Source organism: Mycolicibacter nonchromogenicus (genome assembly GCF_002101775.1).
GTDB lineage: Bacteria > Actinomycetota > Actinomycetes > Mycobacteriales > Mycobacteriaceae > Mycobacterium > Mycobacterium nonchromogenicum.
In genome coordinates this window covers 1-57,671 of the sequence record NZ_LQPI01000048.1, presented here as the reverse complement: position 1 = coordinate 57,671, position 57,671 = coordinate 1, and the positions used below count along the sequence as shown (strand labels likewise).

Here is a 57,671-nt window from a genome sequence, read left to right as displayed (position 1 = left end):
CTCGGCCACCCGGCCTGATCCGCCGATCAACAGCGGTCCGGCCAGTGCGGGCTCGCCGACCCGGTAACGGCGCAGGGGCTCGGGCTGCGGAACGCCGAGCTGCTTGGACAGGAACGATCCGGGAGTGGAGTTGAGAATCTGGGACAACAGGTCCGAGGAGAGCTTGGGAGCCTTGGGGGCCATCGTGCTGCCTTCCTTGTGAGGACGTGCCTGGTGCGGGCTACGGTGTCGACAACGAACTTACTCCAGAGTAAGAATACTGGGTAGCATCAGCCCGACGGTCCCCGGCAATACCGGGGACCCACCATCAGAGACGAGAGATCGTGGCACCTGCATCTGCTGCTCAACCCGCCGAGGCAACCGCCGGCTCGCGACGCCGTGTCGCCGTCCTCGGAGGCAACCGCATTCCCTTCGCGCGCTCCGACGGCGCCTACGCCAACGCGTCCAACCAGGACATGTTCACCGCGGCGCTGGGCGGCCTCGTCGATCGCTTCGGCCTGTCCGGCGAGAAGCTGGACGCGGTGATCGGCGGGGCGGTGCTCAAGCACAGCCGCGACTTCAACCTGATCCGCGAATCGGTGCTCGGCTCGGCGCTGTCGCCCTACACGCAGGCCTTCGACCTGCAGCAGGCCTGTGGCACTGGGCTGCAGGCGGCGATCTGCGCCGCCGACGGGATCGCCGCCGGTCGCTACGAGGTGGCCGCCGCCGGTGGCGTGGACACCACCTCGGATGCACCGCTGGCCGTCGGCAACGAGCTGCGCCGCACGCTGCTCGCGCTGCGCCGGTCGAAGTCCAACGTGCAGCGCCTCAAGCTGGTCGGCAAGTTGCCCGCCGCGCTGGGCGTGGAGATCCCGGCCAACAAGGAATCGCGGACCGGTCTGTCCATGGGTGAACACCAGGCCATCACCACCAAGCAGATGGGCATCAAGCGGGTCGACCAGGACGAGTTGGCCGCCGCCAGCCACCGCAATATGGCCGCCGCCTATGACCGCGGCTTCTTCGACGACCTCGTGACGCCGTTCCAGGGGCTCTACCGTGACGACAACCTGCGGCCCCAGTCCAGCCCGGAGAAGCTGGCCACGCTCAAACCGGTGTTCGGCACCAAGGCCGGTGATGCCACCATGACCGCGGGCAACTCCACCCCGCTCACCGACGGGGCGTCGGTGGCGCTGCTGGCCAGCGAGGAGTGGGCGGCCGCGCACAACCTGACTCCGCTGGCGTACTTCGTCGACGCCGAGACGGCCGCGGTGGACTATGTCAACGGCGCCGACGGGCTGTTGATGGCCCCCACCTACGCGGTGCCGCGGCTGCTGGCGCGCAACGGGCTGACCCTGCAGGACTTCGACTTCTACGAGATCCACGAGGCGTTCGCCTCCACGGTGTTGTGCCACCTGGCGGCGTGGGAGTCCGAGGAGTACTGCACACAGCGGCTGGGACTGGATTCGGCGCTGGGCGCCATCGACCGGACCAAGCTCAACGTCAACGGCTCGTCGCTGGCGGCGGGGCACCCGTTCGCGGCCACCGGGGGACGGATCGTGGCGCAGGCGGCCAAGCAGATCGCCGAGGCCAAGCAGGGCCGTAAGGGTGCCGCCAAGAACAAGCCGGTGCGTGCGCTGATCTCGATCTGCGCCGCCGGAGGCCAGGGCGTGGCCGCCATCCTCGAGGGATAAAGGCGACGATCCGACGTTTGGCACCCGCCGACTCGGGGTAATTCAGACACCGGTTCGCTTCGCGACCCGCGCGCCCCGGTGGCAGCGCGCGAAGCAGGCTGCCCGGTCCGCCGCTGAACTGAGGGGATTCAGCGGCGGACCGTTTGGCTTCGCCGGTTGCGCACCGCGCCGATCGCCTGGTCCCACAGCAACAGCGCGCTGGCCTTCAATTGGGCAGGCTTCGCCAGCTCCTTGGCCATCAGCGCGGTGGCCGCTGCCTTGGTCTGCACCGATGCCTTCGAGGTGTGGCCGGAGTCGAATGGTGGCTGGGGGTCGTATTCCATCGACAACTGGATCGCCTTGGCCCGGCCCTCGCCGCCGATCTGGCCGGCCAGCCACAATCCGAGGTCGATACCGGCTGAGACTCCCGCGCAGGTGACGATGTCCCCCTCGTGCACGATGCGCTCGTCACCGACGGCGGTGGCGCCGAACGTCTTCAGCGCCGGCAGTGCCATCCAGTGCGAGGTGGCGCGCCTTCCGGTGAGCAGCCCGGCGGCGCCGAGGATGACCGACCCCGAGCACACCGACGCCGTCCACGTCGCTGTGCGGTGAGCGGCTCGGACCCAGTCCAGCAGCTTCTCGTCGCGGGCGTGTTCGATGGTCGTCATCCCGCCGGGGATCAGAATCACGTCGGGCGTGGGCGTCTCGTCAAACGAATGGGTTGCCCCGACCACCAGTACGCCGGAGTCGGCGGTGATCGGTCCCGGCTCGTGCCACACGAAGCGCACCTGGGCATCAGGAAGCCAGCGCAACACCTCGTAGGGGCCGATGAAGTCCAGGGAGGTGAATCCGGGGTAGAGCACGATTGCGATCTGCATGGCGTTTTCCTTTCAGGCGAAGGTCTTGCGGTAGTGATCGGGTGAAATGCCGAGACGGCGGATAAAGGTGCGCCGCAGTGTTTCCGCGGTTCCGAAGCCACAGCGGCCGGCGATCGCGACCACGGTGTCGTCGGTCTCCTCGAGTTGCCGGCGGGCGGCCTCGGTGCGCACGCGCTCGACGTACGCGCCCGGAGCCATCCCCACTTCGTCGGTGAAGACCCGGGTGAAATGGCGCGGACTCATCGAGGCGCGCGCCGCCAGTTCGTGGATGCGGTGCGTGCGCCCGGGCTCGGATTCGATCAGCTCCTGGACGGCGCGGATGGGCGCGCGCCGCGAGCGCGGCAGCCACCCGGGCTCCGCAAACTGGGACTGGCCGCCGGGGCGCCGCAGATACAGCACCAGCCAGCGGGCGGTGGTCTGCGCCACCTCGGTTCCGTAGTCTTCCTCCACCAACGCCAGGGCCAGATCGATGCCGGCGGTGACCCCGGCCGCGGTCCACACCGTCTCCGAACTGCGCACGAAGATGGGTTCCGGGTCGACCGTGACCGCGGGGAACTCACGGGCCAGCGCATCGGCGAACGCCCAGTGCGTGGTGGCGCGGCAGCCGTCGAGCAGACCCGCCCGTGCGGCCAGGAACGCCCCGGTACAGACGCTGACCACGCGCCGGCAGTGGGCCGAGGCGCTGCGGACCCACTCGACGGCTTCGGCGTGGGCCGTGTCTGCGCCGGCGCCGCCGGGCAGCACCAGGGTGTCGACGGACTCGGTCGGTTGGGGAAGGGGGCTCGGCAGCAGCGCCAGCCCGCTGCTGGTGGCGATCGGCGCGCCGTCGACGCTCGCCACCGTGACCCGATAGCCGCCCGCACCACGTCCCTGACCGTGCAGCACGAGTGTCGCGGTCGCGAAGACCTCGGCGGGCCCGAAGACATCCAGTGACTGGATGCCGGGGTAACCGAGGATGACGACGTGGCGAGGCACGTCCTCAGTGTCCGACGCCCACCCGGATGGCGTCTACGCCATGCATCCCACAAATCAGGACAAACCTGACCTGGCCCCGTCAATGCAACAGGCCCCCAAGGGGTCTCCCCGGGGGCCTGCGCAGTCTGTGCTCAGCGTTTAGAACGCCGCTTCGTCGAGCTCCATGATGTCGTTGTCGATGTTCTCGAGCACCGAGCGAGTGCTGGTCAGCAACGGCAGGAAGTTCTTGGTGAAGAACGATGCCACCGCGATCTTGCCCTCGTAGAAGGAGCGGTCGGCACCCTGCGCGCCGGCGTCGAGCTTCTCCACAGCCACCGCTGCCTGGCGGGTCAGCAGCCAGCCGATCAGCAGGTCGCCGACGCTCATCAAGAAGCGCACCGAACCCAGGCCCACCTTGTAGATGCTGGAGATGTCCTCCTGCGCGGCCATCAGGTAACCGGTCAGCGTCGCCGCCATGCCCTGAACGTCCGCCAGCGCGGTGGCCAGCAGTTCCCGCTCGGCCTTCAGCCGCCCGTTGCCGGTCTCGTTCTTGATGAAGGTCTCGATCTCGCCCGCGACGTGGCCCAGCGCAGCGCCCTTGTCGCGGATGATCTTGCGGAAGAAGAAGTCCTGCGCCTGAATCGCCGTCGTGCCCTCGTAGAGCGAGTCGATCTTGGCGTCACGGATGTACTGCTCGATCGGGTAGTCCTGCAGGAAGCCCGAGCCGCCCAGAGTCTGCAGACTCTCGGTGAGCTTGGCGTAGGCCTGCTCGGAGCCGACGCCCTTGACGATCGGCAGCATCAGGTCGTTGATCCGGACCGCCAGGTCGGCGTCCACGCCGTGCAGCTTCTCGGCGACCACCGCGTCCTGGAAGCTGGCGGTGTACATGTACAGCGCCCGCAGACCCTCGGCGTAGGCCTTCTGGGTCATCAACGACCGGCGGACGTCCGGGTGGTGGGTGATGGTCACCCGCGGCGCGGTCTTGTCGGTCATCTGGGTCAGGTCGGCGCCCTGCACCCGCTCCTTGGCGTACTCGAGTGCGTTGAGGTAGCCGGTGGACAGCGTGGCGATGGCCTTGGTACCGACCATCATCCGGGCCTGCTCGATCACGTCGAACATCTGCGCGATGCCGTCGTGCACGTCGCCCACGAGCCAGCCCTTGGCCGGTACCCCGTGCTGGCCGAAGGTCAGCTCACACGTGGCCGAGACCTTCAGGCCCATCTTGTGCTCGACGTTGGTGACGAACACACCGTTGCGCTCGCCGAGTTCGCCGGTTTCGAAGTCGAACAGGAACTTGGGCACGAAGAACAACGACAGGCCCTTGGTGCCGGGCTTTGCGCCCTCGGGGCGAGCCAGCACGAGGTGGAAGATGTTCTCGAACAGGTCGTCGGAGTCAGCCGAAGTGATGAACCGCTTGACGCCGTCGATGTGCCACGAGCCGTCCTCCTGCTGGATGGCCTTGGTCCGCCCGGCGCCCACGTCCGAGCCGGCGTCCGGCTCGGTCAGCACCATGGTCGAGCCCCAGCCGCGCTCAGCGGCGAGGATGGCCCACTTCTTCTGCTCTTCGGTGGCGATGTTGTAGAAGATGTTGGCGAAGCCGGCGCCGCCGCCGTACATCCACACCGCGGGGTTGGCCCCCAGGATGTGCTCCTGCAGCGCCCACATCAGGACCTTGGGCATGGGGATTCCGCCGAGCTCCTCGATGACCCCGACGCGGTCCCAGCCGCCTTCCAGGTGGGCGCGCACGGACTTCTTGAAGGACTCGGGCAGTGTCACCGAGTGAGTGGCCGGGTCGAACACCGGCGGGTTGCGGTCACCGTCGACGAAGGACTCCGCGATCGGACCCTCGGCCAGCCGCACCATCTCGCCGAGCATTTCCTGAGCGGTGTCGACATCCAGGTCGGCGTAGTCGCCCTCGCCGAAGACCTGGTCCAAGCCCAGCACTTCGAACAGGTTGAACACCTGGTCACGGACATTGCTCTTGTAGTGGCTCACTACTTCCTCCTCATGGAATGCCACCTGTGGTTGGGTACTCAGGCTTAAGTTACCCACCAGTAACGTAACCTGAAATATACTCGCCAGTAGCCATAGCGCAAGCTGATGTGACCTACGTCCTGTATTCGGTAACCAACCGGTTGGTCTCGGGCCGCGAATTCGGTCGCTACCGGCCGATATGCCGACGTTGGGACGCGGCTAGTAGGGTCTTGGGCGACCAGACCAGACCAGACGAGGCGAATGAGTCCCCGGTGAATCCCCACGTGAGTTCCGCGAGCAACCTGACCCCGTTGACCCCGTCAGCGCTGAGGGAAGCCTTTGGGCATTTCCCCTCCGGTGTGGTGGCGGTGGCGGCCGAAATCGACGGCGTTCGGGTCGGCCTGGCCGCCAGCACCTTCGTGCCGGTCTCGTTGGAGCCGCCGTTGGTGTCCTTCTGTGTGCAGAACACCTCCACGACGTGGCCCAAACTCAAGGACTCACCCCGGCTGGGCATCAGCGTGCTCGGAGAGGCGCACGACGCTGCGGCGCGCACCCTGGCCGCCAAGACCGGCGACCGCTTCGCCGGATTGGAGACGGTGACCAGCGACGGAGCGGTCTTCATCAAGGGCACCGGCGTGTGGCTGGGCAGCTCGATCGAGCAGTTGGTGCCGGCGGGAGACCACACCATCGTGGTCTTGCGAGTGTGCGAATTGACCGTCGACCCGGAGATCGCACCGATCGTGTTCCACCGCAGCGGTTTTCGTCGACTCGAGGGCTGACGTCGGCGTTGCGGCAGTTGTCGCGGGATGCGACGAGTGCCGCGGATGTGTTGCTATGGGGCTATGGCGCCCAGTGGTAGCGACCCCGTGCAGTTGAGGACCACCGCCGAGGCACTGGTGGCTGAGGCCGCCGCCTTCGTGCGGCGTCGACGCGCCGAGGTGTTCGGCGCGGAAGGGATCGAGTCGTCCTCGGGCCTGGTCCAGACCAAGAGCAGTCCCACCGATCCGGTGACCGTGGTCGACACCGACACCGAGAGATTCATCCGGGAACGGCTGGCACGGCTTCGGCCCGGTGATGCCGTACTGGGCGAGGAAGGCGGAGGCTCCGGCGATGTCTCCGGCCAGGATCCGGGTGCCGTCACCTGGGTGGTCGATCCGATCGACGGCACCGTGAACTTCATGTACGACGTCCCGGCCTACGCGGTGTCGGTGGCGGCCCAGATCGGCGGGGTCTCGGTGGCCGGCGCGGTCGCCGACGTGGTTGGTGACCGGATCTATTCTGCCGCAGCAGGATCAGGCGCCCGAGTGACCGATGCGCAGGGGATTGTCAGCCTGCGTTGCACCGATGTGACCGAATTGTCGCTGGCGCTGCTGGGCACCGGATTCGGCTACTCGCCGGGGCGCCGGGCTGCCCAGGCCGCCTTGCTTGCGCGGCTACTGCCGCAGGTGCGCGACGTACGCCGGATCGGGTCGGCTGCGCTGGACTTGTGCATGGTCGCCGCCGGGCGGCTGGATGCCTACTACGAGCATGGGATCAAGCCGTGGGACTACGCCGCCGGAGCGCTGATCGCGGTGGAGGCCGGGGCGCGGGTGGTGTTGCCCGGGCCGGACATCGACAGCGGCGACCTGTGCGTCGCCGCAGCACCTGGCGTCGCCGACGCCTTGGTCGCGATGCTGCGGCGTGAAGGCGGCTGGGACGCTATTGCGCAGTAGCCCAAGCGGAAACCGCGGCCGTCAGTCGGCCTTGCGCCGGAAGATCTTTCGGCCGAGCCAGACCACGGGGTCATAGCGGTTGCCGGCCACCCGTTCCTTCATCGGGATGATGGCGTTGTCGGTGATCGTGATGTGCTCGGGGCAGACCTCGGTGCAGCACTTGGTGATGTTGCACAGGCCGAGACCGGCTTCGTCCTGGCCGAAGTCGCGCCGGTCGGCGGCGTCGAGGGGATGCATGTCCAACTCCGCGAGCCGGATGAACATGCGCGGCCCAGAGAACCGGGGCTTGTTCTCCTCGTGGTCCCGGATGACGTGGCAGACGTTCTGGCACAGGAAGCATTCGATGCACTTGCGGAACTCCTGGGAGCGCTCCACATCGACCTGCTGCATCCGGTACTCGCCGGGCTTGAGATCCGCCGGGGGCTTGAACGCCGGCATCTCGCGGGCCTTCTGGTAGTTGAACGAGACGTCGGTGACCAGGTCGCGGACCACCGGGAAGGTGCGCACCGGGGTCACCGTGATCGTTTCGGCCGGGTCGAACATCGACATCCGCGTCATACACATCAGCCGGGGAAAGCCGTTGATCTCCGCCGAACACGATCCGCACTTGCCGGCCTTGCAGTTCCAGCGCACCGCCAGGTCCGGGGTCTGGGTGGCCTGCAGGCGGTGGATGACGTCGAGCACCACCTCACCCTCGTTGACCTCGACCTCGAAATCCTGCAGTCCACCGCCGTCAACGTCACCTCGCCAGACTCGCAGGTGGGCGTTGTGTGTCATTACGCTCTCCGTCCCGGATGTTGCGCCAGCTCTTGGTCGGTGTAGTACTTCTCCAACTCGGAGATCTCGAACAGCTCCAGCAAGTCCTCACGCATCCCGGGCTGAGGCTCCGGCGTGACGGTGATGTCGGGAACGGCGCTGTGGTCCGCCACGCGGCAGACCAGCAGGGTCTTGCGCCAATTGGGGTCCATCCCCGGGTGGTCATCGCGGGTGTGTCCGCCGCGACTCTCGGTGCGTTGCAGCGCGGCCTTGGCCACGCATTCACTGACCAGCAGCATGTTGCGCAGGTCGACGGCCAGATGCCAGCCCGGGTTGTAGTGGCGTCCGCCGTCGACGGTGACGGCCGCAAACCGGGCCTTGAACTCCTCGATGCGGACCAGGGCCTGCTCGAGCTCGTCGGCATTGCGGATGATGCCCACCAGGTCGTTCATCGACTGTTGCAGATCGGAGTGCAGGGTGTACGGGTTCTCCGGTGTGCCGCCACCAGCCGGCCCGTTGAACGGCGCCAGTGCCAACTCGGCGGCGGCCTCCAAGGCAGCCGGCGTCACCGCCGGCCGAGCGCCCAGACCCTGCACATACTGCGCCGCGCCCAAACCGGCGCGGCGGCCGAACACCAGCAGGTCCGACAGCGAGTTGCCGCCCAGCCGGTTGGATCCGTGCATCCCGCCGGAGCATTCGCCGGCGGCGAACAGGCCGGGCACCGCCGCCGCACCGGTGTCCGGGTCGACCTCGATGCCGCCCATCACGTAGTGGCAGGTGGGGCCGACTTCCATTGCGTCCTTGGTGATGTCGACCTCGGCCAGCTGCATGAACTGGTGGTACATCGAGGGCAGCCGGCGCTTGATCTCCTCCGGCGTCAGCCGTGACGCGATGTCGAGGAACACCCCGCCGTGCGGCGAACCGCGTCCGGCCTTGACCTCGGAGTTGATGGCGCGGGCCACCTCGTCACGTGGCAGCAGGTCCGGCGTACGGCGGGCCGAGTCGTTGTCCTTGAGCCACTGATCGGCTTCTTGTTCGGTCTCGGCGTACTGGCCCTTGAACACCGGCGGGATGTAGTCGAACATGAACCGGGTTCCGTCGGAGTTCTTGAGCACCCCGCCGTCGCCGCGAACGCCTTCGGTGACCAGGATCCCCTTGACGCTGGGGGGCCACACCATGCCGGTCGGGTGGAACTGCACGAATTCCATGTTGATCAGCGACGCACCGGCTCGCAGTGCCAGCGCGTGGCCGTCGCCGGTGTACTCCCAGGAGTTCGACGTCACCTTGAACGACTTGCCGATGCCGCCGGTGGCCAACACGATCGCCGGCGCTTCGAACAACACGAAGTCGCCGCTTTCCCGCCAGTAGCCAAACGCACCCGAAATAGCTCCGGTGGCTTCGTCTTTGATCAGTTCGGTGATGGTGCACTCGTGGAAGATCTTGATCCGCGCCTCGTAGTCACCGAACTCGGCGTAGTCGTCCTGCTGCAGCGAGACGACCTTCTGCTGCATGGTGCGGATCAACTCCAGGCCGGTGCGGTCACCGACGTGGGCCAGCCGCGGATAGGTGTGGCCGCCGAAGTTGCGCTGGCTGATCTTTCCGTCGGGGGTGCGGTCGAACAGCGCGCCGTAGGTCTCCAATTCCCAGACCCGTTCGGGTGCTTCGCGGGCGTGGAGTTCGGCCATCCGCCAGTTGTTGAGGAACTTCCCGCCGCGCATGGTGTCGCGGAAGTGCACCTGCCAGTTGTCCTTGGAGTTGACGTTGCCCATCGACGCCGCGCAGCCACCCTCGGCCATGACGGTGTGCGCCTTGCCGAACAGCGACTTGCACACCACCGCGACGCTCAGGCCCTGTTCACGGGCTTCGATGACCGCGCGCAGGCCAGCGCCGCCGGCACCGATCACGACTACGTCGTAGGAGTGCCGTTCGACTTCAACCATGAATCCTCACTCGTCTAAGAGTTGACACGAAAACGCTTGTCAGCCGATGAATCGCAGGTCGCTGATGGTGCCGCTGGCGACCAGCATGATGTAGAAGTCGGTCACCATCAGCGTGCCCAGGGTGATCCAGGCGAATTGCTTGTGATGCACGTTGATCTTGCTGATCTGCGACCACATCCAGTACCGCACTGGATTCTTGGAGAAGTGCTTGAGCCGCCCGCCGAACACGTGCCGGCACGAGTGACAGGACAGGGTGTAGGTCCACAGCATGATGACGTTGCCGACCAGAATGAGATTGCCCAGCCCGAACCCGAAACCGTGTGGGCCGGTGTCGGAGTGGAATGCCCCGATCGCATCGTTGGTGTTGATGATCGAGATGACCGCGGCGATGTAGAAGAAGTAGCGGTGGCTGTTCTGGATGATCAGCGGAAACCGCGTCTCCCCGGTGTAATGGGCGCGGGGCTCGGGGACGGCACACGCCGTCGGCGACTGCCACACCGTGCGGTAGTAGGCGCCGCGGTAGTAGTAGCAGGTCAGCCGGAAAAGCAACAGGAACGGCAACGACATCGCCGCGTACGGCAGCCACCACACATCGGGCAGGAATCGTGGCCAGAATTCGCTGGCCTCGGGGAGACAACCCTGGCTCACACACGGTGAGTAGAACGGTGTCAGGTAGTGGTACTTCTCGACGAAGTAGTGGTTCTGCTGGAACCCGCGCGCCGTCGCATAGATCAGGAAGGCGGCAAAACCCAGGTCGATTCGCAGCGGGGAGAGCCACCAGCGGTCGGTCCGCAATGTCCGATTGGCAATCCGTGCGCGAGTCGCCGAGAAGACGCCGGGACGGTTCACGGCGGGTGCACTCATCTGGATGGGGTTCCCTTCGGCTCAGTTCGTCGGAGGGCGCCCCTTGGCCGCAAGCAGCACCCAGTGTTGGGTTAGTACCTGCCTTGGCCGCCGACGCCTTCGTCGTCGACGTCGCGCCAGAATTCGCTGTCGTATTCGGTGTCGGGGATGGTGATCTTCTCGGGCGCTCGCTCGGCTGCCCAGCGCTCCAGATCCATCTCTCCGGCGTCAGATTCGAGGAGTTGAACGTCAGTGAGGATGCGCTCAGCGTCCAATTCGATGCGGCGCATGCCGGGAATGTCGCCGAAGCGGGTCTTCAGCCCCAGCACGCAACGCCGCAGGTCCCCAATCAGGGTGTGCAGTTCGGCGAGTTCGGTAGTGCTCGACACCAGACCTCCTCGGGTGGTACGGATCACAGTACGTACACCCGATGCTAATCACATACGGAATGGAACGTGAGACAGATCACGTTGTACGCCGTCTGTGTTGAACGCCGAAAACCCCCACACACGGACGTGTGCAGGGGTTTTCGGGTCTGGTGGGAGTGCGGCCGCTACTTGGTGATGGCGATGGTCTGCGGCTGGGAGCCCGCGTACACGCCGGCTACCCGGACCGTGAGCACGCCGGCGTCATAGGACGCTGTCACGGCTTCGCTGGTGATATGCGCCGGAACGCCGAACGAGCGTCGGAACGCGCCGTAGCGCACCTCCCGCAGCGTGCGGTGGTTGTCGCCGTCGGTCTCGGTGTGCTCGTCGCGGCGTTCGCCGCGCACCACCAGGCGACCGCCGACGAGTTCGACCGTCACGTCCTTGTCGACATCGATGCCCGGCAGCTCAAGCCGGATCACCGCGTCGTCGCCGTCTTTGATGATCTCAGCGGCCGGCGAGAATCTGCTCGCCGCAGGCGTCCGCCAGTCGCTTGCCGTGGCCGGGCCGAAGAAGTCGCGGACCCAGCGGTCGGTGTCGAACGGGCGGTGCCACAAGGTCAGGCTGCTCATGGTGTCTCCTCGAATGAATACTGCGTGCCGGTCGGTTGCCGGTCCGTCACTGGGTAAAACTTGAGTCACCTCCGCTAAAGTTCCGTGTTCGCCGACAGTGAACGCGGACTCACCAAAGGGGTGCGGTGAGCGGCATCACGACCTGATCAGACAACCGTTCACACGGTTGTAACGTATGGCGATACACCGGCAATATCGGCTTCCTAACGTCTATTCCATGACCACGATCGAAACGCCGCGCGCCGTCAAAGACCTTGTCGTGGTCGGACACGGGATGGTGGGGCACCGCTTCGTGGAGGCGCTGCGCAGCCGAGCCGGTGGCGCCGACTGGCGGGTCACGGTGCTCGCCGAGGAGTCTGAACCCGCGTACGACCGGGTCGGGCTGACCTCCTACACCGATGGGTGGGATCGATCCCGGTTGGCGTTGCCGGGAAATGACTACGCCGGCGACGAGCAGGTGCGGCTGATGCTGAGCACCCGGGTTGAGAAGGTGGACCTGGCCGACAAGTCGGTGCTGGCCGCGGATGGACAGCGTTACGGCTACGACACCCTGGTGCTGGCGACCGGGTCGCGCGCGTTCGTGCCCCCGGTGCCCGGCCACGATCTGCCCGGCTGCCATGTCTACCGGACCCTGGACGATCTGGACGGAATCCGGGCCGACATCGAGTGCATGCTGGAAGCTGGTAAAACCCGCGCCGGTGTGGTGATCGGCGGCGGTCTGCTGGGGCTGGAGGCCGCCAACGCGCTGCGCGCCTCCGGCATCACACCGCACATCGTCGAGATGGCGCCGCGCCTGATGCCGCAACAGCTCGACGCCGCCGGCGGGGTGCTGCTGAGCCGGATGATCACCGATCTCGGTATCGCGGTGCACGTCGGCGTGGGCACCCAGTCCATCGAGCAACTGACCCATCAATACGGTTCGCCCACCCTGCGGGTGCAGCTCTCCGACGGCACCGCGATCGAGGCAGGACTGGTGATCTTCGCCGCCGGGGTGCGCCCACGCGACGAACTGGCTCGTGAGGCGGGCCTGGCGATCGCCGAGCGCGGCGGAGTGCTGACCGATCTGCGCTGTCAGACCAGCGATCCCGACGTATACGCGATCGGCGAGGTCGCCGCCATCGAAGGCGTCTGCTACGGACTGGTCGGGCCCGGCTACACCAGCGCTGAGGTGGTCGCCGACCGACTGCTGGACGGTGAGGCCGAATTCGGCGAGGCCGACATGTCCACCAAGCTCAAGCTGCTCGGTGTCGACGTCGCCAGCTTCGGTGACGCGATGGGGGCCGCCGAGAACTCGCTGTCGGTCGTGATCAACGATCCGGTGAAGCGGACCTACGCCAAGCTGGTGCTCTCCGATGACGCCAAGACCCTGCTCGGCGGGATCCTGGTCGGCGACGCCTCGTCCTACGGCGTGCTGCGCCCGATGGTCGGCGCCGAGCTGCCGGGCGATCCCCTGGATCTGATCGCCCCGGCCGGCTCCGGCGAAAGCAAGAGCGCCTTGGGAATCGGGGCGTTGCCGGGGGCGGCGCAGATCTGCTCCTGCAACAACGTCAGCAAGGATCAACTGTGCGACGCGATCGCCGGCGGGTGCCACGACGTGCAGAGCCTGAAGAGCTGCACCAAAGCGGGAACCTCATGCGGATCCTGCATTCCGCTGCTCAAAGAGTTGCTGGTCGCTCAGGGCGTCGAGCAGTCCAAGGCGCTGTGTGAACACTTCGCCCAGTCGCGCGCGGAGCTGTTCGAGATCGTCCAGGTCACCGGAATCCGCACCTTCTCCGGACTGCTGGAGCGGTTCGGCACCGGCTACGGCTGTGACATCTGCAAGCCCACCGTCGCCTCCATCCTGGCGTCCACCGGATCCGGGCACATCCTCGAGGGCGAGCAGGCGGCTCTGCAGGACACCAATGACCACTTCCTGGCCAATATTCAGCGCAACGGCAGCTACTCGGTGGTTCCGCGGGTGCCCGGCGGTGAGATCAAGCCCGAGCACCTGATCCTGATCGGCCAGATCGCCCAGGAATTCGGCCTTTACACCAAGATCACCGGCGGACAGCGCATCGACATGTTCGGTGCACGGGTGGATCAGCTGCCCGCGATCTGGCGCAAGCTGGTCGACGCCGGCATGGAATCCGGTCAGGCGTACGGGAAGTCGTTGCGGACGGTGAAAAGCTGCGTGGGCAGCGACTGGTGCCGTTACGGGCAACAGGACTCCGTGAAGATGGCCATCGATCTGGAGCTGCGTTACCGGGGTCTGCGGGCCCCGCACAAGATCAAGATGGGCGTGTCGGGCTGCGCCCGCGAGTGCGCCGAGGCGCGTGGCAAAGACGTCGGCGTGATCGCCACCGAGATCGGCTGGAACCTCTACGTCGGCGGCAACGGCGGTATGTCGCCCAAGCACGCCCAGCTGCTCGCCAGCGACATCGACACCGAGACCGTGTTCCGCTACATCGACCGGTTCCTGATGTTCTACATCCGCACCGCGGACCGGCTGCAGCGCACCGCACCGTGGATCGAGGCGATGGAAGGCGGACTCGATCACGTCCGCGAGGTCGTCTGTGACGACTCTCTAGGGCTCGCCGCGGAATTCGAGGAGGCGATGGCCCGCCACGTCGACAATTACACCGACGAGTGGAAGGGCGTCCTCGACGACCCGGAGAAGCTGTCGCGCTTCGTCTCCTTCGTCAACGCCCCTGATGCCGAAGACCCCACCGTCGCGTTCACCGTGCGTGACGGTCGCAAGGTCCCGTTGCCCGTCCCAGTCCTGCGTGTAGCTGAGGAGAAATCATGAACACCGACAACATCGACACCTGGATCACCGCCTGCCGCTACGACAGCATGATTCCCGGCCTCGGGGTGGGGGTCCTGCTCGCCAACGGTAAGCAGGCGGCGCTGTTCCGCCTTGACGACGGCTCAGTCCGCGCGGTGTGCAACATCGACCCGTTCTTCCGGGCAGCGGTGCTGTCCCGCGGGCTCGTCGGTGACCGTGGCGGCCGGCTCTCTGTCATCTCACCGTTGAAGAAGCAGGCCTTCGCCCTGGACGACGGCAGCTGCCTCGACGACCCGAGCGTCTCGGTGCGGGTGTACCCCACTCGAATCACTGAGGACGGCTACGTGCAGGTCGGCCAGCCCGTCGCCCAGCAGGCTGTCGCTTAGGCGGCCTGCCGGCCCACCTGGTCCACGGCCAGGTGATGGCCGGGCTGTCGCTCAGCCGGCTTCCTGGCCCACCTGGTCCACGGCCAGGCGATACCCCCGTTTGACCACAGTCGCGACAATGTTCTTGTCGCCCAGGGTTGTCCGAAGCCTCAGGACGGCCGTTTCTACCGCATGGGTGTTGGCGCCGTTGCCGGGCAGCGCCTCGAGCAGCGTTTGCCGTGAGACGACGTGGCCGGGCCGATGAGCCAGCGCTCGCAGCGTCGCCATGTTCGAGGGCGACATCTGCTTGGTCTCCCCGTCGACTATCACGCAACTGTTGTGGACTTCGATCCGATGCCCGGCGGCATAAAGGATGTGGGGACGCAGCCGGGGCAGCTCATCGATGATATGACGAGCCAACGCTCCCAAGCGCATTCGTCGGGGCGACGAGGTCGGGACGTTCAGCAGGGCCAGCGGTCGCGCCGTCAGTGGGCCGACGCACATGGCGTGTACGTCGGATCGCAGGGCGTGAATCAGCGCGTCGGAGATACCGAGGTCGGCTGCCCGAGACAGTGTCGCCATCACGGCGGCCGCCGAGGTGAAGCTGACGGCGTCGAACTGGCTCTGGGCTATCTGCGTGGTGAGCTGGTCGAATTCCCCGCCCGGCTGGGCCGGCCGCCATCGGTAGACGGGGATGGGCAGTACTTCGGCTCCCGCCTTGCGGAATTGGCTCAGCAGCTCGGGGGCGGGATCCCAGTCGCCGGTGGTGCCGTGCAGCTGTACCGCTATACGGGCACCGGCGATATCGTCCTTCAGGTAATCGACCAGGGCCGCTGACGATTCAGACTCAGGTGACCACTCCTCGGGCAGGCCCGCGGTGCGCAGTGCGCCGACAGCCTTCGGTCCACGGGCCACGATGCGGGCGGTGCTCAGGGCCGCGGTCAGCTGGTCGGCGATCCCCCATCCTTCGGCTGCGGCGATCCAGCCGCGGAAGCCCATGGCTGTCGTCACCACCAGGACGTCGGGTGGTGTCTCGATCAACGACTCGGTGCGCCCGCGCAAAACGATGTCGTCGGTCAGGTCGATCATGGTGATGGCCGGTGCCGCGCAGACCGAGGCGCCATGGCGCTGCAGCAGGGTGGAGAGTTCGCCAGCGCGTCGGGCCGACGTCACTGCGATCCGGTAACCGCTCAGCGAAGTGGACACGTTACGCCGGTGCCAGTGCCGCCCGGGCCGGTTGCGGAGCGATGAGCGGCCGACGTACGTACCTCAGCCAGGTCAGCGCCGCAGCTCCGACATAACCGATCAGGAAGATCCAGAAGGCCGTCGTAGCAGATCCACTGGTGATATACGACTGGCGCAGAGCCAGATTGATTCCCACGCCACCCAACGCACCGACTGCGCCGGCGAATCCGATCAGCGCTCCGGACCTGGCTCGCGCCCAGGGCCGACGCTCGTTCTCCGGCATCCCCATCCGGTGACTGCGTGCTTCGAAGATCGACGGAATCATCTTGTACACCGAGCCATTGCCGATCCCGGAGACGATGAACAGCGCGACAAAGCCGATGACGTAGCCGACCATGATGGCGCCGGACGTGGGCCCGGCGTGACTGCTGTCCACGGTGCTCACGGCGACGAGCAGTCCGGATGCCACGAACATTCCGCCGAAGGAAGCCAGCGTGACACTGTTGCCGCCGAGCCGGTCCGCCAGCCGTCCGCCATAGATCCGCGACAGCGATCCCAAAAGCGGTCCCAGGAAGGCGATTTGAGCAGCGTGCAGCGAGGCCTGGGCGGGAGTCTGTCCGCCGCCCACGAAGCTGATCTGCAGCACCTGGCCGAAGGCGAACGAGAAGCCGATGAAGGAGCCGAAGGTGCCGATGTAGAGAAGTGCGATGATCCACGTGTCGACCTCGGGCAGGATCGAGCGCATGGCGGTCAGGTCGGCCTTCTGGCCGTCGAGATTGTCCATGAAAAGCGCTGCGCCGACAGCGGCTACCGCGAGGAACACCAGGTAGATCGCGCACACCCAATACGGCTGCCGGTTACCCGCGGTGGCCAGCACCGCCAACCCGACCAGCTGGATCAGCGGAACACCCAGGTTGCCGCCGCCGGCATTGACCGCCAGCGCCCAGCCTTTGAGCCGATGCGGGTAGAACGCATTCACATTGGTCATGGAGGCGGCAAAGTTACCCCCGCCCAGGCCGGTGAGCGCAGCGCACAACAGGTAGGGCCATAACGGCAGGCCTGGATGGGCCAGCAGGAACATCATTCCGACAGTGGGGATCAGCAGCACCAGCGCCGAGAAGATCGTCCAGTTGCGGCCACCGAAGGCCGCGGTGGCCAGCGAATACGGAATGCGCAACACGCCGCCGGCGAGCGTGGCCGTGGCTGCCAACAGGAACTTGTCGCCGGCGCTGAAGCCATACACCGACTCGGGCATGAACAGCACCATCACCGACCAGATCGACCAGATCGAAAAGCCGGCGTGCTCAGCAATTGTCGACCAGATCAGGTTGCGTCGCGCGATCCTGTCATTGCCGGATTCCCAGGCCACGGTGTCTTCGGGATCCCACTGGGTAATCAGATGTGAACGCGCCATACGGCCACGGTAGGAATCGCGCGTTACCGCTGTGCTGCACGAGATGACTCGGCCGTGAACTTCTCCTCACGGTGCACCCAGACGCCTGTGAGGAGAAATTCGGCTCAACGGGGCCGGGGGACGGGCTGCGAAACACCGGTCAACACGGCGTTGCCAGAATGAAATTCGTTGGCGAGATCGCCGGCGGGGCGCTCATCGATACGGCCCCTGCAGAAACTGGGTCAGCGCACCGGGATTCGGGTGCAGGCGGTGATGACCCGGTCGGCGATCACGCGCGCGATCCCGGCATGCGCGCCCAGCGGCTCGGTCACCAGATCTGCGCCTGAATTGCGCAGGCGACGCTGGAAAAAGCCGTCGGCCAACAAGTATGACGCGACCACCACGCGGCCGGCGCCCTGGTTACGCAGGGTTGTGACAGCGTCTCCGACGCTGGGGCCACCGGTGGCGGCGAATGCTGCGGTGACAGGCGAGCCGATCAGGCCGGACAGCATCTGCGCTGCCTGCTCGACGTCGGACTGGGCAAGGGGGTCTGATGAGCCGGCGGCGGCGAGCACCACTGCGTCGCTTGGGCGCCAGCCTGATTCGGTCAGCCGATCCGCGACCACCTCGGCGACCCGGGGGTCGGGGCCCAGTGCCGGAGTGATGGTGACATCAGGATGACCACTGGCCGCAACCTGGACGGGCACGTCGACACCCACGTGGTAACCGCGGGCCAGGAACGCGGGGATGAGGACGGCCGGGCGGCCGCTCTGCGCCTCAGCGGCAAGTATCTCAGCGGGACTGGGCCCCAGCACGTCGATGAATGCCACTCTGACCGGCTGCGCCAACAGGGCACCGACCCGCTCGGCGAGTTCGCCGATCATGACCACCCCGTGGGGCGTACGGGTGCCGTGCGCAACCAGGATTGGGATCACGCAACGCCCTGCTCGCTGTCAACGGCCAGTCGATACCCCCGCTTGACGACGGTTGCGACGATCTGGCTGTCGCCCAGCGCTGTCCGCAGGCGAAGAACGGCGGACTCGACGGCGTGCATACTGTTTCCCCGTCCCGGGAGGGCGCGCAGCAGAATGTCCCGTGCCACCACGTGGCCCGGACGGTGCGCCAGGACACGCAGGGCAGCCATGCCGGCCGGAGAGACCGGCCTGACCTCCCCGTCCACGAGGACCTGGTTGTCTTCGATCTCAATACGGTGACCGGCGGCTTGGACGACGGTACTCATATAGAAAATTTTGGCGCTGACCCGTGTCCTCCGTGTTAACAAGCGATTGCGGGGCCGTTGCCCTATAGCCCGATGTTGCGGGTCACGCGGAGATCTTCGCGGTGTCGGCCGGAATTGGGGCATTTCGGCTGCCTCGCGGTCGGCGTACGTACATCAGCCAGGTCAATCCCGCCACGGCGCAATAGGAGGCCAGAAAGACCCAGAACGCCGGCGTCTCGGTTCCGGAGCTGGCGTAGGCCTGGCGCAAAACCAGGTTGATGGCGACCCCGCCGAGCGCACCGACCGCGGTGGCGAACCCGATCAAGGCGCCGGAGTGCGACCGTGCCCAATGCCGCCGCTCGGTTTCGTCGGCGTCCAGCGAGCGGCTGCGAGCCTCGAAGATCGACGGGATCATCTTGAGCACGGATCCGTTGCCCATCCCAGCCAGGATGAACAGCACCATGAACGCGGCGATGTAGATCCCGATCGTCGATGTGGTTGCGCGGGTGTTGTGATCGTCGATGGTGCTGGTCACCGCCAGGACGGCTGACGCCGCGATCATGCCGAGGAACACCATCAGACTGACTCGGCCCCCGCCGCGGCGGTCGGCCACCCGGCCGCCGTAGATGCGGGCCAAGGCGCCCAGCAGCGGGCCCAGGAATGCGATTCGCGCGGCGTAGAGCGCCGCCTCGGCGGGGCTGTGGCCGGCTTTCTCGAACGTGACGTGCAGAACCTGGGCGAAGGCGAATGCGAAGCCGATGAATGAGCCGAACGCTGCGCAGTACAGCGCCGAGATGATCCAGCTGTCCGGAACCGACAGGACCGATCGGATGCTGCCCACCTCTTCCCTGCCGTGGTCGAGGTTGTCCATCCACAGTGCTGCGCAGACGCCCACCACGGCGAGCAGGACCAGGTACACCGAGCAGACCAGTTCTGGCTTGGTGTTGCCCACGGTGGCCAGAATCATCAGACCCACCAACTGGATGGCGGCCACGCCGAGGTTGCCGATACCACCGCACAGGCCCAGGGCGACACCCTTGAGTCGCTGGGGGTAGAAGGCATCGACGTTGGCCAGCGACGCGGCGTAGTTGCCGCCGCCCAGGCCGGTCAGTGCAGCGCACACCACATACATCCACAGTGGCTGGCCGGGCTTGATGAGCAGCAGCAGCGTCCCGGAGGTCGGGATCAGCAAGATCAGCGAGGAGGCCACTGCCCAGTCCCGGCCACCGAACTTCGCGGTGGCCCGGACGTAGGGCACGCGGACGCAACCGCCGACCAGAGTGGCGACCGCGCCCAGCAGCAGCTTGTCGGCGGCGTTGATGCCGTAGACCGACTCGGGCATGAACAGCACCACCACCGACCACAGTGACCAGATCGAGAACGCCACATGCGTACTGGCGGTAGACCAGATCAGGTTGCGCCGCGCGATGGCGGCATTGCCGGCTTCCCAGGCTGCGCAGTCCTCAGGATCGAAGTTGGTGATACGGCCGTTCGTCATGCGATCTCCTCGGGCTCTGGGCCACCGTCACGCGCGGAATCTCGCATCACGATGGACGGAGTGCGAACCTACCCACCAGATCTGGCAAGTGGCAGTAAAGAACCTGAAAACGTCGTGGGTGCACGAACCGCGAGTGGTGCACCTCACGTATCTGCCGCGCGCACAGGATATTTCACCTGGTGGTCCGGCCAAGTGGAGAAACGTTGCGTTGGGTTGGAAACCGCTGTCAGCTAACTGGGAGTCAGCGGTAGACCTGCAGTGGCGCGTTACTACCAGACGTGACCGTCACGCCAGTCGCACGTCAGCTCGGCCGTGGTGTCCAACTCGATCCCGACCGGCATGACGAACACGGTGCCGTCCGCCTCGGGGGTGCGCACCGGCCCAGTCGGGGACAGGACGGCAGTGGGGCCCCGCCACGGCAACCATCCGCGCGCGGTGTAGAGCCGGCGGCTGATGCTGGGCGAACTGAGAGCGCCGAGTTCGAAGGCGCCACGGATCACCTGTTCGCACGCCCGCAGCACCGCGGTACCCAGGCCCCGCTCCCGGTAATCGGCGCGTACGGTGACGGCCTCTACATAGCCGCATCGCAGCGATCTGCCGCGATAGAGCAGTTGGCGCCGGATCACAGCACCGTGGGCGATCAGCACACCGTGATGCCAGATCAATGCGTGCATGCCGCCGAGCGCGTGCTGCCAGTCGGCGTCGGACAGCGTGCCCCCGGATGCTTCGGTGACCAGTCGGTGGGCTCCGCGGCGGGTCTCGTCGTCCAGATCGCTGGTGTGAATCAGGCGGGCCTTGTGAACCTGGCCGGGCACTCCAGTGGCCTACCAGGCCGCGGGCGAGGCCGGGTGCTGGCGGGGCCGCGACCAGTGCATCCGCACGGTCTGCCCGGGCCGTACCTGCGCCAAGGTGTCGATGTCCTCGTCGACCACCACCCCGACGACCGGGTAGGCGCCGGTCACCGGATGGTCGGGACCCAGGATTATCGGAAAGCCGTTCGGCAGGATCTGGATTGCGCCCCGGTCGGCGCCCTCGGCGGGCAATTGCCTGTCGGGCCAACGGTATTCCAGCGGCATCCCCACCAGGCGCATGCCGACGCGGTCGCTGTGGTTACTCACCAGCCAGTTGGTGCGCACCATGATGTCGGGGTCGACGAACCAGTCGTCGCGTGGGCCCGGCATCACCCGCAACTCGACCACGTCATCGGCGATGGTCGCCACCGGCGCCAGGTCGATCTCCGGGAAGTGACCGGTCGGTTCGCCGATCTCCAGTACGTCGCCGTCGCGCAACGGGGCCGGGCCGATCTCGCCCATCACGTCGTAGCTGCGGGAACCCAGCACCGGCGGGACATCGATGCCGCCCCGCACCGCCAGGTAGCTGCGCAGCCCCGACCGGGGACTGCCCAAGGAGACCACCTGGCCGTCCCGGACGTGCTGAATGCTGTTGGTGCCGAAGCTGACTCCGTTGACATTCGGATCGGTGTCGGCGCCGGTGACTGCGATGTCGATGTCGCCGCCGTGCACCCGCACGGACAGCCCGCCGAATGCCACCTCGATGCTGGCTCGATCGTCGGGATTGGCCAGCAGTCGATTGGCCAACTTGTGCGAGCGACGGTCGGCGGCGCCGGACGGGCTGACGCCGAGGTATCCCATCCCGGTCCGGCCCAGATCCTCGACCAGGGCCAACGGGCCGGTGCGCAGAACTTCCAGGGAGGTGGTCATGGCGGTCACGCAGCCCGGAACTGTACCGACAGGCCCGGCGTCAACAGCGCCGGCACGGGACGGTCCAGGTCCCACAACACGGCCTCGGTGTGGCCGATCACGTGCCAACCGCCGGGCCACTGACGCGGATAGATGCCGCTGAACTGACCGGCCAGCGCGACGGACCCGGCCGGGACCGTACGCAACTCGGGGCGCCGCGGCACCTGCAGCCTCCGATCATCGCCGAGCAGGTAGGCAAAGCCCGGCGTGGATCCGCCGAAGCCCACCAGCCAGGGTGTCGCGGTATGGGCATTGATCACCTGGGCGACGCTCAGACCGGTGTGCTCGGCCACTTCGGCGAGGTCCGGACCGTCATAGACGACGTCGATCACCACGTCCGCCGGGCCGTCTGCGGCGCGAGTCCGGACCGCGGCGGGGTCGACGGCCAGGGTCGCCAGGCGGCGACGGACACCGACCCGATACCTCGGTGCGCTCAGTTTCACCAGCACCGTGTGGGATGCCGGGACGATGTCGACCACTCCGGGCAGCGCGGCGGCGTGCAGCGCTGCGGTCCAGGCCAGCACGTCGGTGGTGGAGTCGAACTGCAGCAGCAGGGCACTGTCGCCGTAGTCGAGGACCACATCGGTCTTGGCCAGGTCCGTGAAATCCAATGCCACGCTCATGTCTCGACGGTAGCCCCGAACCGCTCCGAATAGTGACGCAGACCACAATTCTGCGGGGTATGCCAGACGCGTCTTACTGAACGTGCAGAGTTGGCCTAACCGGTGATCTTGGCGATCAGTTCCGGCAGCTGCCCGGCAACAAACGGGTAGCTCAGCGGGGAGGCGAAGGCGATCGCTCCCGCCTGCTCCTTGCTGGTGAAGACGCTGCGCGACTCGAACCCGCCGATGTCGGGATCGGCCAGCAGCGCCGTGCGCTCGTCGTCGCTCTCGGTGGTCCAGATCAGCACGTCCGCGTCGCCGAGGACCGATCCGATCCGATCGCGCTCGATCACTGCGGGCGCCTCGGCGACGGTCAACCCCATCTGGGTCAGAAACGCGGTTCGCCAGCCGGTGGCGGCACTGACAGCGTCCTGGTCCAGCCGGCCGGCCAGCAGGAGCACCCTCTTGCCCGTGAATCCGGGATGTGCGGCGGCCACGTCGGCGAACGAGCGGTCGACACCGTCGATCAGCGACTGCATCTGCGGGCCGCGATGTACCGCCTTGCCGATGGCGGCGGCCTGCACCTTCCAGGGCTCGAAGAAGGCGTCACCACCGGACTGCGGCACGGTCGGCGCGATCGCCGACAGCTTCTGATAGGTCTCGGCGTCCACTCCGGCGTTCGTCGCAATGATCAGATCCGGCTTGAGTTCGGCGATCTGTGCGACCTCAATCCCGTTGTCCAAGTTCAGCACCACCGGTTTGGCGTCCCCGAGCTGCCGCTGCGCCCAGGGCCAGACGGCCAATGGTTGGTCGCCGAACCAGTTCGTCACCGCGATGGGAACGACACCGAGCGCCAACAGGTCGTCCTGGCCGGTGTAGCCGGCACTGACCACCCGGCTCGGTGGCTCCGGGATGGTGGTCTCACCGAAGAGGTGGGTGATGGTGACCGGTCCGGGTGCGCCCCCGTCGGGATGCCTGTCCGCCGAACAGGACGCCAGAAGGACGGCCGCACCGGCCGCGCCGCAGAGGCCGAAGAAACTGCGCCGGCTCTGGTCTCGCATGGCGTGAGATTAGCCCGCGATCAGGCGGGCTCGCCATACCCGCCGCCCCCGGGAGTCTCGATCACCAGCACGTCGCCGGGCCCAAGGTCGGTGGAGTCGCAGCCGGCCAACTCGGTCACGGAGCCGTCCGAACGTTCCACCCGGTTACGGCCCAAGTCGCCGGTGTGGCCGCCGGCCATCCCGTAGGGGGCCACTCGCCGGTGCCCGGTCAACACGCTGACGGTCATCGGCTCCCGGAACTCGATCCTGCGCACGCCGCCATCGCCGCCGCGCCAGCGTCCGGAACCGCCGCTGCCGTGCCGGATCGCATACTCGCGCAACAACACCGGGAAGCGCATCTCCAGCACTTCAGGGTCGGTCAGTCGCGAGTTCGTCATGTGGGTCTGCACTACGGGTGCGCCGTCGAAGCCTTCGCCCGCGCCGGATCCGCTGCCGAGCGTCTCGTAGTACTGGTGCCCGGCATTGCCGAACGTCACGTTGTTCATGGTCCCGGAGCCTTCGGCCTGCACCCGCAGCGCGGCCAGCAGAGCCCCGGTGATGGCCTGCGAGGTCTCGACGTTTCCGGCGACCACCGCAGCGGGGTAGGACGGCGACAACAGCGTGCCGTCGGGGATCGTGATCCGAATCGGGCGCAGGCACCCGTCATTGATGGGGATGTCGTCGGCGACCAGCGTGCGGAACACGTAGAGCACCGCGGCGGTGGCCACCGACGACGGGGCGTTGAAGTTTGTCGTCAGCTGCGGCGATGTCCCGGTGAAGTCGATGGTGGCAGTACGCGCCGCCCGATCGACGGTGACCCGCACCGCGATCGTCGCGCCGGAATCCATCTCATAGCGGTACTCGCCGTCGTCGAGGGAATCGATGACTCGGCGCACCGCCTCCTCGGCGTTGTCCTGGACGTGGCGCATGTAGGCCTGTACGACATCCAGACCGAAATGGGAGATCATCGAACGGATCTCGTCGATGCCCTTCTGGTTGGCGGCCACCTGCGCACGCAGATCGGCGAGGTTGGTGTCGGGACTGCGTGAGGCGAACTCCGCGCCGGTGAGATGCTCCCGGGTCTGCGCTTCGCGGAAGTGGCCGTCGTCGACCAACAGCCAGTTGTCGAACAGCACGCCCTCCTCGACAACCGACCGGCTGTCAGCGGGCATGGAACCCGGTGTTGTCCCGCCGATTTCGGCATGGTGGCCGCGCGAGGCGACGAAGAACAGCACCGGGTCGCCCGGGCTCGCCGCTTCGGCGTACACCGGGGTGACGACGGTGATGTCGGGCAGGTGGGTGCCACCGTGATACGGGTCGTTGACCGCGTAGACCTGGCCGGGACGCATGGTGCCGGCCCGGCGGGCGATCACCTCCTTGACGGTGGCGCCCATCGATCCCAGGTGCACCGGGATATGTGGTGCATTGGCCACCAGGTTGCCGTCGGCGTCGAACAATGCGCAGGAAAAGTCCAGCCGCTCACGGATATTCACCGACTGGGCGGTGGCCTCCAGTCGAGTGCCCATCTGCTCGGCGATGGCCATGAACAGGTTGTTGAAGATCTCCAGCAGAACGGGATCGGCCGCGGTCCCGGCAGCGGCCGGGGCGGTGGTGGCCCGCCGTTGCAGCAGCAGCTGACCGTCGGCGGTGAGCTGGGCCTGCCAGCCGGCATCGACGACGGTGGTGGCGTTGTCCTCGGCGATGATGGCGGGCCCGATCACCACGTCGGTGATCGAGTCCCGCTGGAGCAGGGGCGCGTCGTGCCAGGCGCCACCGGCATACAGGCGCACGACCTCGCCGGCCGTAGGCGTTGCGCCGACGTCGCGGTTGCCGAACAGTTCGGGCTGCTCGGTGAGACCGGTCGCCTCGACCGAAACTGCCTCGGCGATCAGCGCACGGTCCATCAGGAAGGAGTACATACCGCGGTGGACTTCTTCAAAGGCCCTCGTCATCTCGGCGATGGCGCCCAGTTCCACCGGTATTGAGGTGTCGGTGCCCTGATAGCGCAGGTGCACTCGGCGTATCACCCGGGTCTGCTCGGCCGGAATGTGCTGGGCGGCGAGCGCTTCGCGCGCCTGGCGCTCCAGGTCGTCAGCGACGTCGACCAATCCGGTGCGGGCGGTGGGAACCAGCTCGGTCTCGACGGCGCGCTCGCGGATCACGGTGGTGTCGGCCAGTCCGATTCCGAGGGCGGAGAGCACGCCCGCCATCGGCGGCACCAACACCGTCCGGATGCCGAGCTCGTCGGCGACTGCGCACGCATGTTGGCCGCCGGCGCCGCCGAAGGTGGTCAGGGCGTACCGGGTGATGTCGTGGCCCCTGGCCACCGAGATCTTTTTGACCGCGTTGGCCATGTTCGCCACGGCGATCCGCAGGAAACCTTCGGCGACCTGCTCGGGGCTCCGGTCATCGCCGGTGGCCGACAGGATCTCGCCGGCCAGCGCGGCGAAGGAGCGCCGGACAGTTTCCGCGTCCAGCGGCTCGTCGCCGGCCGGCCCGAACACGGCGGGGAAGTGGGCGGGTTGGATGCGCCCCAGCATGACGTTGGCGTCGGTGACGGTCAACGGTCCGCCGCGCCGATAACAGGCCGGGCCGGGGTCTGCACCCGCGGACTCCGGGCCTACGCGATACCGGCTGCCGTCGAAGTGCAGGATCGAGCCGCCGCCGGCGGCGACGGTGTGAATGTGCAGCATCGGCGCGCGCAGCCGCACACCGGCGACTTCGGTGGTGAACACCCGCTCGTATCCGCCTTTGGCGGTGTAATGCGAAACGTCGGTGGAGGTTCCGCCCATGTCGAACCCGATCACCGAGTCGAAGCCCGCCAGCGCCGACATTCGCACCATGCCGACGATTCCGCCGGCCGGACCGGACAGGATCGCGTCCTTGCCACGGAAGTGATCTGCCGCCGCCAGCCCACCGTTGGACTGCATGAACATCAGTCGCACGCCGGCGAGCTGGTCGGCCACCTGGGCCACATACCGGCGCAGCACCGGGGACAGGTAGGCGTCGACGACGGCGGTGTCGCCGCGGGGAATGAGTTTCGGCAGCGGACTGACCTCGCAGGACAGCGAGACCTGGGTGAAACCGATGTCGCGGGCCAGATCGCCGATCGCCTTTTCGTGCACAGGATTTCGGTAGCTGTGCACGCATACCACGGCTAACGCGCGAATGCCGTCGGCGTGAGCGGCACGCAGCTGTCCGGCCAAGGCCTCCAGATCCGGTGCCCGCAGCACGCTGCCGTCGGCGGCGATGCGTTCATCGACCTCGATGGTGCGTTCGTAGAGCTGTTCGGGCAGCACGATCTGCCGATCGAAGATGTGGGGCCGATTCTGATAGGCGATGCGCAGTGCATCGCCGAAGCCCCGGGTGATGACCAACAGGGTCCGTTCACCGGCGCGCTCCAGCAGCGCGTTGGTGGCCACCGTGGTGCCCATCCGTACCGCATCGATCAGGCCCGCCGGAATCGGCTCGTCGTCGCCGAGCTGCAGCAGGGCGCGGATTCCGGCCACCGCCGCATCCCGGTACTGCTCCGGATTCTCCGAGAGCAGCTTGTGCGTGAGCAATCGCCCGTCGGGGTGGCGCGCCACGATGTCGGTGAAGGTGCCGCCCCGGTCGATCCAGAACTGCCATGTAGCCGACACGGGTCACATTCTGCCGTTGGGTGCCGCCGCGGGGGAAGCCAGTCCGGGACTGCGCGGCGTGGTGAGCAGAGCGACCGCGAAATCGGCGTACGTGCGTGCGGTCTCCTCGGGGGTGGCGGGACCGTCGGCGTTGAACCACTGCGGCAGCGAGGTGCACATCGTCGTGATGGCGCGCCCGGCGATCCTGCGGTCGAGGAAGTCGGCGACGTCGGTGTCGGACTCCCGCACGCTGCGGTCGATGGCGGCGTCGAGGATGTGCTGGAGTTGATTTCGCGAGTCGGCGATACGTTGCCGATTCATCGCGGTGAGACTGCGCATCTCGCTGGCCCCGATGAAGGCCAGCTTTTGACGGTGGGTGTGGAACAGGGCCAGGGCTTCGACCACCAACCGCACTTCCTGCAGTCCGGTCGTGGCCTCGGCGCGGGCCGCGGCCACCCGCCAGTGCAGTTCTGTCATGGTCAGGTCGAGTATCGCCACCAGCAGTGCCTGCTTGTCGGGGTAGTGGTGGTAGATCCCCGGCACGCTCATACCCGCACGTGCGGAGACATCCCGCATGGAACTGCCGTGGTAGCCGGTTTCGACGAACGTATCGATGGCCGCGGCCAAAACACTGTCCAGGGCCAACGGCGGAAACCGACGCCAGTCGGATGGCACGGAGTCGATCTGCTGGGCCTGCGGATGCTCCCGGTGCGGCATGGCTGCCGAGACGGTGCCCGCCAGGATCTGGGCCGGTGTGACGCCCAGGGCGCCGGCGCACTCCTGCAGGCGCGACACCGAGATCCCGGTCTTGCCGTTCTCGATGGCGCTGACCGTGGCGGGGCTGACACGCAGATGCTGCGCGAGGTCGCGCACAGTCAGACCCCGGGCCCGGCGGGCGGCGCGGATCGCCAGGCCGCACTCCGGCGATCCCGCCATGGCCACCTCCGGTGTTCAGAATTACTGAACTATAACGCACGAAGTGGCGTGTCTCCGCCGGGCGGATTTTGACGTGAAATGCCCGGTTGTGTCACAGTCCGTAGTGTTCGGGCCGAGTGATCGGTCGGTCATTGCGAGAGTGGTGATGAGGTGTCATGGCGATCGAGTTGAGCTACTCGCCGGAAGTGTCGGCGCTCGTCGAGAAGACGCGGGCGTTCATCGAAGACGTGGTTCTGCCCGTGGAGGACCGCTTCGGCGGAGACATTGCCGCCGCGGGCGGGGACACCGCGGTACGGGAACTGCAGGCCGCGGCCCGCGAGGCGGGGGTGTTCGCGCCGCACGCTCCGGTCGAATACGGCGGCCTGGGCTTGAACATGTCCGACCGGGCACCGGTCTTCGAGGCCGCCGGCTATTCACTGTTCGGCCCCGCCGCGGTGAACATCGCGGCACCCGATGAGGGCAACGTGCACCTGCTGGCAGAGGTGGCCAGCCCCGAGCAGAAGGCGCGTTACCTCGCGCCCCTGGCGGCCGGCGAAGTGCGATCCGCGTTCGCGATGACCGAGCCGGGACCGGGCGCGGGTTCGGACCCGGCGGCGTTGACGACCAAAGCCGAACGCCGGTCCGGTGATTGGTACATCAGTGGCCGCAAGTGGTACATCACCGGCGCCGATGGCGCAGCCTTCTTCATCGTCATGGCCCGCACCTCCGGGGAGCCCGGCCAGCGCGGCGGCGCCACCATGTTCCTGGTCCCAGCCGACACCGCGGGTCTGACCGTCGGCCGCCACATCTCGACGCTGGACCGGTCCATGGTGGGCGGCCACTGCGAGGTGTTCTTCGACGACGTTCGGGTCCCCGAGGATGCGGTGCTCGGCGAGGTGGACCGCGGCTTCGAATACGCCCAGGTGCGTCTGGGCCCTGCGCGTATGACGCACGTCATGCGGTGGCTCGGCGCCGCGCGTCGTGGCCACGACACCGCGCTGTCGCACGTCGCGACCCGTCAGGCCTTCGGCTCGACGCTCGGCGATCTGGGCATGATCCAGAACATGGTGGCCGACAACGAGATCGACATCGCCGCCACCCGTGCGCTGCTGGTGCGCGCATGCTGGGAACTGGATCAGGGCTCGCACGCCGGCGACGCGACGTCGATCGCCAAGACGTTCGCCGCCGAGGCGATCTTCCGGATCGTCGACCGCAGCGTCCAGATGTGTGGTGCGCTCGGCGTCAGCGAAGAGCTTCCCCCGGCGCGGCTTTCCCGCGAGGTGCGTCCGTTCCGGGTCTACGACGGCCCGTCTGAGGTGCACCGCTGGGCGATCGCCAAGCGGCGGGTCGGGGCTGCCCGGCGTGCTCTGAAAGACGCCGCGCAGTGACGGCCGAAGCCCTGGATCCGGTCGCCCTGCGGCAGTACCTCGTCGCCAACGGCGTTCCGGTTCAGGGTGAGCTCACCGTCGAGCTTATTGCCGGCGGCCGGTCCAACCTCACCTTCAAGGTCAGCGACGAGTCGTCGGCCTGGGTGGTGCGTCGGCCCCCGCTCGGCGGCCTGACTCCGTCGGCTCACGATGTGGGCCGCGAGTTCGTGGTCACCGACAAGCTCTACGGCACCGGCGTTCCGATCGCGCGTCCCGTGGCTCTCGACGCCGACGGCACGGTCTGCGGTGCCCCCCTGACCGTCACGGAGTTCGTGACCGGCCGGGTCTACCGGCACAAGGACGATCTGGACACGCTGTCCGACGCGGAACTGGCGGCCAACGCCTCGGCCCTGGTGCAGGTTCTGGTGGACCTGCACGCGGTCGACTACCGTGCTGTTGGGCTGGAATCCTTTGGCAGGCCGGACGGATTCCTGGAACGCCAGGTGCGGCTGTGGGCGCGCCAGTGGGAACTGGTCAAGACGCCCGGCAACGCTGAGGCACTGTCCGACGATGTCACGAAACTGGCGGCGGCCCTGGCCGAATCGATTCCGCCGGCCGCGCAGCCCTCGGTGGTGCACGGTGACTTCCGGATCGACAACACCATCTGCGATCCAGATCGGGCGGATGTCATCCGGGCAGTCGTGGACTGGGAGCTGTCCACTCTCGGCGACCCGCTGACCGACATCGCCCTGATGTGTGTCTACCGGTCACCGGCATTCGACCTGGTGTTCGGCCACCCCGCCGCGTGGACCAGTGAACGCCTGCCGTCGCCCGACGCCCTGGCGCAGGAATACGCCCGGCTGTCCGGCCGGGACCTCGGCGACTGGAGCTTCTACCTGGCTTTGGCGAACTTCAAGATCGGCGTGATCGCCGAAGGAATCACCCACCGTGCCCAGCACGGTGCGAAGGACGTGCAGAATGCCGGTGCAGCGGCGCAGGCCACGCCGGAATTCATCGCTGCGGCGCGAAAAGCGTTGAAATAACTGAGAAAAGTCGAGAAAGGTGAGTCGGTGAGCGTACTGGACAAGTTCCGCATGGACGGCAGGGTCGCCGTGGTGACCGGGGCGTCCTCGGGCCTCGGCGTCTATTTCGCCCGGGCCTTCGCCGAAGCCGGCGCGGACGTGGTGCTGGCGGCCCGCCGGGTGGAGAAGCTCGAGCAGGCGGCCGAACTGGTCGCCGCGACCGGACGCGCAGCTCTGCCGGTGGCGACCGACATCGCCGACCCGGCGGCGGCGACCCGAATGGTCGAGGCGGCCATGGAGCGATTCGGCCGGGTGGATGTGTTGATCAACAACGCCGGCATCGGAACGGCGCACCCGGCCACCCGGGAAACTCCCGAGCAGTTCCGGGAGGTCATCGACATCAACCTCAACGGGGCGTACTGGGCGGCGCAGGCCTGTGGACGGGTGATGCAGCCCGGCTCGTCGATCGTCAACATCTCCAGCATCCTGGGCCTGACCACGGCGGGGCTGCCGCAGGCGGCGTACGCCGCCAGCAAGGCCGGCCTGATTGGTCTGACGCGGGACTTGGCTCAGCAGTGGGGAAGCCGTAAAGGCATTCGGGTCAACGCGATCGCTCCGGGCTTCTTCGAGTCCGAGATGACCGAGCAGTACCGCCCGGGCTACCTGGAGAGCGTCGCGCACCGGATCGTGCTGGGCCGGATGGGGGACCCGGAAGATCTCGCGGCCTCGGTCCTGTGGCTTGCCTCGGACGCCGGTGGCTACGTCACCGGGCAGACCATCGCGGTCGACGGCGGCTTCACGATCAACTGACGCCCGCGATAGCCTCGGCTGATGGCGGCTGATGCGCACTGACATCGCGGGGATGCTGCTCGAGCGCCTCGGTGACTCGCGTCTGGGCTTGCGCACCCGGCAACGGGATTGGACGTGGGACCAGGTGGTGCGTGAGTCTGCCGCGCGTGCCGCATTGGCGTCGTCGTTGCGCCGGGATGGACCGTTTCACATCGGCGTACTGCTGGACAACGTGCCGGATTACATTTTCTGGCTGGGCGCCGCAGCGCTGTCCGGCGGGGTGGTGGTTGGGATCAACCCCACTCGCGGCGACGCCGAGATGGCTGCGGAGATCCGGCATGCGGACTGTCAGCTGATCGTCACCGACACCGTCGGGATGGAGCGACTGACCGGCCTGGATCACGGCCTGGACCCCGGACGCTTCCTGGTGATCGACGAGCCCGGGTACGCCGCGCTGGTCGATGACCATCGGGTGGAGCCGGCAGCCGCCGACGGGGTGGGAACGGAATCGCTGCTGTTGCTGCTGTTCACCTCGGGAACCACGGGTGCCTCCAAGGCGGTCAAGTGCAGCCAGGGCCGGCTGGTCCGGATCGCCGAGACGGCCACCGCGAAGTTCGGCCATGTGCGCGACGACGTCGACTACTGCTGCATGCCGCTGTTTCACGGCAACGCGATCATGGCGCTGTGGGCGCCCGCGCTGGCCAACGGCGCCACCATCTGTCTGACACCCAAGTTCTCGGCGTCGCAATTCCTGTCCGACGTGCGCTACTTCGGGGCGACGTACTTCACCTACGTGGGCAAGGCGCTGGGCTACCTCCTGGCCACCCCCGAACAGCCCGACGACGCCGATAACGTCCTGGTGCGCGGCTTCGGGACCGAGGCGTCACCGCAGGATCAGGCGGAGTTCCTTCGCCGGTTCGGCGCTGTCCTGCATGAGGGTTACGGCTCCAGCGAGGGCGGCAACGCGGCGATACCCGACCCGGCGGCACCGCCGGGAGCGCTGGGCCGTCCGGCGCACGCCGGCATCGCGATCGTCGACCCGCAGACCCGCGCCGAATGCGCCATCGCGATCCTCGACGAGCACGGGCGGGTGACCAACGCCGACGAGGCGGTCGGCGAGATCGTCGACAAGACCGGGGCCCGTGACTTCGAGGGCTATTACAAGAACGACGCCGCGGATTCAGAGAAGATCCGCGACGGCTGGTACTGGACCGGCGACCTGGGCTATCGCGACGAGGCCAGCTTCCTGTACTTCGCCGGCCGCCGGGGCGACTGGATCCGGGTCGACGGCGAGAACATCTCCGCGCTGACCACCGAGCAGATCCTGCGCCGGCATCCGCTGGTAATCAGTGCCGCCGTCTACGCGGTACCCGACCCGCGCTCCGGCGACCGGGTGATGGGCGCTGTCGAGGTGGGCGACCCCGACAGCTTCGACGCCGCCGCCTTCGCCGAGTATCTGGCCGCCCAGCCCGACCTGGGGAGCAAGGGGTTTCCACGATTTCTGCGGGTCTCGGCCGGCCTGCCGGTCACCGGCTCGAACAAGGTGCTCAAACGCGAACTGCAGGCGCAGTGTTGGCACACCGACGAGCCGGTATACCGCTGGGCGGGCCGGGGAACCCCGGAGTACACCCGGATGACCCACGACGACAAGCGTGCGCTGGACGCCGAGTTCGCCGCCTACGGCCGGCAGAGCTACCTGCGAGGCCACGGGCTGTAGTCGGCGATCAGCTCTTCCTGGGGCGGGCGCTGCGCCTGCGCGACGTGCTGCAGGTTGATCCGGACCCGATACCAGATCGAACTCGGGCCGCGCATACTGTCGAGCAGAACATCCTCGGGCGCCAGCTGTTTCGCCGCTGCGGCGTGCCGGTCCCGCCAGACGTCGAGGGCCGCCATCGCCTCGTCACGAGTCTTGGTGCGGGCGATCTCGATCAGCGGCAGCGGTGAGGTACGGCGGCCGTCAACACTTTTGCGCGAGCCGCGCGGCGCCTTGGGGGCCGGGCCCTGCTCGGCGGCCAGCTCCAACAGCGACTCCAGCCCGCCGGCGGTGTCATTGATGCCCGCCCAGGGGTCACCGATCTGGGCGAGGCGGTCCGGCACCGTGTCCATCGTGAATGACGCCGGGTCCACGGTGGCCACCTCGTCCCAATGCAGCGGCGTCGACACCCGAGCGTCCGCAGTGGCCCGCACCGAGTACGCCGAGGCCACGGTGCGGTCCTTGGCGTTCTGGTTGAAGTCCACGAAGACGCCGTGCCGTTCCTCTTTCCACCACCGGCTGGTGGCCAACTGTGGTGCGCGTCTTTCGATTTCGCGGGCCACCGCCTGAGCGGCCAGTCGCACCTGCGCGAACTCCCAGTGCGGTGCGATCCGCGCGTAGATGTGCATGCCGCGTGAGCCGGACGTCTTCGGCCACGCCGTCAGACCGTGATCGGCCAGTACTTCGCGCGCCAGGAGGGTCACCTCGACGATCTCCGGCCAGCCGACGCCCGGCATCGGGTCGAGGTCGACCCGCAGCTCGTCGGGATGGTCGAGGTCGCCGGCGAGCACCGGGTGTGGGTTGAGATCCACACAGCCCAGGTTGATCACCCAGGCCAGCCCGGCGGCATCGTCGATGACGACTTCCTGCGCCGACCGGCCGGACGCGTAGCGCAGTTCTGCGACCGACACCCACTCCGGGCGGCTGGCCGGAGCACGCTTCTGAAAGATGGCCTCGGCGTCGATGCCGTGCACGAAGCGTTTGAGGATCATCGGCCGCCCGGCCACCCCGCGCAGCGCACCGTCGGCCACCGACAGGTAGTAGCGGATCAACTCGATCTTGGTACGCGGGGTGGAGCCTGGTCCGCCGGGAAACACCAACTTCTCCGGGTGGGTGACCGCCACCCGGTGTCCCGCGACCTCCAGCGACATCCCGCCGGCCATGAGGTCATGTTAGTGAGAGGCCGCCATCCGCCGCCCGACGGCGATCTGCGTCACATAAGGTTGTCCCATGGCTAAGCTCACTGACCTGCCCAGCCAGGCTGTCAACAAGCTCGGTCGCTACATCGAACGCGGTGGCGCCGAGTTGCATTACCTGCGCAAGATCCTGGAGTCCGGCGCTTTGAAGCTGGAGTCCCCACGGGTCATCGCCAGCGCACTCTCCGATGGAGCACGCTGGGGCGAGTTGGGGATGATTCCTGCGCTCAATGCACGTCGTGACCCGAACGGTGTCGCAGTGATCGACGACGACGGCAGCATCACGTTCAAAGAACTCGACGATGCCGTCAACGCGGTGGCCAACGGCCTGCTCGCGATGGGGGTCCGTGGCGGCGACGGAGTGGCGATCCTGGCGCGCAACCACCGCTGGTTCCTGATCGCCAACTATGGCTGCGCGCGGGTGGGCGCTCGGCTGATCCTGCTCAACAGCGAGTTCTCCGGACCGCAGATCAAGGACGTCTCCGAACGCGAAGGCGCCAAGCTGATCATCTACGACGACGAGTACACCGCCGCCGTGGCGCAGGCCGACCCGGTGCTGGGCAAATTGCGGGCCCTGGGCGTCAACCCGGACACCGACGAGCCGTCGGGCAGCACCGACGAGACCCTGGCGCAGCTGATCGCGCGCAGCAGCAAGGCGCCGGCGCCGAAGGTAACCAAGCACGCCTCGATCATCATCCTGACCTCCGGCACCACCGGCACGCCCAAGGGCGCCAACCGCAGCACGCCGCCCACGCTGGCGCCGATCGGCGGCATCCTGTCGCACGTTCCGTTCCGTGCCGGTGAGGTGACGTCGTTGCCGTCGCCGATGTTCCATGCGCTGGGCTACCTGCACGGCACGCTGGCCATGTTCTTCGGCTCGACACTGGTGCTGCGGCGCCGCTTCAAACCGGCCACCGTGCTCGAGGACCTGGAGAAGCACAAGGTGACCGGCGTGGTCGTCGTCCCGGTGATGCTGTCGCGGATCCTGGACCAGCTGGAGAAGACCAGTCCCAAGCCGGACCTGTCGAACCTGCGGATCGTGTTCGTCTCCGGCTCGCAGCTCGGCGCCGAGCTGGCGACGCGGGCCATGAAGGACCTGGGGCCGGTCATCTACAACATGTACGGCTCCACCGAGGTCGCGTTTGCCACCATCGCCGAACCCTCCGACCTGCAGTACAACCCCGCGACGGTGGGACAGGTGGTCAAGGGCGTCAAGGTCAGGATCCTCGACGACGACGGCAACGAGGTGCCGCAGGGTCAGGTCGGGCGGATCTTCGTCGGCAACTTCTTCCCGTTCGAGGGCTACACCGGCGGCGGCGGCAAGCAGATCATCGATGGACTGCTGTCGTCGGGTGACGTCGGCTACTTCGATGAGCGCGGGCTGCTCTACGTCAGCGGTCGCGACGACGAGATGATCGTCTCCGGCGGCGAGAACGTCTTCCCTGCTGAGGTCGAGGACCTGATCAGCGGGCATCCCGACGTGATCGAGGCGACGGCCTTGGGCGTCGAGGATAAGGAGTGGGGCGCTCGGCTGAAGGCCTTCGTGGTGAAGAAGGAAGGCTCCACCGTCGACGAGGACGCCATCAAGGTCTATGTGAAGGAGCACCTGGCGCGCTACAAGGTGCCGCGCGAGGTGGTCTTCCTCGACGAGCTGCCGCGGAACCCCACCGGCAAGATCCTCAAGCGCGAACTCCGTGACCTGTAGGACCTTTATCGCGAGCTTTATCGCGAGCTTTATCGCGAGATCCCACTCACGCAGGAAACGTTCGAGTAGCGACCTGCGTGAGTGGGATCTCGCGGCTTAGGGATCGCAGGGGAGCCCTAACAGCCGCGAGCAGACGCGAAAGCCCCCAATTCCACTAGGAAAAGGGGGCTTTCACGTCTGCTCGCGGGTGGGGGGTTAGGGATCGCGGGGGAGGCCTAGCAGCCGCTCGGCGATGATGTTGAGCTGGACCTCCGAGGTGCCGCCGTAGATGGTGGTGGCGCGGCTCATCAACAGGTACTCGGCCCACTTGCCGGGCAGCTGGTCGCGGTCGCCGATAGCGGCATCACCGCCGAACGTGCCGACCGCGAACTCCGCGTAACCCTGTCCGGTCCGCATCGACAACAGCTTGGACACCGCCGCCGCCGGCATCGGGTCCTTGCCCGCCAGGGTCAGCAGCGTCGAGCGCAGGTTGAGCAGCTTGGCGGCGTGCCCCTCGGCGATCAACTGGCCGGCGCGGCGCTGTTCGCCCACGTCGAACTGGCCGTCGGCAATGAACTGCACGAACCCGTCCAGGCTGGCCAGGAACGGCATCTCGGAGCCGCCGATGGACACCCGCTCGGCGGTCAGCGTGTTGCGGCTGACCTCCCAGCCGCGGTTGACCTCGCCGAGCACCAACTCGTCCGGGATGAACACGTCGTCGATGAACACGGTGTTGAACATCGCCCCGCCGGTGAGCTCACGCAGCGGACTGACCGTCACACCCTCGGCCTTCATGTCCAGCAGGAAGTAGGTGATGCCGTCATGCTTGGGCGCGCTCGAGTCGGTCCTGGCCAGCAGGGCTCCCCACGAGGAGAACTGCGCGGCCGAGGTCCAGATCTTCTGGCCGCTGATCCGCCAGCCGCCGTCGACCTTCGTCGCCTTGGTGGTCAGGCTGGCCAGGTCTGAACCGGCGCCGGGCTCGGAAAACAGTTGGCACCAGACCAATTCGCCACGGAACGTGGGCGGCAGGAAACGCTGCTTCTGCTCCTCGGTGCCGAACGCCACGATCGACGGGATGAGCCACGCGGCGATACCCATCGCCTGGCGGCGCACGCGGCCGGTGGTGAACTCCTGCTCGATGATGATCTGCTCGATCGGCTCGGCCGCGCGGCCCCACGGCTTGGGCAGGTAGGGCAACACCCAGCCGCCCTCGGCGATCGCGATCGTGCGCTCGTCATGCGGCAGGGCTTTGAGGGCGGCGACCTCGGCCCGGATCTCGGCACGCAACTTCTCGGTGTCGGGGTCCAGGTCGATGTCGATCTTGCGCATCCCGCCGGCGGTCGCGGTGTCGACGACCTGCTGGGGATACCCTGCGCGGGAGCCGAACGAGGCGGCCAGTATCAGCGCCCGCCGGTAGTACACGCCCGCGTCGTGCTCCCAGGTGAAGCCGATTCCGCCGTGCACCTGGATGCAGTCCTGGGTGCAGCGCTGCGCGGCGCTCGGCGCCAGCGTGGCCGCCACCGCTGTCGCGAACTGTACCGCCGAACCCGCGGCGTCCCAACCGTTTTCATTCGCCTCGTCGACAGCACGGGCGGCGTCCCACACGGCGGCCGTGGCCCGTTCGGTGTCGGCGATCATCTCCGCGCACTTGTGCTTGATGGCCTGGAACTGGCCGATCGGCCGACCGAACTGCTCACGGATCTTGGCGTAGTCCGCCGCGGTGTCGGTGGCCCAGCGTGCCACGCCGATGGCCTCCGCGGACAGCAGCGTCGAGATCAGCGCGCGGGCACGCTCCGAGGAGAGGTTCCGCAGGACCCGGCCCTGGTCGACCTCGACACCGTCGGCGCGCACGTGCGCGATCGGTCGCAGCGGGTCCACGCTTGTCACCGGCTCGATCGTGAGCTGGTCGGCGCGCAGCAGCACCCACGTCTCGGCGCCGTCGACCGCCACGGGCAGCACCAGCAACGACGCCTGCGCGGCGGCCGCGACAGCACGGGCCTCACCCTGGATCACCAGCCCGGACCCGGCAGCGGTACCGGTCAGCCCCGGATTGATTGTGTAGCTGGCGATCACCTCGCCGCCGGCCAGCCCACTCAGTTCGGCGGCGGCCGGATCGTTCGCGGCGATCAGGGTGCTGGCAATGGCGGACGGCACAAACGGCCCCGGCACCGCGCCGTAGCCGAACTCGGCGAGCACCACCGCCAGCTCCAGGATTCCGAAACCCTGGCCACCGGCTTCCTCGGCCAGATGCACACCCGCCAGGCCCTGCTCGGCGGCGGCCCGCCAGTACGGCGGCGGATTCTCGATGGGGTTGTCCATCGCGGCGTGCAGCAGCTCGGACGGCACAGCCCGGGCCACGAAGGACCGCACGGAATCGGCGAGGTCCTGATGTTCAGAAGTGATCGCTATCGGCATGGAGGCGCCTTTCGGTGTGTACGTGTAGTGAATCTAACAACCAGTGGGTTGGTTGACTACGTTGGTGAGGGGCAGACCGTCGCGAAGCCGGCGACAGTTGTCGACGGCGGCAGCCAGGTAGCGCCGCATCGTGTCGGCCGTGTACCAGCTGACGTGCGGGGTCAGCACCACGTTGTCGAGTCCGAGCAGCGGGTTGTCCGCGGTCACCGGTTCGACGGCGAACACGTCGAGACCGGCCCCGGCCAGCCGCCCGCTGCGCAGCGCGTCGGCCAGCGCGGCTTCGTCGACGATCGGACCGCGCGCGGTGTTGACCAGCACCGCCCCGGGTTTCATGCGCGCCAGGGCGGCCCGGTCGATCAGCTGGTGGGTGGCATCGGTCAGCGGAACGTGCAGCGAGACGATGTCGCAGGCGGCCAGGAGTTCCGGCAGGGGCCGCCAGCCTGGAGTGCCGTCGTCACGGGTGCTGGTGTGCAGCACCTGCGCACCCATGGCGGCCACGATCCCCGCCACCCGCTGGGCGATGCTGCCGAAGCCGACCAAGCCGACGGTGCAGCCGCCGATGTCGCGGCACTGCTCGCCGAGGTCGGGATCCGTCGGCCAGCCGCGGATCTCACGGGTGGCGCGATCCAGCGGCAGCAGTCGGCGCAACACGGCCAGCATCAGCAGTACGGCGCCCTCGGCGACCGATGCGGCATTGGAGCCGGGCATGTTGGCCACCGCGATACCGCGCTGTGTCGCGACGTCGACGTCGATGGTGTTGATGCCGACCCCGAACTTGTGCACCAGCCGCAGCCGCGGCCCGCGGCGCAGGTCGTCACCCGAGAGTGGCCGCAGCACATGCCAGAGCACTTCGGCGTCGGGCAGCTCGCGGTGGAACGTGTCGTCGTCGTCGGAGGCGCACCACCGGATGTCCAGCCAATCAGCCTCGGGTGCAACGAATTCCTCGACCTTGGGGCCGGGAATGAAGTGCGCCAGGACTCGCATGTTCAGGACTTCTCCTCGGCGTAGATGGCCCGATAGAACACGTTGGCCAGTGTGCGGATACACGCGGCATCGTCGGGGCCGTCGTCGTCGCGGGGCGTGGCGAGCTGGACATAGCAGAACTGGTTGAGCATCGACACGATCGCCACCGCGAGCAACGCCGGGTCGTCGTCGGTGCAGTAGCCCTCGGCCTGGGCGCGCTTCACCGTTTCGGTGATGTGGCCGACGGGAACCGCGCAGATCTCCGCCCAATACCGGGCGAAGTCCTCGTTGACCATCGCCAGCTGGGAGACGCCGACCATCTCGGCCAGCCGGTTGCGGTAGGTGTACCAGTGCGCGGCCGTGGCCTGCTCGATCCGCTCGCGGTTGGTCAACCCGTGCCGCACCATGCTGGAGGCGCGCTGGCCGGCCTCATCGCGGAAACGCAGCGCCCATTCGCGGACCATCGCCTCTTTGGAGTCGTAGTAGTTGTAGAACGACGCCGCAGATCGGCCGGCCTCGGCGGCAATGTCGGCGATGGTGGCGGCCAAGACTCCCTTGCGGGCGATCACCGCGCGCGCCGCGGCGTCCATCGCAGCCTGGGTGCGTCGGCCCCGGTGGGTGGGCAGCGGCTCGCGGTGGCCGGACGGCTCGGGGCTGGTCGACACCGGCACGCACTTCCTGTCTGGTCAGGTCTGGATCAAATCTGAATCTGATGTTAGATTCAGTTTCGGATCTTGACCAGAGGAGTGTCCGCGCATGATCAAGCCGCACGGTGTCAACACCGAATTCGAAATCAGCGGGATCAACCACGTAGCGATGGTGTGCGCCGATATGGAACGCACCGTCGACTTCTACAGCAACATCCTGGGCATGCCCCTGATCAAGTCGCTCGACTTGCCGGCGGGCATCGGTCAGCACTTCTTCTTCGACGCCGGTAACGGCGACTGCGTGGCCTTCTTCTGGTTCCGGGATGCCCCGGACGGGGTGCCGGGCATCTCCGCGCCGGCCCACATCCCCGGCATCGGCGAGATCACCAGCGCGGTGAGTTCCCTCAACCACCTGGCCTTCCATGTGCCGGCGGACAAGTTCGACGCCTACCGTCAGAAGCTGAAGGAAAAGGGCGTGCGGGTGGGCCCGATCCTCAACCACGACGAGTCCGAGTGGCAGGCGAGCCCCACGCTGCACCCCGGTGTGTACGTCCGCTCGTTCTACTTCCAGGACCCCGACGGCATCACCCTGGAATTCGCGTGCTGGACCAAGGAATTCACCGGCGACGAGGAGCAGGTCGCCCCCAAGACCGCAGCCGACCGCCGGGTTCCGGCCGGCACCTAGTGCCCTTGCGGTGCGAGGCTGATCACCCGGTCGAATTCGTCGATGCAGGCCTCGACGGCGGCGGTGAGCAGCGCCGCGTCACTCGTCTCTGACGCCACGGTGTGACTGCGCGCCGATGCCGCGTGCGCCGCAGCGGGAGTGGCCTCGTCAGCGGCCAGTGCGGCCGCCGCGGTGGCGAGCTCGCCGATCGCCGCGTCGACCGGCGCAAGCAGTGGCCGGTCGATCTCGGCGGTGACGCGCGCCAGATGCAGCACAGATTCGGCCAGCAGCGACAGCTGTGCGGCCTGGCGATCGGCGGCGCGCGTAGCACCGCGCAGCGACCAGCGACGCGGACAGATCCACGCCACCTGCTCGGCGGTGCGGCGGGCTTCGGACAACCGGGCCAGCCGGCGATGCAGGGCAGTGGCATTGTTCAGAATCCACGCCGAATCCCCGGTGGGGGTGGGGATCTCGGCCAGAATGCGGCGCAGCGCTGCCCACACCTCAACCCGGGCATCGCGCAGGACGGCCAGCGGGTTCTTGGGAAAGAGCAGGATGCTGAACACCACCGCGATGCTGCCGCCGATCAGTGCGTCGAACAGCCGCTCGGTCCCGATACCACCGCTGGGGAATGACAGGACCAGGATCGCCGAGATGACGGTCTGATTGACGAACATCGGACGCTGCAGAAAGCCCCGCCCGATCAGCAGCGCGGTGGACAGTGACACCAATACGACGGTGGCCATCGCCACCGGCCCGGCCCCCAGCAGGGCGTGTATGCCGCTGCCCAATCCGATTCCCAGGCCCACCCCGACCACCATCTCCAGGGCAAGCTGGGCGCGGACCACGTTGGTCGCCCACATGCACACCGACGCGGCGATCGGCGCGAAGAACGGGGCGGTGTGGCCCAGCGCATCGCGGGTGAGATACCAGGCCAGGCCCGCGGCCAGCGCGGTCTGCAGGATCGCCCACACCGTGACGCGCAGTCGTGACGAACCGATCATGTTGCCAGCAAACAGCACGTGGCGTCTCAACGCACAACTTCCCGGTAGACCGCATCGATCCGGCGGGTCCAGCCGCGGGAATCGAGGTACTCCAGCAGGGGGATCGCCACCCGCCGAGTGGTGCCCAACGCCTGCTTGGCCTGCGTGGCGGTGAAAGGCTGCGTCAGCGAGGCCAATTCACGCATCGCCAACGCGGGCGCCGTGGGCAGCAGCACCAGATTCTCGGTGAGGCGCAACAGCCGCCCCACCCGCTCGGCAGCCGCCAGCTCCCGGATGCCCAGATGCAGCGCGGCCAGATCGTCGGCCTCGGGGGCGTGGAAGGGCGACGCCACCAGCCGGGTTTCCAACTCGGCGATAGCGTCCTCGGCGGGGCCGAGATCGTGATGGCTGTCGGGTAGCCGAATCAACCCGTCGTGTTGTTCCAGCCGCGCCGCGCCCACCAACGCGTCCAGAAGTGCCGGGTCGGGAAGCGACAGCAGATCCGCAGCCGCGCCCCGAGACAGCCCGGCGGACAGCGGATCACGCTCGCGCAGTTCGCGCACCGCGCACCGCAGTCGGTCCCGCCACGCCTGAAACGCCGCAGCATGCACCCACCAGTCACCGATCACCGACACCTCCAGCGGTACCGGGGGTCGCTCGTATCCCAGCAACTGCAGACGGTGCCGCGACACCGCGCCGCGGCGGGCCACCTCGGCCAGGATCCGCTGTGGCTGATCGGCCAGATCGGCGCCTGAGAGCTCGTCAGCGCGTCGAGCCGCAGCGCCGCGCCGCTGCAGGGCGGGCGGATCGGCATCGAGCACCACCACCCCGCCCAGAACCCGGCGGGACCCGGGGTCACGCAGCAGCAGACGATCCGAAAACATCAGGGGCAGCGGGTGTTCCAAAGCAATTCGGGCGTGATCGGCGCCCAGAAGCCGCAACCGGGCGGGCACCGCGCCGGTGCCCACATGCACCACGAGTCGCTCGGGGGCCTCCGCCAGCGGGCGACCGCTGCTGTGCCGGACGTCGGCCACCGTGGTGGTCAGCCACGAACCGGCGCTGACCAAGGCGTTACCGCGATGCACCTCGCCGGATGCCACCCCGCGCAGATTGACCGCCACCCGCACCGTGGGATGCAAAGCCGCATGCGTCTCGCCGCAGCTCTGCAGCCCGCGGATGACCACCGACCGCGAATGCCCACGATCCAACAACTGCAGGTGATCGCCGACGGTCAGGGTGCCCGCGGTCAGGGTGCCGGTCACCACCGTCCCGGCCCCGGTGATGGTGAAGGACCGGTCTACCCACAGCCGGACGCGCCCCGTGCTCGACGGTGCCGGAAGCTCGGCGAGCAGGCCGTCGAGTGCGGCACGCAGCGTGTCCAGGCCGGTGCCGTCCAGCGCGGACACTGCGACGATCGGGGCGTCCCGCAGACCGGTCTGGGCCAGCTCGGTGCGAACCTGTTCGGACACCTCGCCGACACGGTGGTCGCCGGCTCTGTCGGTGCGGGTGAGGACCACCAGTCCCCGGGTGATGCCCAGGGCGGCAATGGCGTCGCGATGGTCGTCGGACTGCGCCCGCCAGCCCTCGTCGGCGGCCACCACGAAACACACCACCGAGGCCGGTCCCAGGCCGGCCAGCGTGTTGGGCAGAAACCGTTCGTGGCCCGGCACATCGACGAACGCCACCCGCCGGCCCGACGGCAGCGCGGTCCAGGCGAAACCCAGGTCGATGGTGAGTCCGCGCCGACGCTCCTCGGCCCACCGGTCGGGCTCCATACCGGTGAGCGCCCGCACCAGGGTGGACTTGCCGTGGTCGACGTGCCCGGCGGTGGCCACCACGAACATGTTCACCCGATCCGGTCGAGTGCGGCCCGTACCGCGGCCAGCAGCCGGGCATCGTCGGCTGCGGGCACACAACGCAGATCGATCAGACAGGCTCCGTCGTGCACCCGGGGCAGCACCGCGGGATCACCGGTGCGCAGCGCGGCGGCGGCGGCCTCAGGAAGCCGGACCGCCCAGCCCGGCAGCGGGACTCCCGGCGCGCCACCGCCCCCGACCCGGCCGTCGTGGGCGACCACGGTGGCACCCACCGCGCCGGCCAACTGCTGCGCGCGGGAATGCAACTGGTCAGGGTTGGCGTGCAGCGCCTGGGTCACCGGTGCGGCCGCGCCGGAAACCGTCGCCTCGAGGGCGGCCAGGGTGAGTTTGTCGGCTCGGACCGCGCGCGCCAGCGGGTGTCGGGCGAGCGCGGCGACGGTCTCGGTCCGGCCCAGCACAATCCCGGCCTGCGGCCCGCCGAGCAGCTTGTCGCCGCTGGCGGTCACCAGGTCGGCGCCGGCGGCCAGCATGGTGGCCGCATCCGGCTCGTCGGGCAACAGTGGATCCGGGGCCAGCAGTCCGCTGCCCAGATCGGCTATCAGGGCCACATCGTGTCGGGTTGCCAGTGGCCGCAGCTCCGCCAGCCCCACCGATGCCGTGAAACCGTGGACGGCGAAATTACTGGGATGCACCTTGAGGATGCACCCGGTCTGAGGTCCGATGGCCTCGGCGTAGTCGCGCAGGTGGGTGCGGTTGGTGGTGCCGACTTCCCGCAGCCTCGCCCCGGTGGAGGCAATCAGATCCGGTAGGCGGAATCCGGCCCCGATCTCGATCAGTTCGCCGCGGCTGACCACCACCTCTCGGCCGGCGCCCAGCGTCGTGGTGGCAAGCACCAGCGCCGCGGCGCCGTTGTTGACCACCAGCGCGTCTTCGGCGGATGGGCAGGCCGCCAGCAGGGCGGCCCGGGCCGCGACCCCACGTTGGGAGCGCGCCCCGCTGACCAGGTCCAGCTCGACGTCGACGTAACCGCTGGCCGCCACCAGCGCATCGACCGCGCCGGCGGATAGCGGCGCGCGCCCCAGGTTGGTGTGCACCACCACCCCGGTGGCATTGAGGACGGGTCGCAAGGACGTCGGAGGAAGTTCTGAAAGAACTTCCAGCACAGTACTTTCGACGAGCTCTGGTGCCAGGTCCCCACGGCGGGCTCGGTCCTGGGCGCCGCGCACCACACCGCGGACCACATGCTCGCCGAGGCGTTCCCGGGCCGCGCGAACCGGAGGCAGCAGCAACAGTGCATCGGTGCGCGGAATGGCGCGGCGCGGGTCGGCGTCGGTCACAGCTTCTCCTCCGATACGCAGCTGGCGGAGGCGGACGGGAATCGAACCCGCCAGGCCGAGATACTCGGCCTCACCGGTTTTGAAGACCGGGGAGCCCACCAGGACTCAGACGCCTCCGCTGATCAACCTAACCAACGGTGCGATCCTGGGCCGATGTCGGCGCGATAACGACCGGTCGGGGTCGGAAAGGCGCGCCCAGCTCGTGGGTAGCATGGCCGGCGAAGGAGGCCGCGATCATGACGACCGAAACCACGTCGGCGGCCGGCGACCAGCTCCTCCTCGACGCATGACCGGGGTGCGGCTGACCGGCTACGCCCATGGCGGCGGGTGTGCCTGCAAGATCCCGCCGGGTGAACTCGAAGACGCCGTGCGGGGCCTGACCGGGCAGTCCGGGAAGAACGTGCTGGTGGGCCTCGACGACGGTGACGACGCCGCGGCCGTGCTGGTGCGCGACGACCTCGCCGTGCTGTCCACCGCCGACTTCTTCACCCCCGTGGTCGACGACGCCTACGACTGGGGCCGGATCGCCGCCGCCAATGCGCTCTCGGACATCTATGCGATGGGCGGGCGCCCGGTGGTCGCGATCAACCTGGTCGGCTGGCCCCGGGAAACGCTGCCCCTGGAGCTGATGACCGAGGTGCTGCGCGGCGGACTGGCGGTGGCCGAGCAGGCGGGCTGCCCGGTGATCGGCGGCCATTCCATCGACGATCCCGAGCCCAAGTACGGCATGGCGGTCACCGGGGTGGCCGACCCGAACACGTTGCTGCGCAACGACGCCGCACAACCCGGTCTACCGCTCACCTTGACCAAGCCACTGGGCGTGGGGCTGCTCAACAACCGGCACAAGCGCACCGGCGAGGTGTTCGAGGAGGCCATCGCGACGATGGTCGGCCTCAATCGCGACGCCGCCGAAACCGCCGTGAGACTCGGCGTGCGGGCGGCCACCGACGTCACCGGTTTCGGGCTGCTCGGCCATCTGTACAAGATGTGCCGCGCGTCCGGGGTGGGTGCGGTGATCGACCGGTCTGCGGTGCCGTTGCTGGCCGGCGCACCCGAAGCCCTGCGGCAGGGCTACGTCTCCGGCGGCACCCGCCGCAACCTGGACTGGGTACGTCCATACCTGCGCACCGGACCGGGGGTCAGCGAGGACGACCTGCTGCTGCTGGCTGATGCCCAGACCTCCGGGGGCCTGCTGGTGGTCGGAGAGCTGCCCGGCCATCCGGTGATAGGACATACCGTGGCGGGCAGCGGAATTGAGGTGCGATGAGGCCCAACTCTGATAAGTTCCTCGATCACCATGAACCTTTCCCGACGCACTGTGCGCAACTCGTCCCGCGCGGTGGCGCTGAGCGCTGCCGCAGTCATCTCCGCCGCACCGGCATACGCCGATCCGCCGCTGCTCAACGGCGAATACCAGGGCGACGACCAGGAGTTCGCCTGGACGATCGCCACCAGCTGTAGCCCGGCCGACTGCCACGGAACCGTGTCCAGCAATCAGGGCTGGACCAGTCCTATGCACCTGGTCGACGGGCAATGGAAGTTCGATATCACCAAGCCGGACGGGGGGCTCTGCGCGGACGGCAGTTACGCGCCGGCGATCATCCGGATCTCGATCGACCCGGTGTCGCTCGTCGGTGTGGTCACGACCAGCTCCGATGGCGAATGCCCGGGAAGCATCCTGTCCTCCAAGCCGTTTCAGCTACACCAGCTCGGCTGATCCGTTGTCCGGACGCTAGTCCGCCGTCGTGATCGAATCCCCGGTGATGCCCGCCGCCTGTCGCGCCGCCAGCCGGCGCTTCTGCGGCTCGATGGTGTAGCGCGGGTCCTTCGCCGAGGCGATGCCGGCGTCGAACACCCCGAAGCGAGTCAGCGCCGAGGCGCCCAGCAGCGCCAGGCCCGACAGCGCCGCCACCCCGCGGTGGCGCCCGCCCACCAGCGTGCCGACACCGCCGGCTATCGCCAAGCGCTCGCTCCACCGCAGCATCGCCCCGGGGCGGCCCCGGTGCAGCGGCTCGGCGGCGATCGGGTCCATCCGGTGCACCATGGCCCGAGTGGCGATGACGTCGCCGAACACCCCGAGCACGGCCAGTCGCCGAGCCGGGCCGGCCTCGCGCACCGGGGTGGTCAGCATGGCCAAGCCGCCCGAGGCCAGGCTCGCCGAGCCGGCGAACACGAACGGCAGGTCGCGGTGGGCGTCGTGCCAGGTCGGGGTGGCGGTATCGCCCAGCAGCACCGCGGTGTAGACCGCCAGCGGCGCCGCGAACACCGCGGCCTCCAATCCGGCCGGCCCCTCGGCGGCCTGCAGCACCCCACGCAGCGGGCCCAGGGGTAGACGGTGGCCGGTCAGGCGATCCACCTCGGCGGCCGCCGCCACCGACATGCCCGCACCGAACCCCGACAGGATCCACGAGCCCAGGCTCATCGGTGAGGTCAGTTTGATGGTGCGCAGCATGTTGACGAAGCGCTCGGGACGGCCGAGGTCGCTGATCAGGGCCGCTGCGCTCAGCACGATCGCGACCAGCGCCGCCAGGCGAGAATTGCGCCGCAACACTTTTCGGCCGGTCAGCTGGGCGCCCGCGGCCAACAGGCCGGAGCCGCCCGCCAGGCCCCCCAGGAACAGATACGCAGCGATCTCGTGTGACCACGGTGCGGGTTTGACCACCGGGCGGCCGTAGTAGGAGCTGAACTGCACGTCGGGGACCATCGGCATCTCGCGGCCGCCGTCATCACCGCCACGGCGCCGGCGCTTACCGCCACCGCGGCGGGGGTCATCGGACGCGGTGCTCATGAGCGTCCCCAGAAGGCGACGGCCGCGGCGGCGAGCATGCCGCCCGCGGCCAGTGCGGCGCGCTTGAACATCGTCGGCAGGTCGGCGGTGCCCACCCGCGGGTCGGGCGGCAGCCCATAGACCTCCGGCTCGTCGAGCAGCAGGAAGACCGAGCCGGTGCCACCGACACCGTCATGCTCATTGGCGCCGTAGAGCCGGGCTTCGGTGCGGCCCTGGGCGTGCAAGTGGGCCACCCGTTCGCGGGCCCGCTGCACCATGGCGTCGTGATCTCCGAACCGGATGGACTGGGTGGGGCAGGTCTGCGCGCAGGCCGGCGCCTGGTTCTCGACCAGCCGGTCGTAGCAGAGCGTGCACTTCTGGGCGATACCGCTGTTGGGCACCGGTTGCGGGCCGCGGCCGGTCTTGGGTGCGGCGGTACCGTCGGTGCGACGCTCGATCACGCCGAACGGGCACGCGGGCACGCAGTTGCCGCAGCCGTTACAGATGTCGGCCTGCACCACCACCGTGCCGAACTCTGTGCGGAACAGCGAACCGGTCGGGCACACGTCCAGACACCCCGCGTGTGTGCAGTGTTTGCAGACATCCGAGGCCATCAGCCAGCGGAACTGGTCGGTGTCAGGCGGAGCGATATCCGCGGTGTCGTCCGGAATCTTCGGGATCCCCAGACTGATCAGCTGCCGCCCGGATTCGCGGGCCTCTTCGATGCGGTCACGGCTCTGCTCGATGAACGCCACATGCCGCCAGGTGCTGGCGCCCAGCGCGCCGGTGTTGTCGTAAGACGACCCGAGCAACTCCAGCGGGCCGTCGGCCGGGTTGTGGTTCCACTCCTTGCACGCCACCTCGCAGGCTTTGCAGCCGATACAGATCGACGTGTCGGTGAAGAAACCCTGGCGTGGTTGTTGGGTCGACCAGCCGGCGTCCGCGGCGGGGTCGGTCGGTCCGGACAGTTGGCCCATCAGCTCCGCCCTTCCGGCTCGATTGCGGCATTGCCGGTCTCCGGTGTTGCGCCGGAACGGCTTTGATACTCCGAGATCAGCCGGAGCAGGGCGTCGCCGCGCGGCCGCCGGCCCGGCTGAATATCGCACGCACCGGCTTTGGATTCCTGAATCTGCACGTTGGGATCCAGGGTGACCCCGAGCAGATCGTTGGCGGCGTCGCCACTGACCACGGCGTCACCGCCGACCCCCCAGTGGTAGGGCAGCCCGATCTGGTGCACCGTATGGCCGCCCACGATCAGTGGTGTCATCCGGTCGGTCACCAGCACCCGGGCCTCGATGGCCGCCCGCGGCGAGATGATGGTGGCCCAGCCGAAGTTCTCCAGCCCCCGCTCGGCGGCCAGCGCGGGGGAGACCTCACAGAACATCTCCGGCTGCAGTTCTGCCAGGTACGGCAGCCAGCGGCTCATGCCGCCCGCGGTGTGATGCTCGGTGAGCCGGTAGGTGGTGAACACGTAGGGGTAGACGTCGGCGCCCGGCTCTCCGGCGCTGGGTGCCGAAAGATTGTCCTTGCGGGGGAACGTGATTCGGGCGGGGTTGCGCTGCTGGCGATAGACGGCGTTGGCGACAGGCGACTCCTGCGGCTCATAGTGGGTGGGCAGCGGCCCGTCCACCACACCTTTGGGTGCGAACAGCCACCCCTTGCCGTCGGATTGCATGACGAACGGGTCGTCGCCGGCCAACGCATCCGGACCGCCCAACGCCGGATCCGGCCGGGCTCCCGGCGCACGGTCGATCACGAAGTCCGGCACGTCATGTCCCACCCATCGGCGCTGTTGTTCGTCCCACCAGATATAGCGCTTGCGTTCGCTCCAGGGCACGCCGTCCGGGTCCGCCGAGGCACGGTTGTAGAGAATCCGCCTGTCGGCGGGCCAGGCCCAGCCCCACCCGGACTGGTTGGGGCTCGTCCCGCCGTGCGGCGCCCGGCGGGCGGCCTGGTTGACGCCGCCGGCGTACACCCCCGAGTAGATCCAGCAGCCGCCGGCGGTGGATCCATCGTCACGCAGCTCGGTGAATGATGACAGCGGTGTGCCTGCGTCCTCGCCGGTGAGCTGATGACCGTTGATCTCGGCCAACACGAACTCCGCATCGGGGTCGCCGTGCTCATCGAGCGGGTAGTCCCAGACCAGATCCAGCAGCGGGCGGTCGCGCGGATCGGTGGACCCGGCGAGGCGCTCGCGAATTCGGTTGCCCAACTTGACGAAGAACTCCAGATCGCTGATGCAGTCGCCGGGTGGGGCGACGGCCTGATGGCGCCATTGCAGCAGCCGCTGGGTCTGCGTGAACGTTCCGGCCTTCTCCACGTGACTGGCCGCGGGCAGGAAGAACACCTCGGTCTCGTTGTCCTGCGTGCTCAGTTCACCGGAGGCGATCTCCGGGCCGTCTTTCCACCAGGTGGCCGACTCGATCAGGTTCAGGTCCCGTACCACCAGCCACTTCAGGTGCGACATGCCCAACCGTTGTTGGCGGCCGTTGGCCGATCCGACGGCCGGGTTCTGGCCGAGCAGGAAGTAACCCTCCACCTCATCGTTCAGCATCCCCGTCACCGCCTGATACGTGCCGTGCGGCCCGGTCAGGCGGGGCAGGTAGTGATAGGCCCAGTCGTTGTCGGCGGTAGCGGCGTCGCCCCACCACGCCTTGAGCAGGCTGATCAGATACGCGTCGGCGTTGGCCCAATAGCCCTTCTGACTCTTCGCGCTGACCCGGTCCAGGTAATCGCGCAGGGTGTCGTCGCGCCCGGCCTTGGGCATCGGCAGATAGCCGGGCAGCAAGTCATAGAGCGTGGGGATGTCCGTGGAGCCCTGAATGCTGGCGTGCCCGCGCAGGGCCATGATCCCGCCGCCGGGCCGGCCCACGTTGCCCAGCAGCAGCTGCAGGATCGCCGCGGTGCGGATGTACTGCGCGCCCAGCGTGTGCTGCGTCCAACCCACTGCGTAGGCGAAACATGTGGTGCGTTCGCGCCCCGAGTTGGCCGTGACCGCGCGCGCCAGGTACTCGAACGTCACGGTGTCGATACCGCAGACGTCCCGAACCATCTCCGGCGTGTAGCGCGCGAAGTGCCGCTTGAGGATCTGGAAAACCGTGCGCGGGTGCTGCAGCGTTTCGTCGCGCTGCACGCGGGCGTGCTCCAGCGGCGCCCCGGCAGCGCCGAGCGTCTCACCGGCCGAGCGCGCCGACGCGCTGACGCCGTGCTCGTGCCCGCCACCGGGCGAGCCGATGTCCGCCCCGGCTTCTCGACTCTGATACGCCCAACTCGACGGGTCGTACTGCCCGGTCTGCGGATCGAAGCCGGAGAACAGCCCGCCCAAGTCCTCGGTGTCGCGGAAGTCCTCGCTGACCAGAGTCGCGGCGTTGGTGTAGGCGAGCACGTATTCACGGAACCACAGGTCGTGGGTGAGCACATGGTTGATCAACGCACCCAACAGCACCACGTCGGAGCCTGCCCGGATCGGAATGTGCTTGTCGCACACCGCCGAGGTGCGGGTGAAACGTGGGTCGACGTGAATCACCACCGCGCCGCGGGCTTTGGCCTCCTCCACCCACTGGAACCCCACCGGGTGGCACTCGGCCATGTTCGAGCCCTGGATGACGATGCAGTCGGCATTCGCCAGGTCTTGCAGAGTTTGCGTCGCTCCGCCGCGACCGAAGGAGGCTCCCAGACCGGGAACCGTGGCGGAGTGTCAAATACGAGCTTGGTTGTCGACCTGTATCACGCCGGCGGCGGTGAAGAGCTTCTTGATGACGTAGTTCTCTTCATTGTCCAGTGTCGCTCCGCCCAGCGAGGCGATGCCCATGGTGCGCCGCAGGGGCCGCCCGTCGGCGTCGTGGTCCTGCCACCCGTTGCGCCGCGAGGCGATGAACCGCTCGGCGACCATGTCGATGGCGGTGTCGAGCTCCAGCGGCTGCCAATCCGTGGCACGGGGCGCCCGGTAGAGCACCCGGATCTGCCGCCCGGGTGAATTGACCAACTGTTCGCTGGCCGATCCTTTCGGGCACAGTCGCCCACGCGAGATCGGCGAATGAGGATCGCCCTCGATCTGCACGACCTTCTCGTCTTTGACGTAGACGCGCTGGCCGCACCCGACCGCGCAATAGGGGCAGACACTGCTCACCACCCGGTCGGCGGTGGCGGTTCGCGGCGCGACGGCACGGGTTTGTTCGGAGGTGACCGCCGGTCCGCGGCCGAACACGTCGCCGGTGCGCAGTTGCCGGATTACCGGCCACTCCAGGAATTTTCGCTGAACCATGCCCTGCAGCGTAGTCCGGTGACTCCCCCGGGAGCGGTGTTTGCGCGGCAACCGGACACGGGCAGAACCCGACCGGCGATGATGGAGCGATGAGTCGGATAACGCAGCGTCGGCGGGTCAGCCGCCTCGTCGCAGGGGATGCGACCCAGCGGCCCGAGACGCTGGCGGTGGAGGAACCGCTGGAGATCCGGCTGGGCGGGGTGCCGCTCACCGTCACGATGCGCACGCCTGGATCCGATGTCGAGCTGGCGCAGGGCTTTCTGCTCTCCGAGGGAATCATCACCGGGCGTGACGACGTGGTGAGCGCGCGTTTCTGCGGCGAGCCCGAGACCGCCAACACCTACAACGTGCTGGATGTGACGCTGGCGCCGAACGTGCCGGCGCCCGCGGTGAACATCTCCCGGAACTTCTACGCCACCTCGTCGTGCGGTATCTGTGGCAAGGCCTCGCTGGATGCGGTACGGCTCGCCAGCCGCTATCACCCGGGGGAGGATCCGGTCGGTGTCTCCGCGGCGGCGCTGACCGCGATGCCCGATCAGCTGCGCGCCGCGCAGGACGTTTTCGCCAGCACCGGCGGCCTGCATGCCGCGGCACTGTTCGACGTCACCGACGGCGGCACCATGCTGGTGGTGCGCGAGGACATCGGCCGGCACAACGCCGTCGACAAGGTGCTCGGCTGGGCACTGGAGCGCCGGCGGATACCGCTGTCGGGAACGGTGCTGTTGGTCAGCGGGCGCGCCTCGTTCGAGCTCACCCAGAAGGCGGTGATGGCCGGGGTGCCGGTCCTGGCCGCGGTCTCCGCGCCGTCGTCGTTGGCGGTCGACCTGGCCGTCGAATGCGGGCTGACGCTGGTCGCGTTTCTTCGCGGTGACTCGATGAATATCTACAGCCGGGCCGACCGCGTCATCGGCTGAGCCGGCGCAATCACGAAGTTAATCCGTATCCGCGGCCCTGGAACCAATTAAAAGTTCGTAGGGCGAGGTAACTGCCGTAGGGTTGAGCCTCAGTTATTGACCTGACTGACTTCGCTGACGTTCTCGTCCGGAAGTGCTGGAGTCGCTCTCAACGATCCGAGCGACGGGCGGTCGTGGCCGCTATGGAACCCGGACGGCGGGGCCCGCGACTAATCGATAGGTGAGAGGAGTGCGGCGATGAGTTTGTTGGATGCGCATATTCCGCAGTTGGTGGCGTCGGAGTCGGCGTTTGGCGCCAAGGCGGCGTTGATGCGGTCGACGATGGCGCAGGCTGAGCAGGCGGCGATGTCGGCGCAGGCGTTTCACGTGGGTGAGGCGGCTGCGGCGTTTCAGGGGTCGCATGCGCGGTTTGTGGCGATGGCGGCGCGGGTGAATGCGTTGCTGGATATGGCGCAGGCGAATCTGGCGGATGCCGGTTCGACGTATGTGGCGGCTGATGCGGCTGCGGCGTCTGGGTACACCGGGGTTTAGGGAGGGTTTGTCTGATGTCGCAGATTATGTACAACTACCCGGCGATGTTGGCCCATGCGGCTGAGATGAACGGGTATGCGGGCACGTTGCAGGCTGTGGGTGCTGACATTGCCAGTGAGCAGGCGGCGTTGTCGGCGGCGTGGCAGGGCGATACGGGTATGACGTATCAGGCGTGGCAGGCGCAGTGGAACCAGGCGATGGAGGAGTTGGTGCGGGCCTATCACGCGATGGCCACCACGCACGAGACCAACACCTTGATGATGAACGCGCGCGACACCGCCGAAGCCGCCAAGTGGGGCTGAGGGGGCGCATGCCCCGGCGTGGCAACGCTGTCTCCGTCGGCATTCTTCGGGCGGTCCACGGTGCGCGCCCCTGCGGAGGGTCCGTGCAATGCCCCTGATGCGTAATGAGGGTGACAGCTGGGACATCACCACAAGCGTCGGTTCGACGGCTTTGTTCGTGGCCACCGCCCGGGCGCTGGAGGCAGCCAAACCCGAGCCCGCGGCAGTCGATCCCTATGCGGAGCTGTTCTGCCGGGCCGTCGGCGGGAACTGGGCGGCCGTACTCAACGGCGACCTTCCCGACCATGAGCTGCTCTCCGACGATTTCGGGCAGCACTTCGTCAACTACCAGGGAGCGCGCACCCGGTACTTCGACGAATACTTCAGCGGTGTCGTAGCGGCCGGCGTGCGCCAGGTGGTGATTCTGGCGGCCGGGCTGGACTCGCGTGCCTTCCGGCTGACTTGGCCGGCCGCAACGACGATCTTCGAGCTGGACCAACCGCAAGTGCTCGGCTTCAAAAGCTACGTGTTGTCGCAGCGTGGCATCCGACCCACGGCCGAGCGGCGCGAGGTTGCGGTCGACCTGCGTGAGGATTGGCCCCAGGCGCTGCGTGACGCCGGCTTCGACCCGAACCGGCCCTCGGCCTGGATCGCCGAGGGCCTATTGATCTACCTCCCCGCTGTTGCTCAGGAGCAGCTGTTCGCCGGTATCGACGGCCTGGCCGCCTCGGGCAGCCACGTCGCGATTGAAGACGGCGCCCCCATGCCCCAGGACGTGTATGAGGCCGCCGTTGCGGCCGAGGTCGAGGCAGGCGACGACACCCGCATCTTCCATCGACTGGTCTACAACGAGCAGCATGCTCCCGCTGGTGAGTGGTTCGGGGCGCACGGCTGGACCCCGGCGGTGACGCCCTTGGCCGATTGCCTGCACCAGTTGGGCCGCCCGGTTCCCGGGCCGGACACCCCAGCCGGTCAGATGATCCGGCGCAACTCGTTGATGTGGGCGGTTAAGGGTTAGGAGCGGTGGCCACGGCCGCCGAGAACCGCTGTAGAAGGCGGATCCCGCATGCGGTAGCGTGCCAAGAAATCGAAAATGATTTTCAATAAGGAGTCGGTGATGGGTTGGAGTGGCGTCGGTGTGCCAACGTCCTGGTCGGGGGCCGGAAAGGTGCCCGCGGGAGTGACGGATGTCGCCCGTCGATCGTCACGATCGATCTCGACAGTTAGCTTATGCAATGCTAACTTCAGCCGGGTTGGTTCAGTCAAAAATGGTGAAGGGGCGAGCCACGCATGAAGAACGGTGATGCGGCGCTGCTCACCCCGCAACCGCGCGTAGACGAGGAAACGATCAGCCGGTTCGCCACCTGCTGCCGGGCCCTCGGTATCGAGGTTTACCAGCGGAAACGTCCCGCCGACCTGACGGCGGCGCGTGCCGGCTTCGCGGCGCTCACACGGGTGGCGCACGAGCAGTGCGATGCCTGGATCGGCCTGGCTGCCGCCGGCGATCAGTCACCGCGGGTGCTGGCCGCCATCTCGCAGACCGCCGCCAGTGCCGGCACCCTGCAGCGGCGCCTGGATCTGCAGCAGGGCGCGCTCGGGTTCCACTACGACACCGGCCTGTACCTGAAGTTGCGTGCCACCGAAGCCGACGACTTCCACCTTGCCCATGCCGCCCAGCTGGCGATGGCCGGCCGGTGCGCCGAGGCCAACGCGGTGGTCGCCGAGATCGCGCAGCGTCGTCCCGATTGGAACGACGTTCGCTGGATGGCGATCGCGGTGAACCACCACGCCGGGCGCTGGTCGGACATGGTCAAGCTGCTGACGCCGATCGTCAACGACCCCGATCGCGACGAGCTGTTCAGCCACGCGGCAAAGATCGCCCTGGGGATTGCCCTGGCGCGTCTGGGTATGTACGCGCCGGCGTTGTCCTACCTGGAGGAGCCGGAAGGCCCGATCGCGGTCGCCGCCACCGACGGGGCTCTGGCCAAGGGCCTGATTCTGCGGGCTCAAGACGATGAGGAAGCCGCAGCCGAAGTGCTGCAGGACCTTTACGCCGCCAACCCCGAGAACGAGCAGGTTCAGCAGGCATTGTTGGACCACAGTTTCGGCATCGTCACGACCACCGCGGCTCGTATCGACGCGCGAACCGACCCCTGGGATCCGGCCACCGAGCCCGGCGCCGATGACTTCGTCGACCCGTCCGCTCATGAGCGCAAGGCGGAGTTGCTGGCCGAAGCCGAGCGCGAACTCGGTGAGTTCATCGGCCTGTCCGAGGTCAAGGACCAGGTGCAGCGGCTCAAGAGCTCGGTGGCGATGGCGATTCGCCGTGAGCAGCATGGGCTGGCCGTGGCCCAGCGTGCCCACCACTTGGTCTTCGCCGGGCCTCCCGGGACGGGTAAGACCACCATCGCCCGAGTGGTGGCCAAGATCTACTGCGGCCTGGGCCTGCTGAAGAAAGAGAACATCAAAGAGGTGCACCGCGCCGACCTGATCGGTCAGCACATCGGTGAGACCGAGGCCAAGACCAACGCGATCATCGACAGTGCGCTCGATGGTGTGCTGTTCCTCGACGAGGCGTACGCGTTGGTGGCCACCGGCGCCAAGAACGACTTCGGGCTGGTGGCCATCGACACCCTGCTGGCGCGGATGGAGAACGACCGTGACCGGCTGGTGGTGATCATCGCCGGCTATCGGGCGGACCTGGACCGGTTCCTGGACACCAACGAAGGTCTGCGCTCGCGTTTCACCCGCAGCATCGAATTCCCGTCCTACCAGCCCTCGGAGCTGGTTGAGATCGCCAACAAGATGGCCGAACAGCGCGACAGCCGATTCGAGCAGACCGCACTCGAAGAGATGGAAGCGCTGTTCACTCAGCTGGCCGAGGCGTCGCATCCCGACGCCAACGGCGTAGCCCGTCGCAGCCTGGACATCGCCGGCAATGGCCGGTTCGTGCGAAACCTCGTCGAACGCTCCGAGGAGGAGCGCGAATTCCGGCTTGACCACTCTGAGCAGGCGGGCACCGAGGCATTCACTGATGAGGAGCTCATGACCATCACGACCGAAGACGTTCGTAACTCGGTGACGCCGTTGCTGCGTGGCCTGGGCCTGGAGGCCAAGGCATGAGCGCGGCCCCCTCCGATCGATCCGACGACGAGCGGCGCTCGTTCGCGTCGCGGACCCCGGTCAACGAGAACCCGGATCGGGTCGAGTACCGGCGCGGTTTTGTCACCAAGCATCAGGTCAGCGGCTGGCGATTCGTCATGCGGCGCATCGCTTCCGGCGTAGCCCTGCACGACACCCGGATGCTCGTGGAACCGCTGCGCTCCCAAGCGCGTGCAGTGCTGATGGGTCTGCTGGTGCTGGCCACCGTCGCGGGCGGCTGCTTCGTATTCACCCTGATCTGGCCCAACAGCGCGGCCAATGATGACCCGGTGCTGGCTGATCGCTCCACGTCGGCGCTGTATGTGCGCGTGGGTGACCAGCTGCACCCGGTGCTGAACCTGACCTCCGCCCGGCTGATCGCCGGCCGGCCGGTCAACCCGACCATGGTGAAAAGCACGGCGCTGGACAAGTTCGCCCGAGGCAACCTGATCGGTATTCCCGGAGCCCCGGAGCGCATGGTGCAGAGCAGTGCCCGTGACGCTGAGTGGACCGCATGCGACTCGGTGTCCGGCAGTGCCGCCGGCGTCACCGTGATCGCGGGGCCGTTGGACCACAGCGGATCCCGTGCCGCTGCACTCGATGCGCAGGAGGCGGTGCTGGTCGACAACGGCGCGGGTGCGTGGTTGTTGTGGGACGGCAAGCGCAGCCGGATCGACCTGGACGATCGCGCCATCACCGGTGCACTGGGCCTGAGCGAGCGGGGCTCGGCGGTGCCCACCCCGCGTTCGATCGCGACCGGACTGTTCAACGTGATTCCGGAGGCGCCGGCTTTGGTGGCGCCGCTGATCCCCGGTGCCGGTGCCAAGCCGGCGTACGACCTGCGTGTGCCCGCACCGGTGGGTGCTGTCGTGGCGGCGCATGACCTCGATACCGATTCTGATGGTGCGTTGCGTTATTACGCGGTGTTGGAGGATGGTTTGCAGCCGGTTTCTTCGGTGTTGGCGGCGGTGTTGCGGAATTCGGATTCGCAGGGTTTGGAGCGGCCGCCGGTGTTGGGTGCTGATGATGTGGCGCGGTTGCCGGTGTCGCGGCAGTTGGATGTGTCGGTGTT

Annotated in this window: 48 protein-coding genes, 1 tRNA gene and 1 pseudogene (1 of these 50 running past the window's edge); 19 read left to right on the top strand and 31 right to left on the bottom strand. The window is 67.7% G+C overall.

The features are described 5' to 3' along the window. Positions 1–183: the beginning of a 3-oxoacyl-ACP reductase gene (locus tag AWC18_RS13090; protein WP_085139006.1), read on the bottom strand. 1,191 nt of this gene lie to the left of the window's left edge; the window shows 183 of its 1,374 coding nt (coding positions 1–183); its start codon is at positions 181–183; the stop codon falls past the left edge of the window. A gap of 140 nt (positions 184–323) precedes the next feature. Between AWC18_RS13090 and AWC18_RS13085 the strand changes: the two genes are divergently transcribed. Then, complete coding sequence (locus AWC18_RS13085) at positions 324–1,670, top strand: acetyl-CoA C-acetyltransferase (protein WP_085139005.1); 1,347 nt, start codon at positions 324–326, stop codon at positions 1,668–1,670. Positions 1,671–1,798: 128 nt separating this feature from the next. Here the strand turns inward: AWC18_RS13085 and AWC18_RS13080 are convergent, their stop codons facing one another. The 3 genes from AWC18_RS13080 to AWC18_RS13070 form a co-directional block, all read right to left on the bottom strand. Further along, positions 1,799–2,527 (bottom strand): DJ-1/PfpI family protein, encoded by a 729-nt coding sequence (locus tag AWC18_RS13080; RefSeq protein WP_085139004.1) that lies wholly within the window; start codon positions 2,525–2,527, stop codon positions 1,799–1,801. A gap of 12 nt (positions 2,528–2,539) precedes the next feature. Continuing rightward, the gene (locus AWC18_RS13075; RefSeq protein WP_064997405.1) at positions 2,540–3,502 is read right to left on the bottom strand and encodes a GlxA family transcriptional regulator; all 963 of its coding nucleotides are present in this window, start codon (positions 3,500–3,502) and stop codon (positions 2,540–2,542) included. Between the two features lie 138 nt (positions 3,503–3,640). After that, positions 3,641–5,476 (bottom strand): acyl-CoA dehydrogenase, encoded by a 1,836-nt coding sequence (locus tag AWC18_RS13070; protein WP_064997435.1) that lies wholly within the window; start codon positions 5,474–5,476, stop codon positions 3,641–3,643. A 281-nt stretch (positions 5,477–5,757) separates the two neighbouring features. Here AWC18_RS13070 and AWC18_RS13065 point away from each other — a divergent pair, with 281 nt between their 5' ends. Both AWC18_RS13065 and AWC18_RS13060 read left to right on the top strand, forming a co-directional pair. Further along, on the top strand, positions 5,758–6,234 hold the full coding sequence (locus tag AWC18_RS13065) for a flavin reductase family protein (RefSeq protein ID WP_420093338.1): 477 nt from the start codon (positions 5,758–5,760) through the stop codon (positions 6,232–6,234). A 63-nt stretch (positions 6,235–6,297) separates the two neighbouring features. After that, positions 6,298–7,167, top strand: coding sequence for an inositol monophosphatase family protein (locus tag AWC18_RS13060; protein WP_064997404.1), 870 nt, complete (start codon positions 6,298–6,300; stop codon positions 7,165–7,167). A 21-nt stretch (positions 7,168–7,188) separates the two neighbouring features. On the opposite strand, the gene AWC18_RS13055 is transcribed toward AWC18_RS13060, so the two are convergent. The 5 genes from AWC18_RS13055 to AWC18_RS13035 all read right to left on the bottom strand — a co-directional run bounded on the left by AWC18_RS13055 (position 7,189) and on the right by AWC18_RS13035 (position 11,703). Beyond that, complete coding sequence (locus tag AWC18_RS13055; RefSeq protein WP_064997403.1) at positions 7,189–7,944, bottom strand: succinate dehydrogenase/fumarate reductase iron-sulfur subunit; 756 nt, start codon at positions 7,942–7,944, stop codon at positions 7,189–7,191. After that, the gene (locus AWC18_RS13050) at positions 7,944–9,863 is read right to left on the bottom strand and encodes a fumarate reductase/succinate dehydrogenase flavoprotein subunit (protein WP_064997402.1); all 1,920 of its coding nucleotides are present in this window, start codon (positions 9,861–9,863) and stop codon (positions 7,944–7,946) included. The genes AWC18_RS13055 and AWC18_RS13050 overlap by 1 nt, the downstream gene beginning before the upstream one ends. A 39-nt stretch (positions 9,864–9,902) precedes the next feature. Then, positions 9,903–10,727 (bottom strand): succinate dehydrogenase subunit SdhC, encoded by an 825-nt coding sequence (gene sdhC / locus AWC18_RS13045; protein WP_085139003.1) that lies wholly within the window; start codon positions 10,725–10,727, stop codon positions 9,903–9,905. Between the two features lie 71 nt (positions 10,728–10,798). Further along, entirely contained in the window at positions 10,799–11,095 is a 297-nt protein-coding gene (locus tag AWC18_RS13040; RefSeq protein WP_064997400.1) for an Rv0250c family protein, read from the bottom strand. A 164-nt stretch (positions 11,096–11,259) separates the two neighbouring features. Continuing rightward, entirely contained in the window at positions 11,260–11,703 is a 444-nt protein-coding gene (locus tag AWC18_RS13035; RefSeq protein WP_085139002.1) for an Hsp20/alpha crystallin family protein, read from the bottom strand. A 217-nt stretch (positions 11,704–11,920) separates the two neighbouring features. Here AWC18_RS13035 and nirB point away from each other — a divergent pair, with 217 nt between their 5' ends. Further along, entirely contained in the window at positions 11,921–14,488 is a 2,568-nt protein-coding gene (gene nirB, locus AWC18_RS13030; protein WP_085139001.1) for a nitrite reductase large subunit NirB, read from the top strand. Then, positions 14,485–14,853 carry a nitrite reductase small subunit NirD gene (gene nirD, locus AWC18_RS13025; protein ID WP_064997397.1) on the top strand — a complete coding sequence of 123 codons (369 nt, stop codon included), beginning with the start codon at positions 14,485–14,487 and terminating at the stop codon, positions 14,851–14,853. Before nirB ends, nirD begins: the two co-directional genes overlap by 4 nt. 51 nt (positions 14,854–14,904) lie before the next feature. On the opposite strand, the gene AWC18_RS13020 is transcribed toward nirD, so the two are convergent. The 11 genes and pseudogenes from AWC18_RS13020 to relB all read right to left on the bottom strand — a co-directional run bounded on the left by AWC18_RS13020 (position 14,905) and on the right by relB (position 28,085). Further along, positions 14,905–16,038, bottom strand: coding sequence for a uroporphyrinogen-III synthase (locus AWC18_RS13020; RefSeq protein WP_085139000.1), 1,134 nt, complete (start codon positions 16,036–16,038; stop codon positions 14,905–14,907). A gap of 1 nt (position 16,039) precedes the next feature. Further along, the gene (locus AWC18_RS13015; protein ID WP_085138999.1) at positions 16,040–17,431 is read right to left on the bottom strand and encodes a nitrate/nitrite transporter; all 1,392 of its coding nucleotides are present in this window, start codon (positions 17,429–17,431) and stop codon (positions 16,040–16,042) included. Positions 17,432–17,652: 221 nt separating this feature from the next. Continuing rightward, positions 17,653–18,345, bottom strand: a complete 693-nt coding sequence (locus AWC18_RS13010; protein ID WP_064997394.1) for a sirohydrochlorin chelatase — start codon at positions 18,343–18,345, stop codon at positions 17,653–17,655. After that, positions 18,342–18,647 (bottom strand): annotated as a pseudogene (locus AWC18_RS13005) (winged helix-turn-helix domain-containing protein); the annotation flags it as partial. The pseudogene AWC18_RS13005 and the gene AWC18_RS13010, both read right to left, overlap by 4 nt. 85 nt (positions 18,648–18,732) lie before the next feature. Beyond that, a complete protein-coding gene (locus AWC18_RS13000) occupies positions 18,733–20,127 on the bottom strand; it encodes a nitrate/nitrite transporter (RefSeq protein ID WP_085138997.1) in 1,395 nt (464 codons plus the stop codon). 269 nt (positions 20,128–20,396) lie between these two features. After that, a complete protein-coding gene (locus AWC18_RS12995; protein ID WP_085138996.1) occupies positions 20,397–20,942 on the bottom strand; it encodes a GNAT family N-acetyltransferase in 546 nt (181 codons plus the stop codon). A 9-nt stretch (positions 20,943–20,951) separates the two neighbouring features. Continuing rightward, a complete protein-coding gene (locus AWC18_RS12990) occupies positions 20,952–21,848 on the bottom strand; it encodes a 5-oxoprolinase/urea amidolyase family protein (RefSeq protein WP_085139089.1) in 897 nt (298 codons plus the stop codon). Between the two features lie 5 nt (positions 21,849–21,853). Then, a complete protein-coding gene (locus tag AWC18_RS12985; RefSeq protein WP_085138995.1) occupies positions 21,854–22,510 on the bottom strand; it encodes a 5-oxoprolinase subunit B family protein in 657 nt (218 codons plus the stop codon). 95 nt (positions 22,511–22,605) lie between these two features. Next, positions 22,606–23,550: an ABC transporter substrate-binding protein gene (locus AWC18_RS12980; protein ID WP_085138994.1), complete on the bottom strand. Its 945-nt coding sequence runs from the start codon at positions 23,548–23,550 to the stop codon at positions 22,606–22,608. 20 nt (positions 23,551–23,570) lie between these two features. Continuing rightward, positions 23,571–27,170, bottom strand: a complete 3,600-nt coding sequence (locus tag AWC18_RS12975; protein ID WP_085138993.1) for a hydantoinase B/oxoprolinase family protein — start codon at positions 27,168–27,170, stop codon at positions 23,571–23,573. A gap of 3 nt (positions 27,171–27,173) precedes the next feature. Further along, complete coding sequence (gene relB, locus AWC18_RS12970) at positions 27,174–28,085, bottom strand: type II toxin-antitoxin system RelB family anti-toxin (protein ID WP_085139088.1); 912 nt, start codon at positions 28,083–28,085, stop codon at positions 27,174–27,176. 155 nt (positions 28,086–28,240) lie between these two features. Between relB and AWC18_RS12965 the strand changes: the two genes are divergently transcribed. From AWC18_RS12965 to casI, 4 genes are read left to right on the top strand one after another with little or no spacing between them, the layout of a single operon-like run. Then, complete coding sequence (locus AWC18_RS12965) at positions 28,241–29,452, top strand: acyl-CoA dehydrogenase family protein (RefSeq protein WP_064997387.1); 1,212 nt, start codon at positions 28,241–28,243, stop codon at positions 29,450–29,452. Beyond that, complete coding sequence (locus AWC18_RS12960) at positions 29,449–30,474, top strand: phosphotransferase family protein (RefSeq protein WP_064997386.1); 1,026 nt, start codon at positions 29,449–29,451, stop codon at positions 30,472–30,474. Before AWC18_RS12965 ends, AWC18_RS12960 begins: the two co-directional genes overlap by 4 nt. Before the next feature lie 27 nt (positions 30,475–30,501). After that, on the top strand, positions 30,502–31,263 hold the full coding sequence (locus tag AWC18_RS12955) for an SDR family NAD(P)-dependent oxidoreductase (RefSeq protein ID WP_064997385.1): 762 nt from the start codon (positions 30,502–30,504) through the stop codon (positions 31,261–31,263). A gap of 31 nt (positions 31,264–31,294) precedes the next feature. After that, complete coding sequence (casI, locus tag AWC18_RS12950; RefSeq protein ID WP_085138992.1) at positions 31,295–32,959, top strand: steroid-22-oyl-CoA synthetase; 1,665 nt, start codon at positions 31,295–31,297, stop codon at positions 32,957–32,959. Here the strand turns inward: casI and AWC18_RS12945 are convergent. After that, positions 32,935–34,158 carry a DNA polymerase domain-containing protein gene (locus AWC18_RS12945; protein ID WP_085138991.1) on the bottom strand — a complete coding sequence of 408 codons (1,224 nt, stop codon included), beginning with the start codon at positions 34,156–34,158 and terminating at the stop codon, positions 32,935–32,937. The genes casI and AWC18_RS12945 overlap by 25 nt on opposite strands. Before the next feature lie 67 nt (positions 34,159–34,225). Here AWC18_RS12945 and fadD2 point away from each other — a divergent pair, with 67 nt between their 5' ends. After that, a complete protein-coding gene (fadD2, locus tag AWC18_RS12940; protein WP_064997382.1) occupies positions 34,226–35,896 on the top strand; it encodes a long-chain-fatty-acid--CoA ligase FadD2 in 1,671 nt (556 codons plus the stop codon). Between the two features lie 195 nt (positions 35,897–36,091). Here fadD2 and AWC18_RS12935 read toward each other — a convergent pair whose 3' ends face one another. From AWC18_RS12935 to AWC18_RS12925, 3 genes are read right to left on the bottom strand one after another with little or no spacing between them, the layout of a single operon-like run. Next, positions 36,092–38,290, bottom strand: a complete 2,199-nt coding sequence (locus AWC18_RS12935) for an acyl-CoA dehydrogenase family protein (RefSeq protein WP_085138990.1) — start codon at positions 38,288–38,290, stop codon at positions 36,092–36,094. A gap of 33 nt (positions 38,291–38,323) precedes the next feature. After that, positions 38,324–39,274, bottom strand: coding sequence for a 2-hydroxyacid dehydrogenase (locus tag AWC18_RS12930; protein WP_085138989.1), 951 nt, complete (start codon positions 39,272–39,274; stop codon positions 38,324–38,326). A 2-nt stretch (positions 39,275–39,276) separates the two neighbouring features. Next, entirely contained in the window at positions 39,277–39,918 is a 642-nt protein-coding gene (locus AWC18_RS12925) for a TetR/AcrR family transcriptional regulator (protein WP_085139087.1), read from the bottom strand. Positions 39,919–40,009: 91 nt separating this feature from the next. Between AWC18_RS12925 and AWC18_RS12920 the strand changes: the two genes are divergently transcribed. Beyond that, entirely contained in the window at positions 40,010–40,585 is a 576-nt protein-coding gene (locus AWC18_RS12920; protein ID WP_085138988.1) for a VOC family protein, read from the top strand. On the opposite strand, the gene AWC18_RS12915 is transcribed toward AWC18_RS12920, so the two are convergent. The 4 genes from AWC18_RS12915 to AWC18_RS12900 all read right to left on the bottom strand — a co-directional run bounded on the left by AWC18_RS12915 (position 40,582) and on the right by AWC18_RS12900 (position 44,818). Further along, the gene (locus AWC18_RS12915; protein WP_085139086.1) at positions 40,582–41,568 is read right to left on the bottom strand and encodes an FUSC family protein; all 987 of its coding nucleotides are present in this window, start codon (positions 41,566–41,568) and stop codon (positions 40,582–40,584) included. The genes AWC18_RS12920 and AWC18_RS12915 overlap by 4 nt on opposite strands. Before the next feature lie 26 nt (positions 41,569–41,594). Then, positions 41,595–43,391 carry a selenocysteine-specific translation elongation factor gene (gene selB, locus AWC18_RS12910; protein WP_085138987.1) on the bottom strand — a complete coding sequence of 599 codons (1,797 nt, stop codon included), beginning with the start codon at positions 43,389–43,391 and terminating at the stop codon, positions 41,595–41,597. Positions 43,392–43,393: 2 nt separating this feature from the next. Then, complete coding sequence (gene selA, locus AWC18_RS12905) at positions 43,394–44,701, bottom strand: L-seryl-tRNA(Sec) selenium transferase (protein ID WP_085138986.1); 1,308 nt, start codon at positions 44,699–44,701, stop codon at positions 43,394–43,396. Positions 44,702–44,723: 22 nt separating this feature from the next. Next, positions 44,724–44,818: transfer RNA gene (locus tag AWC18_RS12900), tRNA-Sec, on the bottom strand. Between the two features lie 169 nt (positions 44,819–44,987). Here AWC18_RS12900 and selD point away from each other — a divergent pair. Both selD and AWC18_RS12890 read left to right on the top strand, forming a co-directional pair. Continuing rightward, the gene (selD, locus tag AWC18_RS12895) at positions 44,988–45,968 is read left to right on the top strand and encodes a selenide, water dikinase SelD (protein WP_085138985.1); all 981 of its coding nucleotides are present in this window, start codon (positions 44,988–44,990) and stop codon (positions 45,966–45,968) included. A gap of 30 nt (positions 45,969–45,998) precedes the next feature. Then, positions 45,999–46,418, top strand: a complete 420-nt coding sequence (locus AWC18_RS12890) for a hypothetical protein (protein WP_133054994.1) — start codon at positions 45,999–46,001, stop codon at positions 46,416–46,418. 15 nt (positions 46,419–46,433) lie between these two features. Here the strand turns inward: AWC18_RS12890 and nrfD are convergent, their stop codons facing one another. Genes nrfD through fdh form a run of 3 tightly spaced genes read right to left on the bottom strand, consistent with a single transcriptional unit; the run spans position 46,434 to position 51,732 of the window. Next, positions 46,434–47,489, bottom strand: a complete 1,056-nt coding sequence (nrfD, locus tag AWC18_RS12885) for an NrfD/PsrC family molybdoenzyme membrane anchor subunit (RefSeq protein WP_085138983.1) — start codon at positions 47,487–47,489, stop codon at positions 46,434–46,436. Further along, entirely contained in the window at positions 47,486–48,445 is a 960-nt protein-coding gene (locus AWC18_RS12880) for a 4Fe-4S dicluster domain-containing protein (protein WP_085138982.1), read from the bottom strand. The genes nrfD and AWC18_RS12880 overlap by 4 nt, the downstream gene beginning before the upstream one ends. Continuing rightward, positions 48,445–51,732 carry a formate dehydrogenase gene (fdh, locus tag AWC18_RS12875; protein ID WP_234806519.1) on the bottom strand — a complete coding sequence of 1,096 codons (3,288 nt, stop codon included), beginning with the start codon at positions 51,730–51,732 and terminating at the stop codon, positions 48,445–48,447. The genes AWC18_RS12880 and fdh overlap by 1 nt, the downstream gene beginning before the upstream one ends. Positions 51,733–51,821: 89 nt before the next feature. Here fdh and fdhD point away from each other — a divergent pair, with 89 nt between their 5' ends. The 6 genes from fdhD to eccB form a co-directional block, all read left to right on the top strand. After that, the gene (gene fdhD, locus AWC18_RS12865; RefSeq protein ID WP_064997370.1) at positions 51,822–52,646 is read left to right on the top strand and encodes a formate dehydrogenase accessory sulfurtransferase FdhD; all 825 of its coding nucleotides are present in this window, start codon (positions 51,822–51,824) and stop codon (positions 52,644–52,646) included. 237 nt (positions 52,647–52,883) lie between these two features. Next, positions 52,884–53,177 carry a type VII secretion protein EsxS gene (locus AWC18_RS12860; RefSeq protein WP_064997369.1) on the top strand — a complete coding sequence of 98 codons (294 nt, stop codon included), beginning with the start codon at positions 52,884–52,886 and terminating at the stop codon, positions 53,175–53,177. A gap of 14 nt (positions 53,178–53,191) precedes the next feature. Beyond that, on the top strand, positions 53,192–53,479 hold the full coding sequence (locus AWC18_RS12855; RefSeq protein ID WP_019738935.1) for a WXG100 family type VII secretion target: 288 nt from the start codon (positions 53,192–53,194) through the stop codon (positions 53,477–53,479). A 97-nt stretch (positions 53,480–53,576) separates the two neighbouring features. Further along, complete coding sequence (locus AWC18_RS12850; RefSeq protein WP_085139085.1) at positions 53,577–54,476, top strand: class I SAM-dependent methyltransferase; 900 nt, start codon at positions 53,577–53,579, stop codon at positions 54,474–54,476. A 272-nt stretch (positions 54,477–54,748) separates the two neighbouring features. Further along, a complete protein-coding gene (gene eccA, locus AWC18_RS12845; RefSeq protein WP_085138980.1) occupies positions 54,749–56,581 on the top strand; it encodes a type VII secretion AAA-ATPase EccA in 1,833 nt (610 codons plus the stop codon). After that, positions 56,578–57,671: type VII secretion protein EccB (gene eccB, locus AWC18_RS12840; protein ID WP_109560075.1), on the top strand; the 1,094-nt coding region annotated here is incomplete at its 3' end. The genes eccA and eccB, both read left to right, overlap by 4 nt.

What these genes read in the sequence shown, in the direction of transcription:
- AWC18_RS13080 (WP_085139004.1), bottom strand. Translation starts at nt 2,527, where the DNA reads ATGCAGATCGCAATCGTGCTCTACCCCGGATTCACCTCCCTGGACTTC.
- AWC18_RS13060 (WP_064997404.1), top strand. Translation starts at nt 6,298, where the DNA reads ATGGCGCCCAGTGGTAGCGACCCCGTGCAGTTGAGGACCACCGCCGAG.
- AWC18_RS13055 (WP_064997403.1), bottom strand. Translation starts at nt 7,944, where the DNA reads ATGACACACAACGCCCACCTGCGAGTCTGGCGAGGTGACGTTGACGGC.
- AWC18_RS13050 (WP_064997402.1), bottom strand. Translation starts at nt 9,863, where the DNA reads ATGGTTGAAGTCGAACGGCACTCCTACGACGTAGTCGTGATCGGTGCC.
- sdhC (WP_085139003.1), bottom strand. Translation starts at nt 10,727, where the DNA reads ATGAGTGCACCCGCCGTGAACCGTCCCGGCGTCTTCTCGGCGACTCGC.
- AWC18_RS13035 (WP_085139002.1), bottom strand. Translation starts at nt 11,703, where the DNA reads ATGAGCAGCCTGACCTTGTGGCACCGCCCGTTCGACACCGACCGCTGG.
- nirB (WP_085139001.1), top strand. Translation starts at nt 11,921, where the DNA reads ATGACCACGATCGAAACGCCGCGCGCCGTCAAAGACCTTGTCGTGGTC.
- nirD (WP_064997397.1), top strand. Translation starts at nt 14,485, where the DNA reads ATGAACACCGACAACATCGACACCTGGATCACCGCCTGCCGCTACGAC.
- AWC18_RS13015 (WP_085138999.1), bottom strand. Translation starts at nt 17,431, where the DNA reads ATGGCGCGTTCACATCTGATTACCCAGTGGGATCCCGAAGACACCGTG.
- AWC18_RS13000 (WP_085138997.1), bottom strand. Translation starts at nt 20,127, where the DNA reads ATGACGAACGGCCGTATCACCAACTTCGATCCTGAGGACTGCGCAGCC.
- AWC18_RS12990 (WP_085139089.1), bottom strand. Translation starts at nt 21,848, where the DNA reads ATGACCACCTCCCTGGAAGTTCTGCGCACCGGCCCGTTGGCCCTGGTC.
- AWC18_RS12985 (WP_085138995.1), bottom strand. Translation starts at nt 22,510, where the DNA reads ATGAGCGTGGCATTGGATTTCACGGACCTGGCCAAGACCGATGTGGTC.
- AWC18_RS12980 (WP_085138994.1), bottom strand. Translation starts at nt 23,550, where the DNA reads ATGCGAGACCAGAGCCGGCGCAGTTTCTTCGGCCTCTGCGGCGCGGCC.
- relB (WP_085139088.1), bottom strand. Translation starts at nt 28,085, where the DNA reads ATGGCGGGATCGCCGGAGTGCGGCCTGGCGATCCGCGCCGCCCGCCGG.
- AWC18_RS12965 (WP_064997387.1), top strand. Translation starts at nt 28,241, where the DNA reads ATGGCGATCGAGTTGAGCTACTCGCCGGAAGTGTCGGCGCTCGTCGAG.
- casI (WP_085138992.1), top strand. Translation starts at nt 31,295, where the DNA reads ATGCGCACTGACATCGCGGGGATGCTGCTCGAGCGCCTCGGTGACTCG.
- AWC18_RS12945 (WP_085138991.1), bottom strand. Translation starts at nt 34,158, where the DNA reads ATGGCCGGCGGGATGTCGCTGGAGGTCGCGGGACACCGGGTGGCGGTC.
- fadD2 (WP_064997382.1), top strand. Translation starts at nt 34,226, where the DNA reads ATGGCTAAGCTCACTGACCTGCCCAGCCAGGCTGTCAACAAGCTCGGT.
- AWC18_RS12935 (WP_085138990.1), bottom strand. Translation starts at nt 38,290, where the DNA reads ATGCCGATAGCGATCACTTCTGAACATCAGGACCTCGCCGATTCCGTG.
- AWC18_RS12930 (WP_085138989.1), bottom strand. Translation starts at nt 39,274, where the DNA reads ATGCGAGTCCTGGCGCACTTCATTCCCGGCCCCAAGGTCGAGGAATTC.
- AWC18_RS12920 (WP_085138988.1), top strand. Translation starts at nt 40,010, where the DNA reads ATGATCAAGCCGCACGGTGTCAACACCGAATTCGAAATCAGCGGGATC.
- AWC18_RS12915 (WP_085139086.1), bottom strand. Translation starts at nt 41,568, where the DNA reads ATGATCGGTTCGTCACGACTGCGCGTCACGGTGTGGGCGATCCTGCAG.
- selB (WP_085138987.1), bottom strand. Translation starts at nt 43,391, where the DNA reads ATGTTCGTGGTGGCCACCGCCGGGCACGTCGACCACGGCAAGTCCACC.
- selD (WP_085138985.1), top strand. Translation starts at nt 44,988, where the DNA reads ATGACCGGGGTGCGGCTGACCGGCTACGCCCATGGCGGCGGGTGTGCC.
- AWC18_RS12890 (WP_133054994.1), top strand. Translation starts at nt 45,999, where the DNA reads ATGAACCTTTCCCGACGCACTGTGCGCAACTCGTCCCGCGCGGTGGCG.
- nrfD (WP_085138983.1), bottom strand. Translation starts at nt 47,489, where the DNA reads ATGAGCACCGCGTCCGATGACCCCCGCCGCGGTGGCGGTAAGCGCCGG.
- AWC18_RS12880 (WP_085138982.1), bottom strand. Translation starts at nt 48,445, where the DNA reads ATGGGCCAACTGTCCGGACCGACCGACCCCGCCGCGGACGCCGGCTGG.
- fdhD (WP_064997370.1), top strand. Translation starts at nt 51,822, where the DNA reads ATGAGTCGGATAACGCAGCGTCGGCGGGTCAGCCGCCTCGTCGCAGGG.
- AWC18_RS12860 (WP_064997369.1), top strand. Translation starts at nt 52,884, where the DNA reads ATGAGTTTGTTGGATGCGCATATTCCGCAGTTGGTGGCGTCGGAGTCG.
- AWC18_RS12855 (WP_019738935.1), top strand. Translation starts at nt 53,192, where the DNA reads ATGTCGCAGATTATGTACAACTACCCGGCGATGTTGGCCCATGCGGCT.
- AWC18_RS12850 (WP_085139085.1), top strand. Translation starts at nt 53,577, where the DNA reads ATGCGTAATGAGGGTGACAGCTGGGACATCACCACAAGCGTCGGTTCG.
- eccA (WP_085138980.1), top strand. Translation starts at nt 54,749, where the DNA reads ATGAAGAACGGTGATGCGGCGCTGCTCACCCCGCAACCGCGCGTAGAC.